This window comes from Gluconacetobacter diazotrophicus PA1 5 (genome assembly GCF_000021325.1).
In the GTDB taxonomy this organism is placed as follows: domain Bacteria; phylum Pseudomonadota; class Alphaproteobacteria; order Acetobacterales; family Acetobacteraceae; genus Gluconacetobacter; species Gluconacetobacter diazotrophicus.
This window is the reverse complement of the sequence record NC_011365.1, coordinates 1,723,108-1,779,384: the sequence shown is the minus strand read 5'-3', so window position 1 is coordinate 1,779,384 and position 56,277 is coordinate 1,723,108. Positions and strand designations below refer to the sequence as shown.

Below are 56,277 nucleotides of genomic sequence, written 5' to 3'. Positions count from 1 at the left end.
GATCACTGGAACACAGCGCATCCCCATCTGCACGTCATCGTGCGGGGCGTGGCGGAGGATGGCTCTGAGCTGGTGATCGCGCGTGATTATATCCGCGAGGGGATGCGCGCCCGTGCCCAGGATCTCGTGACGTTGGAACTCGGGCCGCGCACGGATCACGACATCCATCAGGCGGTCGAGCGGCAGGTGAACGCCGACCGCTGGACCCAGCTTGACCGCCAGCTTCAGAAGGACGCCGGAGCGGACGGCGCCATTGATCTCGGGCGCACACCGGGCGAAACACCGGACGCCTTCGCGACGGTGAAGCAGGGTCGTCTTCGCCGTCTGGAAACCATGGGGCTGGCACATCAGGTCGGGCCGGATCGCTGGCGGATGGACGAGAGCGCGGAGGCGACGCTTCGGGAGATCAGCGAGCGTAACGACATCATCAAACGCATCCACCGAGGGCTGGCGGAGCAGAAGATCGACCGTGCCGCATCATCCTGGGTGCTGGCGGGAGAGGATACTACCGATCCCGTGATCGGTCGGCTGGTCGATCGTGGCCTTGATGATGAGCTGCGCGGCACGGCCTATGCGGTGATCGACGGGATTGATGGGCGCACGCACCATGTCCGCCTGCCGCACCTCGAAGCCGCTGGCGATGGATCGGTCGGTTCGATCGTGGAATTGCGGCGTTTCACCGACAAACAGGGACGTGATCGTGTCGCGCTGGCCGTGCGTTCGGATTTCACGCTGGAGCGGCAGGTGACGGCGGAGGGCTCGACCTGGCTCGACCGGCAGGTGATCGCACGGGAGCCTCTCCCTCTGGCGTCCACCGGGTTCGGCGCCGATGTCAAAGAGGCGATGGAAAAGCGGGCGGATCATCTGATGGAGCAGGAGCTGGCCAGCCGCGACGGCGGGAGCATCCGTTATGCCCGGAACCTGATCGCCACACTGCGCCAGCGGGAGTTGAAGACGCTGGGCCAGAGCCTTGCCGGGAAGTCGGGGATGCCGTTTCGGAGGAGCGGGGAGGGCGATCCCGTTACCGGCACCTACCGTCAGCGTTTCAACCTGGCGTCGGGCCGGTTCGCCATGATCGACGACGGGCTGGGCTTCGAGTTGGTGCCGTGGTCGCCGTCGCTGGAAAAACAGCGCGGCCGGGAGGTGTCGGGCATCATGCGCGGCGATGGCGGGATCGACTGGTCGTTCGCGCGGAAACGGGGGCTTGGGCTGTAAAGTCTGATGCTCTGATTTTTCTTCGCACGCGCTTCCTGTTCTTCATGATACTGTTGACGCAGCGCAATGCAGAGCGCGCAGTAGCCGTGCTACCAGTTCTGGGTCGGCGACAACCGAACGGAGACTGCCATGCAGCCGTTTCCCCTTGATCGGGCTTTTACCTTTCTGGAATCCGGGCCGGTAACGCTCGTGACCACGCATGACGGGGGGCGCGACAACATCATGACCATCACCTGGACCATGGTGCTGGATTTCGATGCGCGTTTCGCGATTACCACTGGTCCATGGAATTACTCATGGAAGGCGATCGGGAAGACGCGTGAATGTGTGATCGCCATCCCGTCCGCAGACATGCTCGATACAGTGGTGGGGATCGGTCTCTGCTCTGGCAAGGACACGGACAAGTTCGAGAAATTCGGTCTTGCCCGTCGCAAGGCTGACAATGTGAAAGCGCCGCTTCTGACTGAGTGTCTGGCGAACATCGAATGTCGCGTCGTCGACATCATCGAGCCGTATGGCATTGTCATTCTTGAAGGGATCGTCGCGCATGCCGATCCGCATCGCGCGGATCGGTCTCCCCTGCATGCCATTGGCGATGGCACCTTTGTGACCGACGGGCCGGTGCTGGATCGGCGCACGATGATGCGCCCGAAACTGCCGCCGAGTGTCCTCACACGTAAATCGTAATCCCCAGATGATCATTCCCGTGGGGTCTGCCGCAGGCTTCGACCCTTCTGGTGGGCGACGATCCCTCGCTTGACCGCCGCGAATATGTCCACCGGAAGGAAGCCCCAGGCGAAACAGTCGGGTTGATTGCGTGAGATGGGCCGCAGATCATAGCCGGGCCACACGAAGCGGTTGAGTTCGGCGGTTATGATCCATGACGGTTCGTCATCCAGCCCAAGGCGTCGTTTGACGTTTGCAGGGAGTGCTACCGCATGTGGGTCGTCCGGTTGGGAATGGGTGATCGGCACGACATAAACCTGGCAGTCGCCATCGGCATCGGCGGCAGCAACCACAATGGCACAGGGCCGGGCTTTCCGGCCTTCCTCGGCGCCAGCGCGGTGCTGGTCATGCCAGAGATAGGAATACGAGATGACCAGGCCAGGCGTCGGCTCGGGAATGGGCACGATGCGCGCTTACTGACCGACAGTGTAGCGGTGTTCCTCGGGGATCTCCGCAGCTTCGATCAGGGCAATCTCATGATCGTTGAGATCAGTCGCGGCGATGGCTTCGCGCTGGGCCTGTTTCAATGCGTGAAAGGTCTGGGCCGAGACGATATAAACCGTCTCCCGACCATACTTCGTGACCTTCACCGGTTCGGTGAGCGCACGGTCATGATAGGCGCCGAAATTCTTCTGCACGTCGGATGAGGTCACGGTCGTGGACATGGAAGCATCCTTCCTTTTTATCTATCTTCCGTAAGATACGGATTCCTGGTCGGGCGTGCAAGACCGGATTCCGCAACGCGCAAGTATTTCTTCGCTCCAGCCCGCTCTGGTACGATGGGTGCCGGATCATGCTTGCATGCGGGAAAATCCCGGTTCTTCGCTGTCTCTCATGACAAGGGGAGGGATCGATGGATCAGCCGGGAACACGCATCCAATGGGGACAGGTGTTGATTTCCAGCGAGAACTGACCCTGTAGGGGCGGAAATTTTCATTGAGAATTGACCCGTGTCTGACACTTCCCCGGAGCAACTGTCCGGGGGTTAAAGGAGTGATCAGCATGGAATTGTTGAGTGTGATCCGGCGGTGGCATTACCGGGATCATGTACCGATCCGCGAGATTGAGCGTCGGACGCGATTGTCGCGCAACACGATCCGCAAGTATCTCCGGGCGGAGACGGTTGAGCCGCAGTTCAAGGTTGCCGGGCGCCCGAGCCGGCTGGACCCGTTTGCGGAGAAACTGGCGACCTGGCTTGCTCTGGAGACGTCAAAGTCGCGCAAGCAGCGCCGCACGGGGCGGCGCCTGCATGCGGACCTTGTAGCGCTGGGTTATGACGGATCGTATGGACGGGTTGCGGCCTTTATCCGGAACTGGAAGGCGGAACAGCAAAGGGCGCGGCAGACGACGGGACGCGGCGTGTTCGTTCCGCTGCGCTTTCAACCCGGAGAGGCCTTCCAGTTCGACTGGGGAGAGGACTGGGCGGTGATCGGAGGGCGGCGCGTCAAGCTGCAGGTCGCCCACACCAAGCTGTCCTACAGCCGGGCCTTCATTCTGCGGGCGTATCCGCTCCAGACTCACGAGATGCTGTTCGACGCGCTGACGGAAGCCTTTCGCGTTTTGGGCGGGGTTGCGCGTCGAGGTATTTTTGACAATATGAAAACCGCCGTGGACCGGGTTGGGCCCGGCAAGGTCCGCCAGGTCAATCTGCGTTTTTCGGCCCTGGTGAGCCATTATCTGTTCGAGGCGGAGTTCTGCAATCCGGCAGCGGGTTGGGAGAAAGGTCAAATCGAGAAGACCGTCCAGGACGCCCGGCGGCAGATCTGGCAGGAGATGCCGCATTTTCCTGATCTGGCCTCCCTGAACGTCTGGCTCGAGGCGCGTTGCCGGGAACGTTGGACTATCTTGAGGCATGTCGAATTGCCCGGCAGCCTCGCCGAGGCCCATGCGGCGGAATGAAGCGTCCCGGGTTTCCCGGAGGCCATTTGGTTTGAGTCACGCAGCCATATCGATGATCTCGAGGGCTGCATAGTAGTTGGCTTCGGCCTCGGCGGGTGGGATATAGCCGATGGGGCCAAAGAGGCGATGGTTATTGAACCAATCGACCCAGCGCAATGTTGCCATTTCCACGGCCGATACGGTCGGCCAGGAAGGCTGCCGCCAGATGACCTCGGCCTTGTAGAGGCCGTTGATGGTCTCGGCCAGGGCATTGTCATAGGAGTCCCCGACGCTGCCGACCGAGGGTACCAGATCGGCCTCGGCCAGGCGCTGGGTGTAATTCATGGCGAGGTATTGGACGCCCCTGTCACTATGGTGGATCAAGCCATCCTCGGGTCCGGGCCTGCGGGCATGGATCGCCTGCTCCAGGGCGTCCAGCACGAAGCCGGCGGTGGCTGACGTGCTGACCTTCCAGCCGACGATGCGCCGGGCATAGGCGTCGATCACGAAGGCGACATAGACGAAGCCGGCCCATGTGTGGACGTAGGTGAAATCGACCACCCACAGGGCATTCGGCCGGCTCACGCGGAATGCGCGGTTCACCTTGTCCAGCGGGCACGGAGCCTTGGGATTGCTGATGGTCGTGACCGTCCTCTTCCCTCGCCGAATGCCGGCTAGGCCCATGGCACGCATCAGGCGTTCCACGGTGCATTTGGCCACCTCAATGCCTTCACGGCGCATCTGATGCCAGACTTTGCGCGTCCCGTAGAGCTTTGAACTGGCGTCATATACCCGCTTGATCTCGTCCTTCAGTTCGTCGTCGCGCCGGGCACGCGCAGGCCGCCTGGCGGGGTCCGCCAGACGGACAGCATGTTCGTGATAGGAGGATGGGGCAATCGCCAGTTCGCGGCAGATCGGCTCGATACCCAAGTCCTCGCGATGGGCGTCGATGAACGCCATCATCATTTCCCGCGGCGGTCGAGCTCCGCCATCGCAAAATACGCCGATGCCTTGCGCAGGATCTCGTTGGCGCGGCGCAACTCCTTGACCTCGCGCTCAAGTTCCTTGAGCCGAACGCGTTCGTCACCAGCTTGCCCCGCCGGTCCCGCTCGCCGCCTGGCCTCATCGCGGCACCAGCGGCGCAAGGTCTCCGCCGTGCAACCGATCTTGGCAGCAATCGATGTCATCGCAGCCCATTCCGACCCGTAATCGGCCCGATGCTCCCCAACCATACGGACCGCACGCTCACGGACCTCAGGCGAAAATCTCTGGCTCATCGTGTTCATCATAGCTCCTTCTCACAGATAGGAGCCTCCGGGAAACCCGGGACGCTTCAGAAGTGCCTCACCTGATGGTTCCAGGGCGCCCGTTCGACGGGTTCGTCGAACATACCAAACGGGTTTCGCCGACTTGCCTCGTGCAGTTCGAAAGCAACCGCTACAGTGTGCCCGCCTCTTTTGCCAATCGGCCGGTCAGCCTGCGCGTCTATCCCGACCGGTTGGTGATCGCGGCCGAGGGACGGATACTATGCGAACATCCCCGGATCGTCGAGCGGTCCCACGGCGTGCCCGGTCGCACGATCTATGACTGGCGGCATTACCTGGCGGTGCTCCAGCGCAAACCCGGGGCCTTGCGCAATGGCGCGCCCTTCTCTGAATTGCCCGAGGCGTTCCGGACGCTGCAGACGCACCTCCTCCGGCGCACGGGCGGCGACCGGGAAATGGTCGAGATCCTCGCCCTGGTGCTGCAGCATGATGAGCAGGCCGTGCTTTGCGCGGTTGAACTCGCGCTCGAGGAGGGAGTAGCCACCAAGACACACGTCCTCAATACGTTGCATCGTCTGACGGACGCCAAGAAAACAGGAGCACCCAGGCTCGACGCGCCGCAGGCATTGGTGCTCGAACGCGAGCCTCAGGCCGATACCGGACGGTATGACGCCCTGCGCGGGGAGGCCCGTCATGCGTCATGATCCCGCGGCCGGTGCCCTCGTCGTCATGCTGCGCGGCCTGCGGATGTATGGCATGGCCCAGGCCACGGCCGAACTGACCGAACAGGGTGCGCCGGCATTCGAGGCCGCCATCCCCGTCCTCTCCCAGCTTTTGAAGGCGGAACTCGCCGAGCGAGAGGTGCGCTCCATCGCCTATCAAACCAAGACTGCCAGGTTCCCGGCCTACAAAGATTTGGCAGGGTTCGATTTCTCGGCCGCCGAGGTCAACGAGGCCATGGTCCGTCAACTCCATGCCGGGGATTTCATCGACCGTGCCGACAACGTCGTCCTCATTGGTGGACCAGGAACCGGCAAGACCCATCTGGCCACCGCACTTGCCGTGCAGGCGATCGAACATCACCGCAAGAAGATACGGTTCTGGTCCACGGTCGACCTCGTCAACGCCCTCGAACAGGAAAAAACCGCCAATCGCGCAGGACAGATCGCGGAACGTCTCCTGCGCCTCGATCTCGTGATCCTGGACGAACTTGGCTATTTGCCGTTCAGCGCATCAGGCGGTGCCCTGCTGTTCCATCTCCTCAGCCGTCTCTACGAGCGCACCAGCGTCATCAATCTGAGCTTCAGCGAATGGGGCGAAGTCTTCGGTGATCCCAAAATGACGACAGCCCTGCTCGATCGCCTTACCCACCACTGTCATATCCTCGAAACCGGAAATGACAGCTACCGGTTCCGCGCAAGCTCCGCCGCCCCCAGGAACCGGAAGGAAAAGGCAACCGCTTGACCAGCCCATAAAACATAGCAGAGATAACCAAAGGCCGGGTCAGTTCTCGATGAAAACCCAGGGTCAAATCTCAGCAGAAATTAACAATAAGACTCCTCGCGCATCTTAGAGCTCGATCCGAAAGTTTTTGAACAATACCAGCCTGTTGTGATTCATCCGTCTTTGCGAAGAGATGGAGTGAATGGTGACATGGACTGGTATTGCCCGACGTGAACATAGCCGGGAAGGGTTGCGATATCCATCGGATATGACGGACGGGGAGTGGGCTTTGATCATGCCATTTGTACCCCCGGCGAAACGGGGCGGTCGCCCCCGCACTACGGATATGCGCGAGGTGGTCAACGCGATGCTCTACATAGCCTCGGCCGGGTGTGCGTGGCGCCTGCTGCCGAAATGCTTTCCGCCGGTCTCGACCGTCAGGCGCTATTTTTACGCCTGGCGTGGTGCCGGAGTGTTCGAAGTCATGAATACGGTGCTGGTCATGAGCCTGCGCGAGATCGAGGGGCGTGAAGCCTCTCCGAGCGCGGGCGTGATTGACAGCCAGTCGGTGAAAACCACGGAAAGTGGCGGGCTTTCGGGCTATGACGCGGGGAAGAAGGTCAAGGGCCGCAAGCGCCATATTGTGACGGATACCTGCGGCTTCCTGATCTTTCTCCTCGTTCATGCCGCCGACATCCAGGACCGTGATGGGGCTGTTGATGTCCTGGCAGCGATACGCAGGCGCTTTCCCTGGCTGCGCCACATCTTCGCTGATGGCGGCTATGCTGGCGACAAATTGCGATCCGCGCTCGCCTCCATGGGAAAATGGACCCTTGAAATCATCAGGCGGTCCGATACGGCGAAGGGCTTTCAGATCCTGCCGCGCCGCTGGGTGGTTGAACGGACATTCGCATGGCTGGGACGGTGCAGGCGGCTCGCCAAAGACTGGGAACAATCCATTGCTTCCTCAACCGCATGGACATTGATCGCCTCGATCCGAATGCTCACACGACGGACAGCAAGGCATTGTCACGGTTGAAGAACTTTCGGATCGGGCTCTTATAGGGCGCGCGAGGAGAGGCAATAAGATTCGCAATGTATCTTAATGGAGTGCCATGAGAGTTCGAGGGCGGACACGTCGACGCGGTGCGGCGCTGGAAGAGGCGATCCTTGAGGCCGCCTGGGCTGAAGTAATGGAGCGCGGTTATGAGGGACTGACGATGGAGAACGTCGCCCGCCGTGCGGAAACCAGCCGTCCGGTACTGCACCGGCGTTGGCCGAGCCGCACGGCGCTCGCGACGGCCGCACTCGCACAGCAATTCGCGCGAGCGAATATCGTCATTCCGGATATGGGCAGTCTGCGCGACGAACTCCGTCTGCTTCTCCGGTGCATGTCGGATCGCGCCGGGTCCCGAGACCTGCAACTGTTCTTCGACATGCAGAAGGATCTTGTCGCCGAGCGGTCGAGCTTCGCCGACATACGGGCGCGCATCGTAGATGGCAGCCAATTTCATGCCGTCATCGGCCGGGCCATCGAACGGGGCGAGATCGATCCCGCCCGTCTTACACCCCGGATCGCGTCGCTTCCGCTCGACCTCGCCCGCCACGAGATGATGATGACCTTTCAGCCCCTGTCGGAGGATGCGATCCGCGAAATCGTCGACGACATCTTCCTGCCGCTGGTGCGTCGGATGTGACGGGGAAGGCACTGCGGGACCGGCATGACGCGCGGCATCCTCGTTATGCTCGCGAGAGAAAGTAATGGCGCAAGTTCGGGGGCGGGGCGGCCGGTTGCGGCCAGATGATGCCGGCGGTGGTCCGCACAGACGGGGCCCGCTCAGTTTACATCACGGGCTATCAGGGGCATTCTATTTGGCGTCCACCATACGCGCCGTCGAATGCAGCATAAGGGAAGTCAGGCTTGTCCTCAGCTTATCCACAACCTGTTGATGCCAAGCTGACATCCGCCGCCATCATATTCGTCGTCACGCTGGACGCGCGCGCCGAACATGACGCGGCGGTGCGGGATTTGTGCGCCGACCTCTCATCCCTGGTCCGCGGGGCTGGTTTCCGGGCCCCCGATGGCCAGTTGTTATGCGTGATGGGGATCGGTTCGGACGCCTGGGATCGTATTTTCGGTGCCCCGAAGCCACGGGACCTGCATTCCTTCCGCGAGATCCATGGGGTCCATCACGCGCCGGCCACCCCGGGCGACCTGCTGTTCCACATCCGTGCCGCGCGCATGGATCTGTGCTTCGAACTCGCGGCGCAGATTACCGCCCGTCTCGAAGGCACGGCCACCGTCGTGGACGAAATACACGGCTTCAAATATTTCGACGAGCGCGATCTGCTCGGCTTCGTCGACGGCACCGAAAACCCGGTCAACCAGGACGCCTTCGACGCCACCATTATCGGGGACGAGGACCCTCTCTTCGCCGGCGGCAGCTATGTGATCGTGCAGAAATATCTTCACGACCTGAAGAAATGGAACATGATCCCGGTCGAGGTGCAGGAGAAGATCATCGGCCGGAAGAAGCTGTCCGACATCGAACTGGATGACGCGGCCAAGCCCAGCTACGCCCATAATGTCCTGACGACGATCGAGGAAGACGGACAGCAATTGCAGATCCTGCGCGCGAACATGCCGTTCGGCGAGGTCGGCAAGGGCGCGTTCGGCACCTATTTCATCGGCTACGCCCGGGCACCCTCGCGGATCGAGCGCATGCTCGAAAACATGTTCGTCGGCAATCCGCCGGGTAATTACGACCGCCTGCTCGATGTCAGCCGTGCGGTGACGGGGACGTTGTTCTTCATCCCGACGGCGACGTTCCTGGACAGTGTCCCGCCGTACGCACCGGCCGCCGGCTGTGCTGCGGACGGGTCCGGGGCAGGGGGAAGCGCCCCCCCGTCGCCTTCGGCATACGGCTCGCTCGGAATCGGCTCATTGAAGGAAAAAGTCTGACATGAACAATCTGCATCGGGAACTCGCGCCGATTTCTGAAGCCGCATGGGCGCAGATCGAGGAAGAGGCCTCCCGCACGCTCAAGCGCTACCTGGCCGCCCGGCGCGTGGTCGATGTGCCGGAGGCGAAGGGATTCGGGTTTTCGGCTGTCGGCACCGGCCATGTCGAGCGCATCGACGCACCCGGAAGCGATATTCGCGCCGTCCGGCGCAACGTGCTGCCGCTGGTGGAACTGCGCGTGCCCTTCACGCTGGCGCGGGACGCGATCGACGATGTGGAGCGTGGCGCGGGTGATTCGGACTGGCAACCCCTGAAGGACGCCGCGAAGAAAATCGCGTTCGCCGAAGACCGGGCGGTATTCGACGGTTACGCCGCTGCCGGAATCCTGGGCCTTCGTGAGGGCACCTCGAACCCGAAACTGGCCCTGCCGTCTTCCGCCAGCGACTATCCGGCGGCCATCGCGGCGGCGCTGAACCAGCTTCGCCTTGCCGGCGTCAACGGACCCTACGCCGTGGTGCTCGGCGCCGGCGTCTATACCGCGCTGAGCGGCGGCGACGATGAGGGATATCCCGTCTTCCGGCATATCGAGAGCCTGATCGACGGCAAGATCGTCTGGGCCCCGGCGATCGAGGGGGGCTTCGTCCTGTCCACCCGTGGCGGCGATTTCGAACTGGATATCGGCCAGGACTTTTCCATCGGGTACAGCAGCCATTCCGCGGATTCCGTGGAGCTTTACCTTCAGGAGAGCTTTACGTTCCAGTTGCTGACGACCGAGGCATCCGTGGCATTGTCAGCTGCGAAGAACGAAGCGCCCTCGGCCCCGTAACGCGAACCCGCCAGGGCCTGTGGCCCTGGCCCCGATGACGGGTCAGTACCCGATGGTTCTGTCCACCAGGCCCTTGAGGGGGTCGCCCTTTCGGTAGCGTTGCAGGTTCTCCACGATGGATTTCCCGCCCGTTTCCGCTTGGGTGATGCTGGCCGTGTGGGGGGTGATCAGGACATCCGCCCGGTTCCACAGGGCGTGGCCGGGCGGCAGCGGCTCGGGATCGGTGACATCGACGATGGCGCCGCCCAGTTCCCCGGCATCCAGCGCGGCCATCAGGTCGTCCAGCACCAGTTGCTTGCCCCGCCCGCAATGGACCAGCCCCGCGCCGCGCGGCAGGCGCGAGAAAAGCGGCCGGGCCAGAAGTCCCGTCGTTTCGGCGGTCAGCGGCAGAAGGCAGACCAGGATGTCCGTCCCGCCCAGGAACGCATCCAGTTCCTCCTGCCCGGCGAAGGTCGGAATGCCGTCGATGTCGCGCCGGCTCCGCGCCCAGCCCCGGCAGCCATAGCCCAGCGCCCGTACGGCCTCGACGACCGGCAGGCCGAGCTGCCCCAGGCCCATCACGCCTACAGTCAGCGCCGACGCCGGCACATAGGGGTGCGCTTTCCATACCTGCTCGCGCTGCTGCGCCACGTAGCGCAGCATGCCCCGATGCAGGGCGAGGACCGAGAACCGCACGTAATCCACCATGCCGTCGGTCAGGCCGGATTCGATCATGCGCACGACCTGCACATGGGCCGGCACGGCGGACAGGTCCAACTGGTCCACCCCCGCGCCGACCGAAAACAGCACCTTCAGGTTGGGAAATGTCTGCTCCAGGTCCCGGGGCGGTACCCAGGCGGCCAGGAATTCGACGGAATGTGGATCGGCGATATCGGGCCAGATCTCGATCTTCTGGTCGGGCATGTGGGCCGCGAACAGGGCGGACCAGATGGCGGCGCGTTCCGGGGTGGATTTGATGACGAAGGACATGAAAGTTTCCTGATTTCTTCTTTTTCTGAAGAAAAAGAAGCAAAAAGACTTTTATCCGTTTTGGGCCGTCGCATGTACCCGGCACAAGGCTCCCGAACAGATCAAAAGTTTTTTGGTTCTTTTTTTCAAAAAAGAACGTTGCTACCCCAGCGCCTGACTGCACAGGGCAAAAACCGTCGTCCCCCGCGCGCCCTCGCGATCGGTCGCGGTGCGCATCGTCGTCACGGTATCGACCCGTGGCAGCCCGACCTCGTCCAGCCACGCGGTCAGGCCGCACGCGGCCGGCACGTCGATGCGCGTGAACTGCCCCGCGCCGCTGCCGATCCAGTGGGCGATCATCGCCGAGGCGAACAGGTCGGTGGTGGCGATCACCGGGCCGATGACGTTGCCCCATCCGAACGGGCGACAGATCGAATAGCCGACGATCGTTCCGCCATCATCCACCACGATGCCCCGCCCGGCCCCCAGCAGGGCGTGCAGCAGGTCTTGCCGCGCCATGCCGGTCGCCGCATGGTCCAGGGCCGAAAGGGCGGCCAGGTCGCTCTGCCCCGCCGGTCGCAGGCGCATGCCTTCGGGCAGGGGGATCAGCGGCTGGGTCGCGGCGATGGCCTGGCGCTGCTCGACCAGCCCGCAGGGGGAAAAGCCCAGCTTTTCATACAGCGGTATGCCGACCGGGGTTGCGTTCAGGTGCAGGGTGCGGCCGGGCAGGGCGCTGCGGGCGCCGCTCATCAGCCGTCGGCCGATCCCGTGGCCCTGCCACGCGCCCGAGACGATCACCATGCCCAGCGAGGCATCGTGCGCGCCGTAGGTCCACCACAGGATCGTCCCGACGAGTTCCCCCGCCGGCGTTTCGGCAACCAGCCCGTGGCCGGCCGCGAACATGAACTGCCAGTCCTCCAGCCGGTGCGGCCAGCCCAGGGCCTTCGACAGCAGGCTGGCGGCCTCGATGTCGGTGTCCCGCATGGCGCGGAGCGAGATCGCGGAAGGACGGTCTTCGTCGATCATGCCGTGCCACTCCCGAGCCCGCCCATGTGGAAGCTCTTGATTTCCAGGAACTCGTCCAGCCCGGGATGGCCGCCTTCGCGGCCCAGGCCCGATTGCTTGACCCCGCCGAACGGCGCCGATTCCATCGAGATCGCGCCGGTATTCAGCCCGACCATGCCGAATTCCAGCGCCTCGCCCACCCGCCAGGCGCGGTCCAGGCTGCCGGTGAAGAAATAGCTCGCCAGCCCGAACGGCGTCGCATTGGCCAGGCGCACGGCTTCCTCTTCCGTGTCGAAGCGGAAGACCGGCAGGACGGGGCCGAACGTTTCCTCGCGCGCGATCAGCATGTCGGCCGTGACCCCGGTCAGGACCACCGGGCTGACAAAGCGGCCATCGACATGCAGCGGGGCGGAGGCATAGCGTGCGCCCCGGGCCAGCGCGTCCTCGACATGCGCGCGCACCTTGGCCACCGCGGCGTCGTTGATCAGCGGACCCAGGGTCGCGGCCGGATCGAGGCCCGACCCGACCCGCAGCGCCGCAACGGCGTCCAGCAGGTGTGCGACGAACCGGTCATGGATGCCGGACTGGACCAGCACGCGGTTGGCGCAGATGCAGGTCTGGCCGGCATTGCGGAACTTGCTGGCCATCGCCCCCTGCACCGCCAGATCGCATGCGGCGTCGTCGAAGACGAGGAACGGCGCGTTGCCGCCCAGTTCGAGGCTCAGCCGCTTGATGGTGTCGGCGGACTGCCGCATCAGGATCGCCCCGACCCGGGTCGAACCGGTGAAGGACAGTTTGCGCACCACCGGGTTGGCGGTCAGTTCCGCGCCGATGGCCTCCGGCATGCCGGTGACGATGCTGATCATCCCGGCGGGCACGCCGGCACGTTCGCCCAGCCGGGCCACCGCCAGCGCGGAAAAGGGCGTCAGTTCGGACGGCTTGATCACCATGCTGCATCCGGCCGCCAGGGCGGGGGCGCATTTGCGGGTGATCATGGCCAGCGGGAAGTTCCACGGCGTGATCGCGGCGCTGACCCCCACCGGTTCCTTCAGCACCAGGATGCGGCGGTCGCGCGCGGGCGGGGCCAGGACCGCGCCGTCGATGCGCCGCGCTTCCTCGGCGAACCATTTGAAGAACGACGCGGCGTAGCGGACTTCACCCAGCGCCTCGGCCAGGATCTTGCCCTGCTCGATGGTCATGATCCGCGCCAGGTCTTCGCTGTGTTCCAGCATCAGGTCGTACCAGGCCATCAGGATGGCGGCGCGTTCGGCAGGGGGACGGTGCTTCCAGTCGGCCTGGGCCCGTGCGGCGGCGTCGATCGCGGCGCGGGCCTGGGGGGCGCCGCAGTCCGGGACATGGCCGATGATCGCGCCCGTGGCGGGGTCGTCCACCGGGATCGTCCGTCCGTCGTCGGCGTCGACCCATGCGCCGGCAATGAAGGCCTGCTGGCGGAACAGGTCCGGGTCGTTCAGGGTCGGTGCGGTCATGCGGTTCGTCTCCGTGAAAATGCCGGCCGCCTGCCGTCACGACGGCCCCCATCCGGGCCAGCGCGGCGCCGTGCAGTAGAGCATGGGTTTCCAGCGACGCCACGCCGGTTTCGTCGCGGTCTCGCGCACAATGTGCTGAATTGCAAACCGCGGGCGGCATTTCCTGCCGCCCGCGCGCGATCAGAGCTTGAAGTTGACCTGGAAGTAGTAGAACCCGCCATTGTAGCCGATCTGTTCGATATTCACGTCATAGGCATAGGCGCCAAGGTAGCGGAACTGTTCCGGAATCTTCTTCTGCCTGGCATTGCCGACATTGTTCGCGCCCAGCGCCACATGCCAGCGCGGGCTGACCTGGTAGCCGATCACGAGGTTGGTCTCGTAGCGCGGCGGGTTGAGGAAGCGCATGAACTGCGTGTTCGAATAGGCCAGCGGGCCGGTATAGTACTCCAGTTGCGATGTCGCATGGCCGTAGCGGATTTCATGGACGGTGAAGTCCAGGTCGCCGTAATGCCAGACGCCGCCGAAAATGACCCGGTTCCTGGGCGTGTAGCTGGTCAGGTAGGCTTCCTGCTGCGCGTTGAGCAGGGAATTGCCGTTTCCGTCCTCGGCCACGTGGCGGATGGTGGTCTGGTTGAAATTGGCGGCCACGTCCCAGTTGATGCGGCCGTACCGGCCCAGGCGCGTCAGGTAGTTCGCCGTGATGTCCAGGCCGCGCGTGCGGGTGCTGGCGGCATTGGCGTAATATTGCGCCGTGACCGCGTTCGCCGTCACCCCGGCGGGAATGGCGAAGCCGTTCAGCGCCAGCGCCTCGATGGCGCTGGCGCCGTTATAGACGCCGGCCGCCATGATCCGGTCCCGCAGGTCGATCTGGTAGGCGTCGACCGTTACATGCAGGTTGTCGATCGGGTTGACGACGAAGCCGGCGCTGAAGCTGGTCGACCGTTCGGGCTTCAGCGGCTTCGCGCCCAGCAGTCGCGCCCCGGCGGAATCGACGGGAATGTAACCGGTGGCCGTCGTCGCGGCGACGGACATGTTCGACCAGTGCTCCTCGGCCAGGGTCGGGGCGCGGAAGCCGCTGGCGACGGTGCCGCGCAGGCCGAAATACCGGTTGACGTCATAGCGCGACGAAACCTTGCCGGTCTCGGTATCGCCCGCGTCGGTGTAATGTTCGAACCGCCCCGCCAGGTCCACCTGCCATTTCGGCAGAAGCTGGGTGGAAACATCGATATATCCGGCCGTCACGTCGCGGTTGCTGTCGCTGGCGTTGTCCGGGCTCAGCCCATGGAAGGCCGACGCGCCGGTGCCGTAATACGATCCCATGTCGCCCGCGCCGATATGGTAGCTGTCATAACGATATTGCGCGCCCAGTGCCAGATTCAGCGGCGCCGCCAACAGGGGGACGTCGAAGGCGCGGCGCACGCCGGCATCGGTCGTCCACTGGGTGTTGCTGAACGACATCAGATGGAATCGCGTGGGCGAAGAGCCGAAATTCTGAAGCATTGCGGTGTTGATGCTGTCGAACAGTCCCATCCGCTCGGAATCTCCGCCGTAGGTCGTGCTCAAATCCCAGTCCCAGTTGAACTTGCGGCCCTTGAAACCGACGGTCACGCTGTAATCGTTCTCGTCCAGGGTTTCCTGCGGGCTGAATCCGTAGGGGTACATGGGCAGGCTGGCGGTGGGGACGCGGTAATCCTGGTAGCTTTCCCCGTTCCGGTGGCCATAGGTCGCGAAGGAATACAGCTTCACATCGTCGGTGATGGCATATTCCATGTTGTAGCCGATCGTCTCGCGCTGCTGGCGCGGGTCGCCGATATCCATGAAGTCGTTGCGGCCGGTGCGGCTGTCCGGCGTGGCGCGGAATGTGTGGTCCTGGTATTTGTATTCCGCGTTCAGGTCGAAAAACCCACGTCCGGACAGGGATGTTCCCCAGTTCAGCGATTCGCCGGAGGTAAAGCCGTCACCCGCATAGCGCCCGCCGTTCAGCGACTGGGCCTCCAGCCCGTGCGTATCGTGCTTGAGGATGATGTTGACCACGCCCGCGATCGCGTCCGAACCATATTGCGCGGCGGCGCCGTCCTGCAGGATTTCGATGTGATCGACGGCCGAAACCGGAATCATGTCGATATCGACGGGCGTCGCGCCCTGCTGGGGCCCCGCGTTGTTCGACAGGACGGCCGTGGTGTGCCGGCGCTTGCCGTTCACCAGGACCAGGGTCTGGTTCGGCGTCAGGCCGCGCAGGCTGATCGCGTCGGTCATGTTGGCGCTGCCGTTCACGCGGATGGACCGCGCGACGGACGGCGCAAGCTGGATCAGCGCGTCGCGGACGTCGGCCTGCCCGGTGGCGGCAAGCTGCGCCGCGGTGACGACCTGGATCGGGCTGACGCTGCTGCGCGCGGTCTGGTGCGGATCGCGCGTGCCGGTGACGATCACCTGCTCGTCCTTGTCGCCATCCGTGGCCGGCGATGCCGACGCGGTCCTGGCGACCTTGCGCATGACGGTCGAAGGCGCGGGGGGCGTGGGCGTGGCGGTCGTATCGCTCACGGACTGCGCGTGGGCGCGGCTCGGCGCCGCAGGGCCCGCCATCGTCACCAGTGCCGTCGTGGCGGAAAGAAGGATGGTCGTTCGTCGCACTTTCCCGCTCCTTGAAGCAATATCGAAAAAAACCCGCCTGCGGCAGCCGATATCCGGTCAGGCACCGCGAGACACATGCATTGCGCCAGTATTCGTGGCGGCTGGCCCGCTTATTGTGGGCACGGAACGACGGGCATGTCGTATCGATTTTGCATCGAGAGACAGAAGAAGCTGCGGTTGCGGGGCAGGATTCGGGAGGAGTCGAATCCTGCCCCGCAGGCGGACGGTCAGGCGATCCGGTCCAGCGCCGCCACGATCGCGTCGCCGCAGGCCGACGTGCTGGCGTGGCCGCCGATATCGGCGGTGCGCACCAGGGCCGACGGGTCGGCCGTCATGTGTTCGATGGCGCGCAGCACCAGCGCCGCGGCCTCGCCCTCGCCCAGATGGTCCAGCATCATCGACGCCGCCCAGACCTGCCCGATCGGGTTTGCGATGGCACGCCCGGCGATATCCGGCGCCGAGCCGTGGACCGGTTCGAACATCGACGGAAAGCGCTTTTCCGGATTGATGTTCGCCGAGGGGGCCACCGCGATCGTCCCGGTCACGCCCGGGCCCAGATCGGACAGGATATCGCCGAACAGGTTGCTGCCGACGACGACGTCGAAGCGGTCGGGATGCATGACGAACCGCGCGGCCAGGATGTCGATATGGTGGCTGTCGGTCCGGATATCGGGATATTCGGCGGCCATCTTCTCGAACCGCTCATCCCAGTAGGGCATGGAATGGAACAGCCCGTTCGACTTGGTGGCGGAGGAGACATGCGGGCGGCCCAGGCGGGTTGCCAGGTCGAAGGCATAGCGCATGATGCGGTCCGTCCCCCGGCGGGTGAAGATCGCGGTCTGCGCCACGCCTTCCGCCTCGCTGCCCTCGGCGAAGCGGCCGCCGATCTGCGAGTATTCGCCTTCGGTGTTTTCGCGCACGATCCAGAAATCGATGTCGCCCGGCGCACGCCCGGCCAGCGGGCACGGGATGCCGGGCAGCAGCCGCACGGGGCGCAGGTTCACGTACTGGTCGAATTCCCGCCGGATCGGGATCAGCATCCCCCACAGCGAGATATGATCGGGCACGGTGGGATAGCCCACGGCGCCCAGCAGGATCGCATCGTGCTGTGACAGGCGGTCCATGCCGTCCGGCGGCATCATGCTACCGGTGGCCAGCCAGGTCTCGCAACTCCAGTCGAGATGCGAGAAACGGAACCCGATATCGAAGATCTGTCCCACCCGGTGCAGAACCTTCAGGGCCTCGGGCATCACCTCCCGGCCGATTCCGTCGCCCGGCAGGACGGCGATGGTATGCTGTGTCATGATCGTGTGTCCTCCGATTGGTCCACGGATGCGCCGTTCAGTGTAGGGGAAGGGGGCGGGGCGCCGGGACCATGATGTTGCGTAGTTGCAACCGAAATGGCAGCTTATGCTTTCCCGGCCGGGTTTTTGGCCGACATATTCCGCGCCGGCCGGATGATGATCGACATCGCATCCATGCCGATCGAACGCCGCGTGGGGCATGGCGTTCGGCCCGGTCGGGGGCGGTTGTGCGGGACGGCGGCGCGTCTGGCGTATAGTTGGAACAAGGTGACGGAATCATGCTGCCATTGCCCAAGCTCGACCGGATCGACCTGCGTATCCTGGCACAGCTCCAAAGCAACGGGCGCCTGACGAATGTCGAACTGGCGCGCCGGGTCGGGCTGTCGGCCAGTCCCTGCCTGATCCGCGTCAAGCGGCTGGAGAAGAGCGGATACATCGTCAGCTACGGGGCGCAGATCAACCTGCAGAAGATCAGCAGCCTGCTGACCGTGTTCACCGAGGTCACGCTGTCCGACCACCGCCGCGACGATTTTTCGCGATTCGAGGGCCATATCCAGAAAATTCCCTCGGTCGTGGAATGCCACCTGGTCAGCGGCGGGTACGACTACCTGCTGAAATTCATGACCCGCAGCGTCGAGCATTACCAGGGCGTGATCGAGGCGCTGCTGGACAGCAATATCGGCATCGAGAAATATTTCAGCTACATCGTGATCAAGTCGCCGATCATCAAGCCGGCCATCTCGATCGAGAGCATCATAGACTCCGGGACCTGAAGGCCGGATCGGCCGATCCGGCTGATCCCGGGGGCGAAACGGCAGGATCTTTTCCCGCCGGGCGGATTTCCCGCCACATCGTCTGTGTCGCCTGGGCACAATCCGGTTCCGGATCGGGTGAATCGCCCTTCCAGACCTACCGACGACGAAACAGCCGGGATCGATCGCGACATGAACGTAGAAGCACTTCTCCGGACCGACCGGGATCATCTCATCCATCCGGTCTCGTCCTGGCGGGATCACGAGGCAGCCGGGGCCCGCATCCTGCGCTCGGGCAAGGGCGCCTGGGTCACCGACATCCATGGCCGCGAACTGCTGGACGGGTTTTCCGGCCTGTGGTGCGTCAATGTCGGCTATGGCTGCCAGAGCGTGGTCGATGCCGCCGCCGAACAGATGGCGCGCCTGCCCTATGCCACCGGCTATTTCGGTTTCGCCAGCGAGGCGGCGATCGAACTCGCCGGCCGCCTCGCGGCCCGGACGCCCGGCGACCTGAACCGCGTCTTCTTTTCCCAGGGCGGATCGGACGCGGTGGACAGCGCCCTGCGCTTCATCCGCTTCTACCAGCATGCGCGCGGCACGCCGCAGAAGCGGCACGTCATCGGCCTGTCGCGCGGCTATCACGGCTCGACCTACACCGGCGCGGGCCTGACCGCGCTGGCCGCCTTCCATCGCGACGCGGATGTGCCGCTGGCGTGGCAGCATCATATTCCCAGCCCCTATCCCTACCGCCACGCGGGGGACGGCCAGGCGGCGACGATCATCGCGGAATCGGTCGCGGCCCTGCGGCGCAAGGTCGACGAACTGGGCGCCGACCAGGTCGCGGCCTTCTTCTGCGAGCCGGTGCAGGGGTCTGGCGGCGTGATCGTGCCGCCGCGCGGCTGGCTGGCCGCGATGCGGCGCACCTGCGCCGAACTCGACATCCTGTTCGTCGCGGACGAGGTCATCACCGGGTTCGGCCGGACCGGCCCGCTCTTCGCCTGCGAGACCGAGCAGGTCGTCCCCGACATGATGACCGTCGCCAAGGGCCTGACCTCCGGCTACGCCCCGATGGGCGCGGTCTTCATGTCCGACGCCATCTACGCGACCATCCGCGACAACACGCCCGCCGGCATTCCCGTCGGGCACGGCATGACCTACAGCGCCCATCCCGTCAGTGCCGCGATCGGCCTCGCGGTCCTGGACCTGTACGAGGGCGGCATGCTGGACAACGGACTTCGGGCCGGCGCCCATCTCGCCACCCGCCTGGCCGCGCTGTCCGACCATCCCCTGGTCGGCGATGTCCGGATCAGCGGCATGCTGGCCGGGATCGAACTGGTGTCCGACAAGGCGACCAAGCGCAAGCCGGAACCGGACCTCCAGGTCGCGGCCCGGCTGTCCAAGGCCGGGTACGAGGCTGGGATTCTCTTCCGCGCCTTCGGTGACGACATCATCGGCCTCGCCCCGCCGCTGTGCTGCACGATCGAGGAAATCGACGTGCTCTGCGACCGCCTTCATCGCGTCATCGACGGCCTGCTTCCGCTCATCGGATAGAATCCGGTTCCCGCCCCGCCTCCGCTCCGGCGCCTATCGCCGGTTGGGGGGCGAGGCGGTCTCGGCGGCGCGCTGAAGCCGCTGGAGGGAATTGGGAAAGCCCATCGCCTCGCGATATTTCGCGACCGTGCGGCGTGCGATGTCGATGCCCTGCCGGCGCAGGGTCAGGGAAATCGCCTCGTCGGACAGGACGGCATCGGGGCGTTCGCCCTGGATCATGCGCCGGATCACGCTCTGGATCGCAACGTTGCTGCGGATTTCGCCGTCATTTCCGGTCATGGCCGCCACGAAGAAGAATTTCAGCGGCAGCACGCCGCGCGGGGTCGCGACGTACTTGTTCGCCGTCACGCGGCTGACCGTGCTTTCGTGAATGTTCAGCGCCTCGGCGACCGTCCGGAGGTTGAGCGGCTGCAGGGCCTGCGGACCGTGCTGCAGGAAATCCTCCTGTCGGCGCAGGATCTCGGTCGAGACGCGCAGGATGGTCATGCTGCGCTGCTGCAGCGCGCGGATCAGCCAGTTCGCGCTGGTCAGAGTGTCATTCAGGTATGTCCGCTCCGCCCCATGGGCGCGCAGCGACATGCGGGTGCTCAGCGCGCTGTTCAGCACGACACGGGGGGTGCTCTCGGGGTTCAGCTCCAGCGTCCATCCGCCCTCGGCCGTCTGCTCCATCAGGATGTCCGGGACGATGACGGTCAGGGTGCTGCCATGTTCCGCCCCGGGCTTGGGGTCGAGTGTGCGTAATTCGGCAATCATGTCCTCCAGGTCCGTGGCGCTGACGTCGCAGGCCTGGCGCAGGCGCTTCAGGTCGTGCCGGGCCAGAAGGTCCAGATTGTCCAGCAGGCGCGCCATGGCCGGGTCGAAACGGTTGCGTTCCTGCAACTGGGCCGCCAGGCATTCCCGAAGCGACGTGGCGAACAGGCCGGGCGGGTCGAAACGCATCATGCGCTGCCGGATGGCCTCGACGTCCCGCAGCGTGACCTGCAACGTGGCGGCGATGTCGTCGGTGGCGCCGCCGGCCAGCCGTCCCGCCGGATCGAGTGCGGCGATCAGGTGCGCGCCGATTTCCCGCTCCGTCGTCGTGCAGCCGGACAGAACCAGTTGTTCGAACATCACGTCGCGCAACGCCGGGGCGGATTCGGCCAGGCGCCCCGTCCCGTCATCATCCAGGCCGCTGTCGGACGTCCAGCGCCCGGCATCCCCCGTCGCGCCGGGCGCGCGCATCATGGGCGGCGGCGCGGCAAGGCCGGGCCTCTCCGCCAGGGGGGCGGAGGTGGTCGGATCGCGCTCCAGAAGCGGATTCTTCTCGACCTCCGCGTCCAGGAATTCATGGAGCTCGGCATTGGACAATTGCAGGATCTGGATGGACTGGCGCATGCGCGCGCTCATGAACAGTCCCTGGTTCTGCTTGAATTCCTGACGGGGCTGGGCCGACATCGGCGTCATCCTTCCGATCTGGCCGCGCGACAATCCGTCGCGGCGGCATCAGGCAGGGTGTGATCCGGGCGATACCCCCGGCGGTTGTCCAGCCGGTCCGCCATGTCGGCCCATGGCCCGGACTCGACCACCCGTCCGGGTGCCAGCAGCACGACGTGGTCGGCGAGAGAGGCGATTTCCCCGATATCGTGCGATACGTACAGGATGGGGACGCGTATCTGCCGGTGCAGCATCTGCAGGAATGGCAGGATTTCGTTCTTCCGCGCGCTGTCCAGTGCCGAAAGCGGTTCGTCCATCAGCAGCAGGGCCGGCCGGCGCAGCAGGGCCCGCCCGATCGCCACGCGCTGCCGCTCGCCGCCCGACAGGTGCGCCACCCCGCGCTCCAGCAAGGTTTCCAGTTCCAGCATGGCGATGATATCCGCCAGGTCCGGCGGCAGGCGGCGCAGGCTGCGCACGCCGGCGCCATACAGCAGGTTGCCGCGCACGGACAGATGCGGAAACAGGGAGGGTTCCTGGAACACATACCCGATCGGCCGCCGCCACGCCGGCACGAACCGTTTCGCATCCTGCCAGACCGTATCGCCCAGCGCGCAATACCCCGCGGCGGGCCGGTCCAGTCCGGCGATGCAGCGCAGGATCGTGCTCTTGCCGCAGCCCGAGGGGCCGAACAGCGCGGTAACGCCCTGTGCCGGTGCGTCCAGCGCGAAATCGTACCCGAACGTTCCGGCCCGTCCCTGAAAGGCGACCCGCAGAAGGGAGGAATCGGTCACGCGTCAGTCCTCCTGATTTCGCCGCGCAGGGCCGACAGAAGCACGATCACGATGAACGAGAACAGCACCATGCCGCAGGCGATCATGTTGGCGTCATGCCAGCGCGCGTTTTCGACATAGTCGTACAGCGCGACCGACAGGACCCGCGTACGCCCCGGAATATCGCCGCCGATCATGAGCACGATGCCGAATTCCCCCACCGAATGGGCGAAGCCGAGGACGGCGGCCGTCACGATACCCGGCCATGCCAGGGGCACGGCGACCGTCCAGAATGTCCGCCAGGGCGAGGCCCCCAGCGTGGCCGCGACCTCGATCGGGCGGCGGCCGATGGCACGGAATGCGTTCTGGATGGGCTGCACCGCGAAGGGCAGGACATAGAGCAGCGAGCCGACGACCAGCCCCGGAAAGCTGAAGGCCAGCGTGCGGCCGCCCCACAGGCGCGCCACCCATCCGCCGGGACCGGACGGGCCGAAGGCGATCAGGAAATAATATCCCAGCACGCTGGGCGGCAGGACCAGCGGCAGCGAGATGATCGCCCCCAGGACCGGTTTCCACCAGGGACCCGGCCGTGCCAGCCACCACGCCAGCGGCAGGCTGACGATCATCAGGAACAGCGTTGTCGTCAGTGCCAGGCGAATGGTCAGCCATGCCGCCTGCTGCACATCGGGCGCCATTGCGCTCATGGTGCGGTACCGGCCGTCGCGGGCACCACGTATCCGGCCGCTTCGATCAGCTTCCTGGCCTGGGGACCCTGCAGGAACGTCATGAAGGCGTGGGCTTCCCCCGGGTGCGGGGCGTGCGACAGCACGACGGCGTCCTGTACGATGGGGGCATAGAGCTTCTGCGGTACCAGCCAGTAGGCTCCTCCATGGCCGTCATGCACCTGGGCCAGTGCGACAAAGGCCAGTTCGGCATTGCCGCTTCGGGCAAACTGCAGGGCCTGCGCGACCGAATTCGCGACGACCAGTTTATTCGACACCGTGTCGTAGACGCCCAGTGCGTGCAGGGCCTGGATCGAGGCTGCGCCGTACGGTGCGGTCTGCGGGTTGCAGATCGCCAGGCGGGTGAAGCCGTTCGCGGCCAGGGTCGCGGCCCCCAGCGGGGCGGCATGCGGGGGCGCGGCCCCGTCCGGCTGCCACAGGACCAGTTGCCCGATCGCATAGGTCGTGCGCGACGCGGGGTCCGCCAGGCCCTGCGCGACCAGGTCCCGCGGGCGCTCCGCATCGGCACTCAGGAAGAGATCGAACGGCGCGCCCTGGGTGATTTGCGTGGCCAGTTGCCCGCTGGAACCCGAACTGACGGTGGGGCGTTCGCCGCCACGGGCCGTATAGGCGTCGGCCAGGATGTGCGCCGTGCCGGCGAAATTCGCCGCGACGGCCAGCCGCAGCGGTTCGGCGCGGGCACCGTGCGGGATGCAGAAAGCGATGGCGACGGCAAGGCATGACAGGATCGGACGGCATGTCGGCATGGTGGGCTCCTTGCACGCGGGCTTCGTCGGACACGGTAATTCCTGGTCTCGGGGCGATGGAAGCAAGAAACGTGCCAGAGCCCGGATTGTGGCCGGGCATAACGCGCGCGGGCCGCTTGGCGACACATCATTCCCGGCGGATGGCATAAATATTGCGTAAAATTCCGTTGATGTGGAGTCAGGTGCAGCATGCGCCGACGTACAAAAGGGGCACAGACGATGACCGGGCGCGAATTTTCCATCGCCACGCTTCTTCATGACAGCCCCCAGGCCACCGAGACCCGACTGTCGGACGCCGTCGCCGTCCTGCGGTCCTGGGGAATGCGGGTGGGGGGCTTCGTGCAGCGGCGCGGACCGTTGCGACCGGACGGCCGCCACGAGATGTATGTCGAGGATCTGCGTGACGGTGGACGGATCCGGCTGGACCGCTATCGGGGGCCGGGGGCGGTGGCCTGTACCCTGGATATGGAGGCCATGGCCGTCCTGTCCATGACATTGCGGGCGCATATCCGCGCCCGGCCCGACATCCTGTTCGTGAACCGCTTTGGAGTGCGCGAGGCCGAGGGTGGCGGCCTGCGCGAGGACATTGCCCAGGCCGTGTGCGAGAACATCCCGATCGTCGTCGTCGTCGGCGCGGCGCATCTGCAGGCGTGGCGCCGTTTCATCGGCCAGGACGCGCATGTCCTGCCGTCCACCACGCGCAGCCTGCTGGATTGGGCACGGCGCCAGGTCCCCATGGGCGGAAGCGGGGGGCGGGAATTCGTGGCGACGGCCCCGTGAGGGAGGCGCGCGGGAAAGAAAAACCGACGTCTATTCCCGGCCGTATATAGTCATGAGGCGTAAAAGTCTGAAAAACCATGGATGACCCCATGTATTGGGGGGTCAGAAAAATCTGGTTTGCGACATCATTTTGTTCCACCATTTGCTTCGGACCTGAAACGTAGGTTGTCACTGTCCATCCGGGATGTCATGATCCTGACATATTCCGGATACGGCTGGTGAGGTGGAGGAGGCAAGTAGATGCCTACGGATACCGTTCCCTTTCGCCCCGTCAGCGGGGAAGGCCATTCGACCTGGGCTGAACGCGCCTTGTTCGGCCTTCACGAGATATCGAAAATCCTGTGCGCGCCGACGGAGACCGTCGGAATCATCAGGAATGTCCTGGCCGTTCTGGAAAGCTTCGTCGACCTGAACAATGCCGTCGTCGCGCTGTTCGACGCGGCGGGCAATGTGGAGACCATCATCGGCACCGAGGCCGATGACGCCGCCGCCCGGCGCTATTTCGATTCGATTCCCGAACAGGCGGTGGGACAGATCGCCGTCAGCCGCCAGCCGCTGCTGGTGCCCGACGTAACGGGTGACACGCGCTATGGCTTCGCGACGTCGCAGGCCTGGACGGTGGGGGCGGGGCGCATCGGCGTGATCGGCGTGCCGATCCTCAGCCGCGACAGGCTGGTGGGTGTCATGCTGCTCGATCGCCCGGCCATTCCGGAGGAATCGGTCGTCGGCAGCATGGATGTCTGCCTCCTGTCGATGGTGGCGGGGCTGATGGGGCAGATGGTGCGCCTGCATCGGCTGGTGCAGCGGGACCGGGAAAACCTGCTGCACGACAGCGGCCTCGCCCAGCCTGCGGCGCCGGTTGCCGATGGCGGCGGATATATGGGGATCGTCGGCGACAGTCCAGCGCTGCGGGCCGTTCTGCAGAAGGTCGAAATCGTCGCCAGAAGCGACGTCACCGTCCTGTTGCGCGGTGAATCGGGCACGGGCAAGGAATTGTTCGCCCAGGCGATCCACCAGGCCTCGCCCCGGCATCGCAAGCCGTTCGTCAAGCTGAACTGCGCTGCCCTGCCGGAAAGCGTTCTGGAATCCGAACTGTTCGGGCATGAAAAGGGCGCCTTTACCGGCGCGATCGGCCAGCGCAAGGGCCGGTTCGAACTGGCCGATGGCGGCACCCTGTTCATGGACGAGATCGGCGAGATCTCGCCCAGTTTCCAGGCCAAGCTGCTGCGGGTGCTGCAGGAGGGCGAGTTCGAACGCGTGGGCGGCACCAGGACGCTGAAGGTCGACGTGCGCGTGGTGACGGCGACAAATCGCAATCTGGAGGAAGCGGTCAGCAAGGGCCGCTTTCGCGCCGACCTCTATTACCGGCTGAGCGTCATTCCGATCTTCCTGCCGCCGCTGCGGGATCGCCCGACGGATATTCCCATGCTGGCCAATGAATTCCTGCGGCGGTTCAACGAAACCAACCGGACGTCGCTGACCATCGCGTCCGACGGCATGGACGTCCTGACAACCTGTTATTTTCCGGGCAACGTACGCGAACTGGAAAACTGCATCCGGCGCACCGCGACGCTGGCGCCGGGGCAGACCATCGGCGCGGCCGACTTTGCCTGTCGCAGCGACGGCTGCCTGTCCTCGATCTTCTGGCGGCCGGCCGCACCCGCCCCGGGTCCGGGCCGCCATCCGGCGGCATCCGATGTGGCCGGGGACACCGGCGCGGCGACGGAACTGCCCGTTCTTCCGGCGCCCCGGTCTTCGTCCCAGTCTTCGCCCCAGTCCTCGGCCGCGCCCGACCCGGCGACGTGCCCGTCCTCGGCCGTGTGTTCGGCCGCGCAGGGGGAATGGAGCCCCCAGCGCGACGAACTGCTCGAAGCCATGGAAACCGCCGGCTGGGTGCAGGCCAAGGCAGCGCGGATTCTGGGCCTGACACCCCGTCAGATCGGCTATGCCCTGCGCAAGAACGGGATTTCCATCAAGAAATTCTGACGTCCAAAGCCTGTCTGGCTCTCGGATGTCGCGATTGTCGGACATGAGACATTCCTGTCACCCGCGTGGCGGCAGGCCATGACAGGACACACGGTTGGCGTTGGCATGGGTCTTGCGTCGGACCTGACGGCAAAAGTCAGTCCGGGGAGTGGCCGATGGCACAGCTTATCAGTCTGGATACGCTTGCGACGGGAGGGGTCGAGCAGATGCGGTCGGCCCTGGAAGAGGGCGGGTGTTCATCATCCAGTTGCGGCAGTTCCGAGGGGCCGGCCGACATGGCCCCGGAAATCTGGGAAAAGGTCAAGGACCATCCCTGTTATTCGGAAGAAGCGCACCATTATTTCGCCCGCATGCATGTGGCGGTGGCGCCGGCGTGCAACATCCAGTGCAATTACTGCAACCGCAAATATGACTGCGCGAACGAAAGCCGCCCGGGGGTGGTGTCGGAAAAGCTGACGCCGGTGCAGGCGCGGCGCAAGGTGATTTCGGTCGCCAACTCGGTGCCGCAGTTTTCGGTCCTGGGCATCGCGGGTCCAGGCGATGCCTGTTACGACTGGAAGAAGACACGCGAAACGTTCGAACTGATCGCGAACGACATTCCCGATGTCAAATTGTGCCTGTCGACCAACGGCCTGTCGCTTCCGGACCGCGTCGATGAGATCGCACGGATGAATATCGACCACGTCACGATCACCATCAACATGGTCGATCCCGAGATCGGTACGAAGATCTATCCGTGGATCTTTTACCAGAACCGCCGCTGGACCGGGCTGGAGGCATCTCGGATCCTGCATGAACGCCAGATGCTGGGGCTGGAAATGCTGGTGGCGCGCAACATTCTGGTGAAGGTCAATTCCGTCATGATCCCCGGGATCAATGACGAACACCTGATCGAGGTGAACCGGGTCGTCAAAGGCAAGGGTGCCTTCCTGCACAATATCATGCCGCTGATTTCCGATCCCGCGCATGGCACGCATTTCGGACTGACGGGCCAGCGTGGACCCAGGGCCGCGGAACTGAAGGCGTTGCAGGACCGCCTGTCGGACGGTACGAAGCTGATGCGCCATTGCCGCCAGTGCCGCGCCGACGCGGTGGGACTGCTGGGCGAGGATCGCGGGCAGGAATTCACCATGGACCAGGTGGCCGAGGAGGTCACCTACGACCCATCGCTGCGCGAAACCTACCGCGAGGTCGTGGCGCAGGAGCGTGGCGAACACATGAACCAGCGCAGGGCCGCCGACGCCGCCCTGGCCGACATGACGTCCGAAGCGCCGGTCCTGGTCGCCGTGGCGACCAAGGGCGGCGGCCGCATCAACCAGCATTTCGGCCATGCCCGGGAATTCCAGGTCTACGAGGTCGGGGCGTCGGGCATTTCCTTCGTCGGGCACCGCAAGAGCGAGACCTATTGCGAAGGCGGCTGGGGCGAGGACGCGACGCTGGACGGTATCATCGCCACGCTGGAAGGCGTGGATGCCGTGCTGTGCGCCAAGGTCGGGGACTGCCCGCGCGATGCGATGCGCGCGGCGGGCATCGTGGTCAGCGACGAATACGCCCATGACTGGATCGAGGCCGGAATCACCGGATGGTACGCCGCGTCCCTCGGTACGGAAATCCGTCAAACTGCGTGAAGACGGCAACATTTTTTCAGAAATCAGGAGTCTGACATGGCCTACAGGATCGTTACCTCCCAGTGCACCGTCTGCGGTGCGTGTGAATTCGAATGCCCGAACGGGGCGATCTCGCTGAAAAACGACCTTTACGTCATCAACGCCAAGAAGTGCACGGAGTGCGAGGGGCAGTTCGACACCCCGCAATGCGTGTCGGTGTGCCCGGTGCCCAACACCTGCGTCCCTGCCTGACGCCGATCGTGGGGTGGTAAGGGAGCCCGCACCCGGCGGCGACATGAACGCGCCGTCCATGGACGAACCCTTCACGGAGTCCGCGGCCGAGGCCGTGGACTGGCAGGGCCAGCCCGTCCGCTGCCGCGACTGCCGGCACGAGCCGATGCATCGCGACGGGCGCTGCCGGCGCGGGCGCAGTTGCGTCCGCGATCGCCGGGCCCGGCGGGTGGATCGTTTTTTCCGGCATAATCCGGGGATGGCCGATGATTACCTCGACCATCCCTATGATGAAGTCCGGGCGATCGCGGCGCGGTACTGCTCCCTCTTCCGCCTGACGCCGCTCCTGGACGATCCCGAGCCCGAGGTCCGGGTCGGCGCTGTCCTGCGGTTGCCGCAGTCCCGCATCGGGCGCATGGCGGACGATCCCGACCGCCGCGTACGCGTCGCACTGGCCAGCCGGCTGGAAGGGCGCGCCCTGATGGCGCTTCTGGCCGATGCGGATGCGTTCGTCCGGGTCATGGTGGTCCGGCGCCTGGCCCCCGACGCCCTGGTTCTGGCGGTGGATGACGACGACGCTGATGTCCGGCGCTGGGTCGCGCGGCGGCTGCCGTCCGAACGGCTGTCGCTGATGCTCGACGATCCGGAGGCAACGGTGCGCCAGATCGTCGCGGGACGCGTCGATGTCAGGCATCTGCCCATCCTGGCGCTGGATGACGATGTCCGCGTGCGATTCACCGCCATCGAACGCCTGCCGCGCGACGCCGTGGCGCAGTACGGCGACGATCCCGAGGCACCCGTTCGCGAACTGGTGCTGCACCGTCTGGCCGAGGATTCAGGAAAGGAGCATCCCGATGGGACTGGGACGTGAGGAAGAGATCGAAACCCGCGGGCAGCCGGTCTTCATGCCGGGCACGAAGGTGCGCGCCACGCGCTACGTCAAGAACGACGGTACCTTCGCCGGCCGGGAAATCGGCGAAATGCTGGTACACAAGGGCGATATCGGCTACGTGCGCGACGTCGGCGTCTTTTTGCAGCGCTACTACATCTATGCCGTGGAATTCGTCGACCGGGGTACGGTCGTCGGCATGCGGGCGCGCGAGTTGAACATGGAAACGGAGGCACCGAAATGAAAGTCATGATACGGCGCGACGCGCGTGGCCTGTCCGTTTACGTCCCCCGCAAGGATCTGGAAGAGCCGGTGGTGGCCCAGCAATCCGAGGCATTGTGGGGCGGATGGGTCAGGCTGAAGAACGGATGGGTGCTGGAACTGCCGGAGATGGACGCCGAAACGCGCCTGCCGATCACGGTGAATGCCCGCAGGCTTGAAGGGGGTGCCGAATGACGCCGGTCATCGACGACATCCTGGCGGGCCTGCGCGCCGGCCGGCTGGCCCCGTATCTGGGCCCGGGCGTCACCGCCATGGCCGACGGCGTGCCCGTTCCCGCCAGCCCGGCCGATCTGGCCGCGTTCCTGGGCAAGCGGGTCGCGCTGCCGAAGCGCGCGCGCGGCAACCCGTGGGCCGCGGCGCAGTATATAGAAAGCAACCGCCATCGTTCGACCCTGACGGCGCTGATGGACCAGGCCTACGCCGATCCCGTGCCGCCGGGGGACCTGCACCGGATGCTGGCCGGCTTCCGCCCGCCGCTGATCGTCGATACATGGTACGACGGCGCGATGCGGGCGGCGCTGACGGAGTGCGGCGCGGGCGAATGGGGCGAAATCCAGGGCATCACGCGTGCGGGGATCGGCGAGGCACGATGGTATCGCGCCTACGACGCCGACGGGACCGAAGTGCCGATGGACCAGGCCGAAGGCTGGCGCACGATCCTCTATAAGCCGCACGGCGCCGTCACGCCCGCGCGGAACTACATCATCGCGGATTCCGACTATGTCGAGGTTCTGACGGAAATCGACATCCAGACGCCGATACCCGACATTGTCCGAAAGCGCCGGACGGATTGCGGCTTCCTGTTCCTGGGGTGCCGGTTCGACGACCAGATGCTGCGGACCTACGCACGCCAGATCATGAAGCGCTCGGCCGGTCCGTATTATGCCGTCCTCGACACGACCCTGCTGTCGCGGAACGAACGGCGTTTTCTCGACGACATGCACATCCAGCCGGTCGGCGTTCCGCTTCCGGCGGTATCGGCGCTGCTGGCGGCCTGACCTCGCCGTCTGGACCCGGCCTCACGGACCGCCCCGCATGCCGCATGCGGGGCGGTCTGCGTTTGGCGCGAGTGCCGCACGTTTGGCGGTTTTGTCAGGCTTCGCACAAAGCCGCCGGAATCATGTCCGATATGGCGGAAAAAGGAAAAAGATCCCCGATCCGGCGTGTGGCATGGCGTTTGCGGATGTCCTGTGTGTCGGGCCTGGCGGCCCGCGCGATGCGATCTATCGGAAAACAGGACGCCATCATGAGCAAGCTTCGCCAAATCGCCTTTTATGGAAAGGGAGGAATCGGCAAGTCGACGACCTCCCAGAATACCCTCGCCGCACTGGTCGAGATGGGCCAGAAGATCCTGATCGTCGGCTGCGATCCGAAGGCGGATTCCACCCGCCTGATCCTGAACGCCAAGGCGCAGGATACGGTCCTGAGCCTGGCAGCGGAAGCCGGATCGGTCGAGGACCTGGAACTCGAGGACGTGCTGAAGATCGGCTACAAGGGCATCAAGTGCGTCGAATCCGGCGGGCCGGAGCCCGGGGTCGGCTGCGCGGGACGCGGCGTGATCACCTCGATCAACTTCCTCGAGGAAAACGGCGCCTATGACGATGTCGACTACGTCTCCTACGACGTGCTGGGCGACGTGGTCTGCGGCGGCTTCGCCATGCCGATCCGCGAAAACAAGGCCCAGGAAATCTACATCGTCATGTCGGGCGAGATGATGGCCCTGTACGCGGCCAACAACATCGCCAAGGGCATTCTGAAATACGCCCATTCCGGCGGCGTGCGCCTGGGTGGACTGATCTGCAACGAACGTCAGACCGACCGCGAATACGATCTGGCGGACGCGCTGGCCAAGCGGCTGAATTCCAAGCTGGTGCATTTCGTGCCGCGCGCCAACATCGTCCAGCATGCGGAACTGCGCAAGCAGACGGTGATCGAGTACGCGCCGGATTCCGCGCAGGCCGGGGAATACCGGACGCTGGCGCAGAAGATCCATGCGAATTCCGGGCAGGGCACGGTGCCCACGCCGATCACGATGGAAGAGCTGGAAGACATGCTGCTCGAGTTCGGCATCATGAAGACCGATGAACAAGCCCTGGCCGAACTGGCCGCCAAGGAGGCCAAGGCCGCGGCAGCGCTGGCCTGATGCCTGAATGTCCGGCGGGCAAGCCGCCGGGCATTGTTTCCCACTTCCACGAAGGGGACCAGAAAATGAGTCTGGATGAAGACAAGACCAACGATAGCGCGTTTCACGCTCGCCTGATCGCGGAAGTGCTGGAAGCATACCCGGACAAGGCCCGCAAGCGCCGGCAGAAGCATCTGAACGTCGCCGGCCAAGCCGAAGCCGAGGCGCAGGACGCCGGCGAAGAAGGCGTGATGCTGAGCGAATGCGACGTCAAGTCGAACGTGAAGTCCGTGCCGGGCGTCATGACGATCCGCGGCTGCGCCTATGCCGGATCGAAGGGCGTGGTCTGGGGGCCGGTCAAGGACATGGTCCATATCAGCCATGGCCCGGTCGGCTGCGGACAGTATTCGTGGTCGCAGCGCCGCAACTACTATATAGGCAATACCGGCGTCGACTCGTTCGTCACCATGCAGTTCACGTCCGATTTCCAGGAAAAGGACATCGTGTTCGGCGGTGACAAGAAGCTGGAAAAGATCATCGACGAAATCGATGAGCTCTTTCCGCTGGCCAAGGGAATTTCGGTGCAGTCCGAATGCCCGATCGGCCTGATCGGCGACGACATCGAGGCGGTGTCGCGCAAGAAGAAGAAGGAAATCGGCAAGACCATCGTGCCGGTCCGGTGCGAGGGCTTCCGCGGCGTTTCGCAGTCGCTGGGCCATCATATCGCCAATGATGCCATCCGGGACTGGGTGTTCGACGGCGAGGACAAGCACGCGGCGTTCGAGACGACGCCTTATGACGTCAACGTCATCGGTGACTACAACATCGGCGGCGATGCCTGGTCGTCACGCATCCTGCTGGAAGAAATGGGCCTGCGCGTCGTGGGCAACTGGTCCGGCGATGCGACGCTGGCCGAAATCGAGCGCGCGCCCAAGGCGAAGCTGAACCTGATTCACTGCTATCGCTCGATGAACTATATCTGCCGGCATATGGAAGAAAAGTACAATATTCCCTGGACGGAATATAACTTCTTCGGCCCGTCGCAGATCGCGGCATCGCTGCGCAAGATCGCGGCCCTGTTCGACGAGAAGATCCAGGAAGGCGCCGAGCGCGTCATCGCGAAATACCAGCCCCTGGTCGATGCGGTGATCGAGAAGTTCCGTCCGCGCCTGGCGGGCAAGAAGGTCATGCTGTATGTCGGCGGCCTGCGTCCGCGCCACGTCGTCAATGCCTATAACGACCTGGGCATGGAAATCGTCGGCACTGGCTACGAATTCGGCCACAACGACGACTATCAGCGCACTGGACACTACGTCAGGGAAGGCACGCTGATCTACGACGACGTCACCGGGTATGAACTGGAGAAGTTCATCGAAGGCATCCGTCCGGACCTGGTCGGATCGGGCATCAAGGAAAAATATCCCGTGCAGAAGATGGGCATCCCGTTCCGTCAGATGCATTCATGGGATTATTCGGGCCCGTATCATGGCTATGATGGTTTCGCCATCTTCGCCCGTGACATGGATCTTGCCATCAATAATCCGGTCTGGAGCATGTTCAAGGCTCCGTGGAAAAACGCCGCCTGAGGCCATAACGCAGCCGGCGTGCCGTATGGCGCACGCGGGTGGGTAAAGGACAGAGGGTAAGATCATGCCTCAAAATGTCGATAAGATTCTCGATCACGCACCGTTGTTCCGCGAACCGGAATATCAGGAGATGCTGGCCGGGAAAGCGAAGCTGGAGAACATGCCTCCGGCGGACAAGGTCGTCGAGATCGCCGACTGGACCAAGAGCTGGGAGTACCGCGAGAAAAATTTCGCGCGCGAATCCCTGTCGGTCAATCCGGCCAAGGCCTGCCAGCCGCTGGGCGCCGTCTTCGTGGCCTCGGGTTTCGAGCGCACCATGAGCTTCGTGCACGGCTCGCAGGGATGCGTCGCGTACTATCGTTCGCATCTCTCCCGCCATTTCAAGGAGCCGTCATCGGCCGTGTCGTCGTCCATGACGGAAGACGCGGCGGTGTTCGGCGGCCTGAACAACATGGTGGACGGGCTGGCGAATACCTACAAGCTGTATGACCCGAAGATGATCGCGGTGTCGACGACCTGCATGGCGGAGGTCATCGGCGACGATCTGCACGCCTTCATCCAGACGGCCAAGGGCAAGGGGTCCGTCCCCGAGGAATTTGACGTTCCGTTCGCCCATACCCCGGCCTTCGTCGGCAGCCACGTGACGGGCTACGACAACATGCTCAAGGGTATCCTGGAGCATTTCTGGAAGGGCAGGACGCCGGTCCCCAACCGTTCGGTCAACATCATCCCCGGGTTCGACGGTTTCGCGGTCGGCAACAATCGCGAGCTGAAGCGCATCCTGGGCATGATGGGCGTGCAGTACACGATCCTGTCCGACGTGTCGGATCAGTTCGATACGCCGTCGGATGGCGAGTACCGCATGTATGACGGCGGCACGAAGATCGAGGCCGCGCGTGATGCGGTGAACGCCGATTACACGATTTCGCTTCAGGAATACTGCACGCCGAAGACGCTGGAATATTGCCAGAGCTTCGGGCAGAAGACCGCGTCCTTCCATTACCCGCTGGGCATCGGGGCGACGGACGACCTGCTGCAGAAACTGTCGGAGATTTCGGGCAAGCCGGTTCCGCAGGAACTGGAAATGGAGCGTGGCCGCCTGGTCGACGCGCTGGCCGACAGCCAGGCCTACCTGCATGGCAAGACGTACGCGATCTACGGCGATCCCGATTTCGTCTATGGCATGGCGCGCTTCATCCTGGAAACCGGGGGCGAGCCGAAGCACTGCCTGGCGACCAACGGCAGCAAGGCGTGGGAAGCGCAGATGCAGGAACTGTTCGACAGTTCCCCGTTCGGCGTCGGGTGCAAGGCGTGGGGCGGCAAGGATCTGTGGCATATGCGGTCCCTGCTGGCGACGGAAAAGGTCGACCTGTTGATCGGCAATTCGTATGGCAAGTATCTGGAACGCGATACGGACACGCCGCTGATCCGTCTGATGTTCCCGATCTTCGACCGGCATCATCACCATCGTTTCCCGGTCTGGGGATATCAGGGCGCCCTGCGCGTTCTGGTGACGTTGCTGGACAAGATCTTCGACAAGCTTGACGACGATACGATCCAGGCGGGCGTCACCGATTATTCCTTTGACCTGACGCGCTGAACACTACGCCGGGCGGTCCCGTGCCGCCCGGCGTCCTACATGATGCCGGATCCGAGGGTTGGAGAGGACGATGAGCGACGCTTTGAAGGCGAAGGTTACCGAACTGTTCAACGAGCCAGGGTGTGAAAAGAACCTGGCGAAGGGCGAAAAGGAGCGCAGGAAGGGGTGTTCCAAGCCGCTGACGCCCGGTGCGGCGGCGGGGGGGTGCGCGTTTGACGGCGCGAAGATCGCGCTGCAGCCCATTACGGATGCGGTCCATCTGGTCCATGGTCCGCTGGCCTGCGAAGGCAATGGCTGGGACAACCGGCATGCCGCCAGTTCCGGACCGAAACTGTATCGCCTGGGCGCCACGACGGATCTGTCGCAGATGGATATCGTCATGGGGCTGGGCGAAAAGCGGCTGTACAAGGCCATCAAGGACGTCATCGCCCGCTATGCGCCACCCGCGGTCTTCGTCTATTCCACATGCGTTCCGGCGCTGACCGGCGATGATGTCGTCGCGGTCTGCGCCCATGCCAGCCAGAAGCTGGCGACGCCGTGCATCCCGGTCAACGCCCCGGGCTTTGTCGGCGGGAAGAACCTGGGCAACAAGCTGGCGGGCGAGGCGCTGCTGGATTATGTGATCGGGACGATGGAGCCCGAAATCAGCACGCCCACGGATATCAATATTCTTGGCGAATATAATCTTTCGGGCGAATTGTGGCAGATCCTGCCGCTGTTTCGGGCCCTGGGGATTCGGGTCCATGCCTGCGTGACGGGCGATGCCCGCTATCGCGAGGTTGCGTCGGCGCACCGGTCGCGCGTCAACATGATGGTGTGCTCGACCGCGCTGATCAACGTCGCGCGCAAGATGGAAGAACGGTGGGGCATTCCGTACTTTGAAGGATCTTTCTACGGAATCGAGGACACCTCCGCCGCCCTGCGGGCCATCGCCGGGATGCTGGTGGCCCGTGGCGCGCCGGCCGACCTGCCGGCCCGGGCCGAGGCCCTGATCGCGGAGGAGGAAGCCCGCGCCTGGGAGGCCATCGCCCCCTATCGCGCGCGGCTGGAGGGCAAGCGGGTGCTGCTCTATACCGGCGGTGTCAAATCCTGGTCGATCGTTTCCGCCCTGCAGGAGATCGGGATGGTCGTCGTGGGCACGTCGGTCCGGAAATCCACCGATAACGACAAGCAGAAGATCAAGGACCTGATGGGCGGCGACGCCCACATGGTGGACGCCATCCCGCCGCGGGAGATGTACGCCCAGTTGCGGCGCGGCGACGCGGACATCCTGCTGTCCGGCGGACGGACGCAGTTCGTGGCGCTGAAGGCCCGGGTGCCCTGGCTGGATATCAACCAGGAACGGCACCAGGCCTATGCCGGATATGACGGCATGGTGGCGCTGGTGCGTGAACTGGATCGGTCCCTGTCCAACCCGGTCTGGGCGGATGTCCGCCGCCCGGCCCCGTGGGAGGAGGACGATGCCGATGCGTTCCTGGATGACGCGCCGTTCCTGACCCCCTTGTCCTGAGGAGTTCGTCCGTGGCCACCATCGTGAAGCCGCGCAAGGCGGCGTCCGTCAATCCGCTGAAATCCTCGACGCCGCTGGGCGCGGCGCTGGCCTATCTGGGTATCGACGGCGCGGTGCCGCTGTTCCATGGCTCGCAGGGCTGCACGTCCTTCGCGCTGGTCCTGACCGTGCGCCATTACAAGGAAGCGATCCCGCTGCAGACCACGGCGATGGACGAGGTCGCGACCATCCTGGGGGCCGCGGGCAATTTGGAAGAGGCACTGCTGAATTTGCAGCGGCGGATGAAGCCGCGCTTCATCGGCATCGCCTCGACCGCACTGGTCGAGACCAGGGGAGAGGATTATGCCGGCGACCTGAAGCTGATCCTCCAGCGGCAGCCCGAACTGGCGGATACACGGATCGTCTTCGCCTCGACCCCGGATTATGCCGGCGCGCTGGAGGACGGCTGGGCGGCCGCCGTCAGCGCGATCATCGAATCGGTCGTGGCCCCGTGGTCGCCGACGGTGACGTCGTTCCAGCAGGTCAACGTCCTGCCGGGCGTGCACCAGACCCCGGCCGACATCGAGGCGCTGCGGGACCTGATCGAAAGCTTCGGCCTGTATCCCGTGATCCTGCCGGACCTGTCCGGATCGCTGGACGGTCATGTGGCCGAGAACTGGTGCCCGACCACGCAGGGCGGCGCGCGGATGGAAGAAGTGGCGCAGATGGCGCGCGCGGTGCACACCATCGCCATCGGCGAGCATATGCGCGCGCCGGCCGACCTGCTGGGCAGCGTAACCGGCGTGCCGGTCACGCTGTTTCCCACCCTGACGGGACTTGCGGCCAACGACCGGCTGATGGCGCTGCTGTCGCGCCTGTCGGGCCGGGCGGTGCCGGGGCGCTATCGCCGCCAGCGCAGCCAGTTGCTGGACGCGATGCTGGACGGTCATTTCCATTTCGGCGGCAAGCGCATCGCGATCGCCGCCGATCCCGATCTTCTGTATGGCCTGTCGGCCTTCTTTGCCGGAATGGGCGCACGGATCGTCGCCGCGGTCGCCTCGACGTCCAATGCGCCGAACCTGGACTCCATTCCCGCGGACAGCGTCATCGTGGGCGACCTGACGGATCTTGAAGACGCGGTCCACGCGGCGGGGGGCGCCGATCTGCTGGTCACCCACAGTCACGGCCGTCAGTCCGCCGACCGCCTGGGCATTCCGCTGATGCGCGTGGGCTTTCCCATTTTCGATCGTCTGGGCACCGCGCACGCGCAGACCATCGGATATCGCGGCACGCGCGACCTGATCTTCCGCGTCGCCAACCTGTTCCTGGGCCAGATGCATGAGCACACGCCGGACGATTTCGGCCACGTGCCGTCCGCCCATACGATCGAGGAGATAGTGCATGACAGCGCGTCGCTTGCAGCTCATTGAACCGGAAGCCGGCGGGGACGGTGCCGCCGCCGGTGTCGTGCCGCGCCTGCGGATCGCGATCGCGACCCAGGACATGAAGGCGCTGAACGCGCATTTCGGGTCCGCCCGACGCTTCGCGGTCTGGGACGTGACGCCGGACGATGCCCATTTTGTCGAGGCGGTGGGGTTCGACGACGTCTCGGACGAATCCGGCGCGCACAAGGTGGACGTCGACGACAGGATCGGCCCCAAGGTCGATGCCCTGGCGGGATGCAACCTGCTGTTCGTCCTGGCCATTGGCGGTCCGGCGGCGGCGAAGGTGGTCGGCGCGCATATCCACCCGGTCAAGCTGCCCGCGCCGCAGAGCATCGCGTCGGTGATCGAACGCGTCCAGACGATGATGAAGGGCAACCCGCCGCCCTGGCTGCGCAAGGTGATGGGGGCGGCCGTACCCCGTTCGATGGATTTTCTGGATGAGGAGGACTGACGATGTCGCAAGCCGGTGTGATTGACGATCCGATGGCGACCTCGTTCATGAAGGCGCTGGTCGGGCGGATCCGTGCCGAGGACATGTACGGGGCCTGGGAACGCAAGACGAATGAAATGCTCCTTGACGATTATATCGTCAGCAAGGAGGAGCGGCGGACCATGCCGATGATCAGCGACCCCGATCCCGACACGCTGGCGCGGGTCGAGACGTTCTTCCAGGCCGTCGGCCTCGCCATCGAGCAGGAGACGGGGCTGATCGCCTCGCCGATGATGAAGATGAGCCATGAGGGATTCGGTCGCGTCATCCTGACGACCGGGCGGCTGGTCGTCTTCATGAAGACCCTGCGCGACGTGCATCGCTTCGGTTTCGACAGCCTGTCCGCCCTGGCGGCGGAAGGGGCGAAGGCCGTGAATGCGGCGGTGGCCGAAATCAACCGGTTTCCCGAAGTGGCCCGGGCGTGACGGAGGGCACCATGACGGATATCGCGGAACTGAAGGCGGAACTGAAGAAGCTGTCCGCCCGGGCCACCAAGGCGAAGATGGATCTGCACGATCTGTCCGAGGACCTGCCCGTCAACTGGCAGGCGATTCCCGACATCGCCGCGCAGGCGCATCGGGCCTTTGCCGAACTGACCGAAAAACGCGCGGCGCTGGCCGCGATCGAAGACGCGACGAAGGAATAGAGAGATGGGAAGTGTCACACGCGACGGCCGGCCGTGGCAGCCGGAATACCTGCTCGCGATCGATCCGGCGCTGTGCATCGGCTGCGGCCGGTGCTTCAAGGTCTGCGGCCGGGGCGTCATGACCCTGCGCGGCCTGACCGACGAAGGGGAACTGGTCGACGACGATGACGACGGCGATGACGACGTGGAACGTCGGGTGATGGCCCTGGTCGACGCGGGGGCGTGTATCGGCTGCGGTGCCTGCGCGCGGGTCTGCCCCACCAACTGCCAGGCGCACGGCGCGGGCTGAACAGACAGGGAGGCGACGATGCGGGCCGAGGACCTTCACGCCTGGCTGGTGGCCCAGGGCACGGGTACGGAATGCGATCGTTTCGATGTCCACGTCCTGGCCTCCATCCTTGCGATCGCGCTGATTCAGTCGCGTGAACGCGGCCTGCCCCTGCCGGGCCTGGTGGGCCTGGGGGGGCAGGACCTCGTCGCGCTGGTGGGGGCGATGCTTCCGGGCGCGCTGTCGCGTTTTCAGACGATGGCGGACCTGCCGGCGCCGGTCCCCGATGAAAACGAATCCATCCTGCGCGACCTGCTGCGCCGGGGAACGTCGGAAGGCTCGGAGTGGGAATACGGGCTTGCCGCCATGGTCGCGCGCCGGGCCATGGAACCGCATCACCTGTGGCAGGATCTGGGGCTTCGTCACCGGCGCGAACTGTCATGGATGCTGGAACGGCATTTCGAACCCCTGGCCCGCCGCAACACCGGCGACATGAAGTGGAAGAAGTTCTTTTTCCGCCTGATCTGCCGGGACGAGGGCTATCGCCTGTGCTCGACCCCGGTCTGCGACGAATGTGACGATTTCGACGCCTGTTTCGGGGCCGAGGACGGTGAAAGCCTTCTGGCGCGCACGGCCGCCGGGCGTCCCGCCGCCTGACCGGTCTCTTCCTGCCGCTGGCCGATAAGGATCCCGGCGCCTGCGCGCCGGGATTTTTCGTGCCCGCGATTTCATGTCCGCCCCATGCCGACACGTCGGGAATCCGACAACGTTGCAAATCGGACAGGACAGCCCCCGGAAAATAACCTCGGCCTTCTCTTTTGTCGTGGCACGCGGATTGCGTGGTTTCCGTGCGGAAGACATTCGCGGGAAAAGGAGTTCACGATGATTGAGATGACCCCCAGCGCGTGTGAGGCGGTACGCGCGGCCATCGCCGGTGCAGCGACCCCGGTCGAGGGAATCCGGATCATGGTCGAATCCGGTGGATGCTCGGGTTTCAAATACATGATGGGCCTGGTCGCGGCGCCCGAACCCTCGGACGTCGTGGTTGACATCGACGGCGTCAAGGTCTTCGTCGATGCCGAAAGCGGGCCACATCTGCAGGGCACCAAGGTCGATTTCGTGGTGACGCTGGAACAGTCGGGCTTCTCGTTCGACAATCCGAATGCGGCATCGAAATGTTCCTGCGGAAAGTCCTTTAACTGAACTGTCGCGGCAGGGCCGGGCGTTGACGGAGGGAAATACAGATGTGGGAATATTCCGATAAGGTAAAGGACTACTTCTTCAATCCCAAGAACGCCGGCGTGATGGAAGACGCCTCCGGCGTGGGCGAGGTCGGCGCGATCGCCTGCGGGGATGCGCTGAAGCTGATGATCAAGGTCGATCCGCAGGATGAACGGATTACCGAGGCCCGGTTCCAGACCTTCGGCTGCGGGTCGGCCATTGCTTCGTCCTCCGCCCTGACCGAGATCATCATCGGCAAGACGCTGGACCAGGCGCTGGAAATCAGCAACCAGGACATCGCCGATTTCCTGGGCGGCCTGCCCCCGGAAAAGATGCACTGTTCCGTCATGGGGTACGAGGCCCTGCGCGCGGCGGTCGCGAACTATCGCGGCGAAGTCTGGGAAGACGATCACGAGGACGGCGCGCTGCTGTGCAGGTGCTTCGGCGTCGACGAGGGCATGGTCGAACGCGCGATCCGCAATAACGGCCTGACCAGCATGGAGCAGGTCGCCCAGTTCACCAAGGCGACCGGCAGTTGCGGCACCTGCGTCGAAGGCGTGGAGGGCGTGCTGGAACGCACCAATGCGGCGATGGTGGCCGAGGGCCTGCTGGACCCGGTGCAGGCTTTCGTGCCCGGCGGTGCCGCGCCCGTCCGGGGTCGCGCGCAGAAGACGTCACCGGTCGCACCCCCGGCGCGTACGGGCGGCAAGATGACCACCGTGCAGAAGATCCGCGCCATCGAAGAGGTGCTGGAGGAGCTTCGCCCGGCGCTGCGCAACGACGGCGGCGACTGCGAACTGGTCGATGTCGAGGACAACCGCGTGATGGTCCGGCTGACCGGGGCCTGCGTGAATTGCCAGCTGGCCGCCGTGACGGTGCAGGGCATCCAGGGACGTATCGCCGAACGGCTGGGCACGCCGGTGCGTGTCATTCCGGTGCAGGCCGGGCAGTGAAGGAGAGCGCGACATGAACGCGGTTTATCTGGACAACAACGCGACGACCCGCGTCGACCCGGCGGCCGTGTCCGCCATGCTGCCGTTCTTTACCGAGCAGTTCGGCAACGCATCGTCCATGCATGCGTTCGGCGCCGAGGTCGGGGGTGCCCTGCACACGGCGCGGCGGCAACTGCAGGCCCTGCTGGGCGCGGAATTCGATCATGAGATCGTCTATACGGCCGGCGGCACGGAATCCGACAACACCGCCATCCTCTCGGCGCTGGAGACCCAGGCCGGGCGCAACGAAATCGTGACCAGCGCGGTCGAGCATCCCGCCGTGCTGGCGCTGTGCGCCTGGCTGGAGAAGACGCGCGGGACCAGGGTGCATTATATCGGCGTCGATGCGCGCGGCCGGCTGGACATCGATGCCTATCGCCGTGCCCTGTCGCCGCGCACCGCGATCGCCTCGATCATGTGGGCCAATAACGAGACCGGGACGATCTTCCCGGTCGAAACGCTGGCGGCCGTGGCGCATGAGGCCGGGGCGCTGTTTCATACCGACGCAGTGCAGGCGGTGGGCAAGATCCCCATGAACCTGCGGCATTCGGAAATCGACATGCTGTCGCTCTCGGGGCACAAGCTGCATGCGCCCAAGGGGATTGGCGCGCTGTATGTGCGTCGGGGCGTACGCCTGCGTCCGCTGATTCGGGGCGGCCATCAGGAACGCGGCCGGCGCGCGGGCACCGAAAACGTACCGGGCATCATCGGCCTGGGCGTGGCGGCCGAACTGGCCCGCCATCACATCGACGAGGAAAATACCCGCGTGCGCGCCCTGCGGGACCGTCTGGAACAGGGGCTGCTGGAGCGGATCGGCAACGCCTGGGTCACGGGGGATACGGAAAACCGCCTGCCGAATACGGCGAATGTCGCGTTCGAGTTCATCGAGGGCGAAGCCATCCTGCTGCTGATGAACAAGGCCGGGATCGCGGCGTCCTCGGGATCGGCCTGCACGTCGGGCTCGCTGGAGCCGTCGCATGTCCTTCGCGCGATGCACGTGCCCTATACCGCGGCACACGGTGCGATCCGCTTTTCGTTTTCGCGCGAAAATACGGACGCGGATGTCGATCGCGTTCTGGACGTCATGCCGGGCATCATCGCCAAACTGCGTGAAATGTCCCCCTTCTGGGATGGCGCGGCCGCCGCGAAATCCGGCTTTGCACCGACTTATGCCTAGGGCGATGCGCCGGGCCTGATGAAGCCCGGCGGTATGGAGGCTGTGCGATGTCGGAAAACGCGCGTCTGCTGATCAGCGACACCACCCTGCGCGATGGAGAGCAGGCGCCGGGGGTGGCCTTTACCGCGTGGGAAAAGCTGGCCATCGCCGGCGCCCTCGACGCGGCCGGCGTGGATGAGATCGAGGCCGGCGTTCCGGCCATGGGGGATGCCGAGATCGCCATGATCGCGGCGATCGGCGACGAGGTGGAACGCGCCCGCGTCATCCCCTGGTGTCGCATGCGCGACGAAGACGTGCACGCGGCGCGGCGGACGGGGCTGGGCAGCGTGCACCTGTCCGTTTCGACCTCGGTCCGGCAGATCCAGGCGAAATACCGCATGTCGCCGCGTCGCACGCTGGACATGGCGCGCGACGTCGTCTCCCGCGCCAGGGATTACGGCCTGGCGGTGTCGGTGGGGGGCGAGGACGCCAGCCGGGCCGATCCGGCCTATCTGGTCGATCTGCTGGGCGTGATCGCCGAGGCAGGGGCGTTCCGCTTCCGCTTCGCCGATACGCTGGGCGTGATGGACCCGTTCGGCGTGCACGAGGTCATGCGGTATCTCTGCCAGTCCAGCCCGCTTCAGCTTGAATTTCACGGCCATGACGATCTGGGCCTGGCAACGGCCAATACGCTGGCCGCCGTGCGGGCCGGCGCGGCGTGCGCCAGTGTCACCGTCCTGGGACTGGGCGAACGCGCGGGCAACGCCCCGCTGGAGGAAGTGGTGGCGGGGGTATATCGCCTGCTGGGCCGTCCGGCGGGCGTGAAGCTGGACAGCCTGCCCGGGCTTGCCACCCTGGTCTCGCGCGCCGCCGTGCGTGATATCCCGCCCGACAAGGCGATCGTCGGCGACGCGGTCTTTCGTCATGAATCGGGCATCCATGTCTCGGGCCTGCTGCGTGACGCCGCGACGTATGAGGCACTGGACCCCGTGCAGTTCGGCCGCCAGCGCGAAATCGTGCTGGGCAAGCATTCCGGCCGGGCCGCGGTACGGCACGCGCTGGCGGCGCTGGGCCTGGATGCCGACGAAACCGTCATCGCGGCCACGCTTGCCGCCGTGCGCGCGCGTGCCTCCGCCGCCAAGCGCACGGTGGCGCTGGCCGAACTGGCCGAAATGCATGCGGGCCTGATGGCAGGCGTGTCGAAATAAGACATCGGGGAACCACGAAATGATGGGCATTCTGGACGAACTGCGCGGCCTGTCGGCCGCCGAGGACTTTTTCCGCACGCTGGGCGTCAAGTACGACGCCGAGGTGCTCAATGTCGCCCGCCTGCATATCCTGCGCCGCATGGGCACCTACCTGTCCCAGGCGGAACTGGAACCGGACGAGGACGCGGCGCGTGCCCAGTGCCGCGCGCAATTGCAGCGCGCGTACGACGATTTCACGCGTTCGACCCCGATTGCCGAGCGTGTCTTCAAGGTCCACCGGGACGCGGTGCGGCCATCGGGTGGGTTCGTCAGCCTGTCGGAGTTGACACAGGACGGGACGTGAACCCGACGCGGAGATGTCGGACCAGGGGCCAGAGCGGGTGCCGGACGGGGAATTTTTCACGGTTGAGGGAATTTTCGCCCCGTTTGGCCTCGCTGGTACGCCTCTTGCGACCCGTGGAAACATGACATCCTGCATGTCGATGGAGGCGCGGAATGCAAATCTTTGTCTGTATCAAACAGGTTCCGGACAGCGGACAGATCCGCGTCCATCCGGTCACCAACACGATCATGCGCCAGGGGGTGCCGACGATCATCAACCCCTACGACCTGTTCGGGCTGGAAGAGGCGCTGCGCCTGCGCGACCGGTTCGGCGGCCAGGTCACGGTCATGACCATGGGGCCGCCGATGGCCGTCGAAAGCCTGCGCAAGGCGATGACCTTCGGCGCGGACCGTGCCGTGCTGCTGACCGACCGGATTTTCGCCGGCTCGGACACGCTGGCCACCAGCTACGCGCTGGCGCAGCTGATCCGCAAGGCCGGTGAAACCTGGGGCGAGCCGGATATCGTCTTCTGCGGCAAGCAGACGATCGACGGCGATACCGCGCAGGTGGGTCCCGGCATCGCCCGTCGCCTGGGCCTGTCGCAGTTGACCTATGTGTCCGGTATCGATGACCTGGACATGGTGGACCGCAAGATCCTGGTCCGCCGCCGCGGGGACCATGGGGTGCAGGTCCTGCGCTCGGTGATGCCGGTCATGATCACGATGATGGAAGGCAGCAACGAAATCCGGCGTGGAACCCAGGCTGACGCCCTGCGCGCCGCCCAGGCGGAAATCGTCCAGTGGAACGGCGCCGCCGCCGGCATCGAGGATACGGCGATGTGCGGGCTCCGCGGGTCGCCGACCGTGGTGAAGAAGGTCTTCGCCCCCACGGCCCGGGCCGAAAAGGCCGAGAAGATCGCGACCGGAACCGAAACGCCGGCCGCGCTGGCCGAAACGCTGATCGACGCCATCTTCACCCGCCAGCCCGTGCTGCAGGCCGATCTGCTGCAGCAGGCCGCCACGCACTGAAGGAGACAGGGCCATGAACGCCAAACCGACGGGCGGGGCACCGGGCGGCCGCGCCAATATGAAGAAGGAATTGTCGGAGCGCTTCCAGCGCTACCGCCATGTCTGGGTCTTCGTCGAATTCGAGCACGGAAAGATCCATCCCGTCTCGCTGGAACTGCTGGGCGAGGGACGCAAGCTGGCCGACCAGTTGCAGGTCGAACTGGCCGGAATCGTGCTGGGCAGCGGCCGGGCCGAACTGGACGAGGCGGCAAGGGCGGCGTTTTCGTATGGCGCCGACGTCGTCTACCTGGCCGACGATCCGGTCCTGGCCAACTACCGCAACGAACCCTACACCCAGGTCATGACCGCGCTGGTCAATGCCTATGAACCGGAAATCGTCCTTCTGGGCGCCACGGTCCTGGGCCGCGACCTGGCCGGCGCCGTCGCGACGACGCTGAAGACCGGCCTGACGGCGGACTGCACCGAACTCGCGATCGACGGCGAACGGTCGCTGGCGGCCACGCGCCCGACATTCGGCGGGTCGCTGCTGTGCACGATCCACACGCTGAACTATCGCCCGCAGATGGCCACCGTCCGTCCGCGCGTCATGGCGATGCCCGAGGCCCAGCCGGGCCGCACGGGCCGCATCGTGGAATTCAAGGTCGACGTGGCCGAGGACAGCATCATCACCAAGGTGCTGGATTTCCTGCCCGATACGGCCAACGAGGCCGAGCAGATGGCCTTCGCCGACATCGTCGTCGCGGGCGGCATGGGCCTGCGCAGTGCCGAGAACCTGGGGCTGGTGCGCGATCTCGCGGCCGTGCTGGGCGGGGACTGGGGCGGGTCGCGCCCGCTGGTGCAGAAGGGGTGGATTCCCTCGGACCGGCAGATCGGGCAGACCGGCAAGACGATCCGCCCGCGCCTGTATATCGCGGCGGGCATTTCCGGCGCGATCCAGCATCGCGTGGGGGTCGAGGGCGCGGACCTGATCGTCGCGATCAATACCGATCCCAACGCACCGATCTTCGATTTTGCCCATGTCGGGATCGTGGCCGATGCGATCACCCTTCTGCCGGCGCTGACCGAGGCTTTCGGACGGCGCCTGTCGGTCAACCGGATGGCGAGCTGAGGACAGCATAATGACACAGCACCAATTCGACGCCATCGTCGTGGGGGCCGGCCCGTCGGGGAACGCGGCGGCCTATACGATGGCGCAGCGCGGCCTGCGCGTCCTGCAGATCGAGCGCGGGGAATATGCGGGATCGAAGAACGTCCAGGGGGCGATCCTGTATTCCGACGCGCTGGAACGCATCATTCCCGATTTCCGGGAAGACGCGCCGCTGGAACGTCACGTGATCGAACAGCGGATCTGGATGATGGACGATGCCGGGCATACCGGCATGCATCATCGCAGCGACGATTATAACGAGGAAAGCCCCAACCGTTATACGATCATCCGCGCCCAGTTCGACAAATGGTTCAACCGCCGCGTGCGGGATGCCGGGGTGACGGTGCTGTATGAAACCACCGTGACCCGGCTGATCACCGATGCGCGCAAGCGCGTCGTCGGCGTGCAGACCGATCGCGACGGCAACGGCATCTTCGCCGATGTGGTCGTCCTGGCCGAAGGCGTGAACGGCCTGGTCGGCCTGCGGTCCGGGCTGCGTGACGAATTGCGGCCCGAGAACGTGGCCCTGGCGGTCAAGGAAATGCATTTCCTGCCGCAGGAGGTGATCGACGCGCGTTTCAACCTCAAGGGCGAGGAAGGCGTGGTGATCGAGGCCATGGGCACCGTGACCGACGGCATGGTGGGCACGGCGTTCCTGTATACCAACCGCGAATCCATCTCGGTCGGGATCGGCTGCCTGGTCAGCGAATTCGCCAGGAGCGGCGCCGCGACGCCGCATGGCCTGCTGGACCGCTTCAAGGCGCACCCCAGCATCCGTCCCCTGCTGGAAGGATCGGAAATCAAGGAATACGCCGCCCACCTGATCCCCGAGGGCGGATATCGCGCCGTCCCCGAACTGGTGGGTGACGGGTGGATCGTCGCGGGCGATGCCGGGCATTTCGTGAATGCCGTGCACCGGGAAGGATCGAATCTCGCGATGACGACCGGTCGCATGGCCGGCGAGGTCGTTGCCAATATCCTGACGAGCGGCCTTTCGTGCTCCGCGACGAACCTGGGGGCCTACAAGACGCTCCTGAAGGAATCCTTCGTGATGAAGGACCTGAAGAAATACCGGAACGTGCCGAAAATGCTGGAAGAAGGCGGGTACAACATCATGAATCTGTATCCGCGCCTGGTGAACCGCGCGGCACAGACGTGGTTCCGCGTGGACGGCGTGGACAAGAAGGCCAAGGAATCTGAAATTCTGAAGAATGCATGGCGCGCGCGCGGTGTCGCGGGCCTGCTGGGTGACGCATTCAAACTGGCGAGGGCATGGCGATGAGCGATCGGGTCGAAGACCGTCTGTTCCAGAACAGGTATGTCGTGGATGTCGGGCGGCCGCATATTACCGTCCGTCCGCATGAAACCCCGTCGCAGGCGCTCCTGGTCATGACGCGCATCTGTCCCGCCGGCTGTTACAGCCAGAATGAACAGGGACAGGTGGAAGTCGCCGCCGACGGGTGCATGGAATGCGGGACGTGTCGCGTCGTGTGCTCCAAGACGGGCGATATCGAATGGCAGTATCCGCGTGGTGGATACGGTGTCCTTTTCAAGTTCGGTTAACGGGCTGCCGCCTCTGCCGGCGACGCTGATCGATGCGTTGCTGGCCGAGGACGTGCCCTTTGGCGACCTGACGACACGGGCGCTGGGCATCGGCGGGCAGCCCGGCCTCATGAATTTCTCCGCCCGGGACGAACAGGTCGTCTGCGGAAGCGAGGAAGCCGCCGCCATACTGACCCGGCTGGGTGCGACGGTGGACGTGCTGCGCTCCAGCGGCGGCCGGGTCACGCCGGGCACGCCCCTGCTGCGGGCCACGGGCCCGGCGTGGGCGCTCCATATGGGGTGGAAGACCGCCCAGACGCTGATGGAATGGGCGGCCGGCATCGCCACCGCCACGAACGCCATCGTCCTGGCCGCCGCATCCGGCGGGGCGGCGGCTGGAACGGTCGCGGTCGCCTGTACGCGAAAGGCGCCGCCGTTGACGCGGGCGCTGGCGATGCGGGCGGTGGTGGCCGGCGGCGGGGTGATGCATCGCGTCGGCCTGTCCGACACCATCCTGGTATTTCCCGAACACCTGGCCTTCATGGACCCGCATGACGGCCTGGCTCAGGCGGTCCAGACGCTGCGCCGCACCGCGCCGGAACGGCGGATCGTCATCGAGGTCACCAGCCCGGACCAGGCCATCGCGGCCGCACGGGCCGGGGCGGACATCCTGCAGATGGAGAAATTTCCCGTCCGGGACGTCGCGCGACTGGCCGAACGGCTGAAGGCACTTTCCCTCTGCCCACGTCTGGCCGCGGCCGGGGGCATCAATGCCCGCAACGTCGCGGACTACGTCGCGGCGGGCGCGGACCTTGTCGTGACCTCGGCACCGTATACCGCGCCGCCCTGTGACGTGCAGGTCGAACTGAAGGCGCGATAGCAGGCCCGGCGCACGGTCCCCGAGCGACCGGAAGCGCCGGGCGATTCCCATGCGCATCCAGCTCCCTATCTTGCGTATCGAGAAGCCTCCGATCCGGGGCCGCCGACGGCTTGTACCGCCGCCGGGACAGGGCCAGCCGTTCAGGCGGGGCCGGACAGCGCGCATAAAATAACCTTTACATGAAACGTCTCAGGTATTGCCCTGTTATCCATCTGGCAATGTATCGGACCTAAGACACTCTTCATGCTGCGATCCAGGACAGATTGATCTACATCATGCATGCGGCCCAGGTGGTTTGTGTATGAATAATGAATACGGAACTGATACGGAATAATGTAACTATAACAAATACAAGCCGGTGGGAGTTGATGAAGTGACGAAAGAATCACAGATTGTCGAACGCCTTAGCTTCATGAATCTGGACTCCACCGCGCAACAGAATATCAAAAATGCCAAGCCAATTCTGATGAAGGCCCTTCCAGGGGCGCTGGATACATTTTACGATCAGGCGCGCACGTTCCCCCATACCGCCCAATTCTTCCATAACGCGAATCTGATCGCCTCGGCGAAGAATCGTCAACTTGGCCATTGGGATTACATATCCAGCGGTGAATTCAATCAGGATTACGTCAAGGCCGTCACCACGATCGGGCAGACGCATGCGCGGATCGGGCTGGAGCCGCGCTGGTATATCGGGGGCTATGCCCTGGTTCTCGAATCCCTGATCGCGGCGATCGTCGAGGCGCGCTGGCCGAGGGGAATCCTGGGGGCCGGGCGGTCATCGGCCAGACAGGTGACGGCGGAACTGAGCGCCGTCGTCAAGGCCACCATGCTCGATATGGATTTCGCGATTTCCGTCTATCTCGATGCGCTGGAGACGGCGCGCCAGGCGTCGGAGGCGCGTGCCAGGGCGACCAACGACGCCGTCATGAAAGCGGTCGGCGAGGCCCTGGGCAGGATCGCGCAAGGCGACCTGACCCATCGCATCGGCGACGACATGCCCGAGGAATACAGGCAGTTGCGCGACGACTTCAACCTCGCCATCGCGCAATTGTCCGAAACGCTGTCCCAGGTCCAGGGCACGGCCGAGACGATCAGCCGGGGCGCGGATGAAATCGCGAATGCCGCCGACGACCTGTCGCAGCGGACCGAAAGACAGGCGGCCAGCATCCAGCAGACGGCGGCGGCCCTCGACCAGATCACCGCGTCGGTGACCCGGACGGCCGGCGGCACAAAGCGGGCCAGCGGGGCGGTCAACGCGGCCAAGGCGGACACCCGGCATTCGGGCACGGTGGTGGACCAGGCCATCCTCGCGATGAGCGAAATCGAGAAATCGTCGAACCAGATCGCCCGGATCAACGGAATCATCTACGACATCGCATTCCAGACCAATCTGCTGGCCCTGAACGCGGGGGTCGAGGCCGCCCGTGCCGGCGACCAGGGCCGTGGCTTCGCGGTCGTCGCGCAGGAGGTACGCGCCCTGGCGCAACGGTCGTCCGAGGCCGCCAGGGAAATCAAGGCCCTGATCCTGGCCTCGGCACAGCATGTGAATCACGGCGTCGGCCTGGTGGACGAGACCGGCAAGGCGCTGAAGGCCATCATGGCCAAGGTCACCGAAATCGACGACCTGGTGGGCGAAATCGCCTCCTCGACCCAGGAGCAGGCGGCCGGACTCAGCCAGGTGAACATCGCCGTGAACCAGGTGGACCAGGTCGTGCAGCAGAATGCGGCGATGGTCGAGGAAACCACCGCCGCCACGCGGTCCCTCAAGGGTGAAACCGAGGAACTGGCTGCCCTGGTCGGACGCTTCGCGGTCGATGACGGGCAGGATCAAAGCCGGACCATGGCCCGACCCGATGCGCCTGCAAGCCGACAGGCGGTGTCCCAGCTTCAGGCCCTGGCCGACAGGATTTCCGCCAGCTTTGCCCACAGGCCGCGATACAGCGACGGCCCCCGGGAAGAAGTCTGAGGGTATCCGGGACAGGCCGGGCGGCGTTTCCAGGACCGGGTCGCAGTGCGATGCTTGATGAGGCGCGCGTCCGTGACTACGTGATTTCCCATGCCGGTTCTGTGCCGGTCCTGGAAACAGTCGGGGAAGACGCATCATGGAGTACACGCGCTTGGGCCGGACCGGCCTGCAGGTATCGCGTATCTGCCTGGGCTGCATGACCTATGGCGTGCCGGAACGCGGCAACCATCCCTGGACGCTGGACGAGGAAACCAGCCGCCCGCTGATCCGTCAGGCGCTGGACGCCGGGATCAATTTTCTCGATACCGCCAATACCTATTCCGACGGCACGTCGGAGGAGATCGTCGGCCGCGCGATCCGCGATTTCGCCCGGCGCGAGGAGATCGTGCTGGCCACCAAGGTGTTCTTTCCGCAGCGCAAGGGCCCCAACGGGGGCGGTCTGTCGCGCAAGGCGATCCTGGGCGAGATCGACAACAGCCTGCGCCGCCTCGGTACCGATTACGTGGACCTCTACCAGATCCATCGCTGGGACCCTGAAACGCCGATCGAGGAAACGATGGAGGCGTTGCATGACGTCGTGAAGGCGGGCAAGGCGCGCTATATCGGCGCGTCGTCCATGTATGCGTGGCAGTTCGCCAAGGCGGTCTACACGTCGCGGCTCAACGGCTGGACGGAGTTCGTCAGCATGCAGGACCATCTGAACCTGCTGAACCGCGAGGAAGAGCGCGAAATGCTGCCCTTCTGCCGGGACCAGGGGATCGGCGTCCTGCCCTGGAGCCCGCTGGCGCGCGGGCGCCTGGCGCGGGACGGGAACGAAAGCACCAGCCGGCAGGAAACGGACAACTACGCCAAAATCCTGTATGAAAAAACGGAAGAATCGGATCGCGCCGTCATTGATGCCGTCGGCCGGATCGCGGCGCAACGCGGCGTGCCGCGCGCCCAGGTCGCGCTGGCGTGGGTGCTCCAGACGCCGGGCGTGACGGCGCCGATCGTGGGGGCGTCGAAGCCCGGGCAACTGGCCGACGCGGTCGGTGCGCTGTCCCTGACCCTGACGGCGGAGGAGATCGCCGCCCTGGCAGCACCCTATGTTCCGCACCCGGTCGTGGGATTCGGCTAAGTCCTCCTTCAAAAAGATCCTCTAGAATTCAGCAACCTTCCCCCAGGACGAAACCCTGAAGCGCTCGGGGCTGTACGGCACGGGATCGACGATCGGGGCCGCGCCGGTGACAAGGTCGGCGACCAGATGACCGGCGCCCGGACCGATGCCGAACCCATGGCCCGAGAAGCCGGCGGCCAGGATCAGGCCCGGCACGGTGCTGATCTCGCCGATGGCGGGAACGCCGTCCGGCGTCGCGTCGATATAGCCCGCCCAGGCGGCCGAGATCTGTGTCTTGCGCAGTTCGGGCAGCAGTTCCACGGCGCGGCGGTAGGTCAGCCGCAATTTCGCGCGGTCCGGCCTGGGGTCGAGGATGCGCATGCGCTCCATGGGGGTGGGGGCATCGAGGCGCCAGCGGGCCAGGGTTTCGTGGCCGGAGCGTATGCCCTCCAGCCCGCCGGGGGCCAGGCTGCGCCAGCGTTTGAGGAACATCGGCAGGAACTGCGGCGCGAAGCGCAGTTGCTGGGGCGTGACATCGACGCGCCCGAAGCCGCTGATGGCCAGCGTATAGCCGCCGTCACTGCGCCGCGTGAACGAGATCTCGCTGGTATGAAGCGCGTCCGGCAATCCGGTGGCGCCGGGTGAAAGCGCCATGCTGGACGACCGGATGGAGGCCTGCGGGAAACGGATGCCAAGCTGGTGGCAGAAGGAGGACGCCCAGGCGCCGCCGGCATGGATGGCGATGGGCGTCCTGATCGTTCCGCGTTCGGTGACGACGCCGCTGACGCGGCCGCCTTCCTGTTCGATGCCGCGCGCGGCGCAGTGTTCCAGCACGGTGCCGCCCAGCTTCATGATGGCCCGGGCGACGGCGGGGGCGGCCATGCTGGGGTCCGCGACCCCGTCGGAGGGCGAGAACACGCCACCCTTCCACGCCCGCCCGCTGGCGGTGCCGCGCTCCGTCGCCTGGGCGCTGTCCAGGATCGTGGTCGTGACGCCCACTGTCCGGGCGAAGTCCCGCCACCGCGTCCAGCGTTCGATTTCGGCGTCGTCATTGCTCAGGTACAGCAGGCCGCACCGGCGAAAGCCGGTATCCTCGCCGCTTTCGCCCGCGAAGCTCTGCCACAGGTCCAGGCTGCGCGTCGCCATCGGCAGTTCGCGCGCGTCGCGGTTCTGCTGGCGGCACCAGCCCCAGTTGCGGCTGGACTGCTCGGCGCCCACGCGCCCCTTTTCGACCAGGGCGACGCTCAGGCCCCGCCGGGCCAGGTAATACGCGGCGAAGACCCCCACGATACCGCCGCCGATGACAACGGCATCCGCCGACGCGGGCAGCGTTGTCGACCCTTCGATATAGTGCAGCGGTGCGGACATGATGCTTCTCCAATCGCCGGTCCCGGCGGAAGATTCGGGCCGAAACCCGCCAGGGGGGCGGTGCGCCACTCTCTGTCCGGATTATCCGCCATATGGCCGGGAAAACCATCCGAAGGCTGGCGGGGGCATGGAATATTGTGCCGAACCGCGCCATGAATACAAAACATTCCGCCTCCGAGATCATTGATTCGGATGCGGCGGCCCGGCGGGGGGCTTCTATGATCGGATATCGCAGAACGCATCCATCAGCGGCAGAGGATCGTCAGACATGGCTCAGTTCCGTCCCAAATACATCACGTTCGACTGCTACGGCACGCTCATCTACTTCGAAATGGCCAATGCCGCGCGCGATCTGTACGGTGACCGGCTGGACGAGGCGGAGATGCAGGAGTTCATCAGGAACTTCTCGGGTTATCGCTTCGACGAGGTCATGGGCGACTGGAAGCCGTATCACGAGGTCGTCCACAACGCGCTGGAGCGGACCTGCAAACGCCGCGGCGTGACGTTCCACGACGACGATGCCAGGCTGGTCTACGAGCGCGTGCCGACCTGGGGCCCGCACCCGGATGTGCCGGCGGGGCTGGCGAAGGTGGCCAGGGAAATCCCGCTGGTCATCCTGTCGAACGCGATGGATGCGCAGATTCCCGACAACGTCGCCAGGCTGGGCGCGCCGTTCCACGCGGTGTTCACCGCGCAGCAGGCGCAGGCCTACAAGCCGCGCTTCAGGCCGTTCGAATACATGTTCGACGAACTCGGCTGCGGCCCCGAGGACATCCTGCACTGCTCGTCCTCGTTCCGCTATGACCTGATGTCCGCGCACGATCTGGGCATCAGGAACAAGGTCTGGGTCAATCGCGGCCACGAACCCGCGAATCCCTATTACGAGTATGTCGAAATCCCGGACATTTCCGGCCTGGCCGGTGTCGTGGGACTGTAAAGGTCAAGACCATGAAATTCGCCTCCTACTGGCATGACACGGCCCCCGTCTTCGACAAGGGCGCGGGCGGGCCGGTCGATGGCCACTATGACGTCGCGGTGATCGGCGGCGGTTTCACGGGGCTGTCGGCAGCCCGGCAGCTTGCCAGGGCAGGGGCCCGCGTCGTCGTGCTGGAGGCGGAGCGTGTGGGCTGGGGCGCGTCCGGCCGCAATGGCGGGCACCTGAACAACGGGCTGGCCCACAGCTACCCCGATGCGAAGGCGAAGCTGGGCAAGGAGCGCGCGATCGCGCTCTACAAGGCGTTCGACGATTCGATCGACACCATCGCCTCGATCATCGACGACGAGGGGATCGACTGCGATTTCCGGCGCGCGGGCAAGCTCAAGCTGGCCTCCAAGCCCCAGCACGTCGCGGGACTGGCGAAAAATTTCGAGGCGATCCACGCCGAGGTCGATCCCGACACCGCCCTGCTGTCCGCAGGCGACCTGAAGGCCGAGATCGGCGCGCCGTTCTACGGCGCGATGCTCTTCCGCAAGAGCGCGGTGATGCATATGGGCCGTTATGTGACGGGCCTGGCCCAGGCGGTCGTGCGGCATGGCGGCACCATTTTCGAAAACGCGCCGGTGACGGACACCGTCAGGACCGGGAACCGGCACGTCCTGACGACGCCGCGCGGGCAGGTGACGGCGGACACCGTGCTTGTCGCGACGGGCGCCTATACGACGCCGAATTTCGGGTTCTTCCGCAAGCGGATCATCGTCGTCGGCAGTTTCATCATCGCCACCCGCCCGCTGAACGCCGCCGAAATCGCGGCGGCCATGCCGGGCAACCGTACCTGCGTGACGTCGATGCATGTCGGGAACTATTTCCGCCTGTCGCCCGACAACCGCCTGATCTTCGGCGGTCGCGCCCGGTTCTCGGCAACGTCCGACCACACGTCGGATGCCAGGAGCGGCAAGATCCTGCGCGCGCAGATGGCCTCCATCTTTCCTGCCCTGGCCGATGTCGAAATCGATTACTGCTGGGGCGGCCTGCTGGACATGACGCAGGATCGCCTGCCGCGCGCCGGGTATCAGGATGGCGTGTGGTATGCCATGGGGTTTTCGGGACACGGCGCCCAGCTTTCGACCCAGCTTGGCGTGGTCATGGCCGACAATATCCTTGGCCGCGAGGACCGCAACCCGATGAAGGGCGTCGCGTGGAACGCCATTCCGGGGCATTTCGGCAAGCCGTGGTTTCTGCCGATGGTCGGACTCTACTACAAGATGCTGGATCGCATCCGCTGAAAGGACAGCCCTTCTTTCCTCAGGAAAAGAAGGGCTGTCCTCAAAGACCGATCAGGACGCTCTTGCTCTTGCGGTTGGCCAGATACGCCTCCCGCCCCAGATCCTTCCCCAGCCCGGACTGCTTGTATCCCCCGGTCGGCAGGATATGGTCGCGCGACCGGCTATAGCGGTTGACCCAGATCGTCCCCGCCTGGATCAGGCGGCTCATGCGGACGGCGCGTGACAGGTCGGACGTGAAAACCCCGGCGGCCAGGCCGTATGTCGGGTGGTCGGCCAGGGCCAGCGCCTCCTCCTCCTCGGTAAAGGTCTGGACGGTCAGGACGGGGCCGAAGATTTCCTCCAGCAGCGCCGGGGACCGGGGGGACACGTTGGCCAGGATCGTGGGCTTGTAGAAATATCCCGCGCAGTCCATCCGGCCGCCGCCGATGACGCATTCCGCGCCGTGGGCGATCGCGGCCTGCACGATGCCGTCGATACGGCTGATCTGCACTTCGGAAATGATGGGGGGATAGCACGATGTCTCGTCCCAGGTCGGGCCGGGACGCACGCGCTCCATGCGCGCGGCGACGGCTTCGACCAACGGGCCGGCGATGCCGTCCTGCAGGATCAGGCGCGTTCCGGCCACGCAGCCCTGTCCGGCATTGGCCAGGATGCTGGCGGCGATGGCATCGGCCGCCCGGGGCAGGTCGGCGTCGGCAAAGACGATCTGCGGGCTTTTCCCCCCCAACTCCAGCGTCATGGGCTTGATGCCGGTGGCGGCGATGTGACCGGCAATGGCGGCGCCGGCACGGCTGGACCCCGTGAAGCTGACCTTGGCAATGCCGGGGTGCCCGGTGATCGCGCTGCCGGTCGTCTGCCCGTCACCCAGGACGATATTGATCAGCCCGGCGGGAACACCGGCCTTCACCGCCAGTCGCGCCATATGGACGACCGAGAACGGGGTCTGTTCGGACGGTTTCAGGACAACGGCGTTTCCGGCGGCCAGGGCGGGCCCCAGTTTCCATCCGGCGGTGCTGATCGGCACGTTCCACGGCACGAT

The 56,277-nt window shown here is 65.1% G+C and carries 55 protein-coding genes, 2 pseudogenes and 1 other annotated feature (2 of these 58 cut by a window edge); of the genes and pseudogenes, 43 read left to right on the top strand and 14 right to left on the bottom strand.

Features of this window, described 5'->3' with window-relative positions:
* Positions 1–1,215, top strand: partial view of a relaxase/mobilization nuclease domain-containing protein gene (locus GDIA_RS07995; protein WP_012222742.1) — the 3' portion only. The gene continues 525 nt to the left of window position 1, outside the view; only the last 1,215 of its 1,740 coding nucleotides appear in the window; its start codon lies beyond the left edge, outside the window; it ends in the stop codon at positions 1,213–1,215.
* A 129-nt stretch (positions 1,216–1,344) separates the two neighbouring features.
* Positions 1,345–1,902: a flavin reductase family protein gene (locus tag GDIA_RS07990; RefSeq protein ID WP_012553864.1), complete on the top strand. Its 558-nt coding sequence runs from the start codon at positions 1,345–1,347 to the stop codon at positions 1,900–1,902.
* Between the two features lie 11 nt (positions 1,903–1,913).
* Here GDIA_RS07990 and GDIA_RS07985 read toward each other — a convergent pair whose 3' ends face one another.
* Both GDIA_RS07985 and GDIA_RS07980 read right to left on the bottom strand, forming a co-directional pair.
* Positions 1,914–2,345: a hypothetical protein gene (locus tag GDIA_RS07985; RefSeq protein WP_012222746.1), complete on the bottom strand. Its 432-nt coding sequence runs from the start codon at positions 2,343–2,345 to the stop codon at positions 1,914–1,916.
* Positions 2,346–2,354: 9 nt separating this feature from the next.
* Positions 2,355–2,606, bottom strand: coding sequence for a type II toxin-antitoxin system Phd/YefM family antitoxin (locus GDIA_RS07980; RefSeq protein WP_012222748.1), 252 nt, complete (start codon positions 2,604–2,606; stop codon positions 2,355–2,357).
* A gap of 337 nt (positions 2,607–2,943) precedes the next feature.
* Between GDIA_RS07980 and istA (GDIA_RS07975) the strand changes: the two are divergent.
* A pseudogene (istA, locus tag GDIA_RS07975) lies at positions 2,944–3,837 on the top strand (IS21-like element ISGdi17 family transposase); the annotation flags it as partial.
* A gap of 39 nt (positions 3,838–3,876) precedes the next feature.
* On the opposite strand, the gene GDIA_RS07970 reads toward istA (GDIA_RS07975), so the two are convergent.
* Positions 3,877–5,105, bottom strand: a protein-coding gene (locus tag GDIA_RS07970; protein WP_076611705.1) for an IS3-like element ISGdi14 family transposase whose coding sequence is annotated in 2 segments (ribosomal slippage) — positions 3,877–4,817 and positions 4,817–5,105 — 1,230 coding nt in all. Because the reading frame shifts where the segments join, the coding sequence is not laid out codon by codon here.
* Positions 4,710–4,824 (bottom strand) — a sequence feature (AL1L pseudoknot). It overlaps the preceding gene by 115 nt.
* Before the next feature lie 44 nt (positions 5,106–5,149).
* On the opposite strand from GDIA_RS07970, the pseudogene istA (GDIA_RS07960) reads away from it, so the two are divergent.
* The 6 genes and pseudogenes from istA (GDIA_RS07960) to GDIA_RS07935 all read left to right on the top strand — a co-directional run.
* Positions 5,150–5,788, top strand: a pseudogene (gene istA, locus GDIA_RS07960) (IS21-like element ISGdi17 family transposase); the annotation flags it as partial.
* Positions 5,778–6,548, top strand: a complete 771-nt coding sequence (gene istB / locus GDIA_RS07955) for an IS21-like element ISGdi17 family helper ATPase IstB (protein ID WP_012553061.1) — start codon at positions 5,778–5,780, stop codon at positions 6,546–6,548. The pseudogene istA (GDIA_RS07960) and the gene istB, both read left to right, overlap by 11 nt.
* A 181-nt stretch (positions 6,549–6,729) precedes the next feature.
* On the top strand, positions 6,730–7,566 hold the full coding sequence (locus tag GDIA_RS07950; RefSeq protein ID WP_012222260.1) for an IS5-like element ISGdi1 family transposase: 837 nt from the start codon (positions 6,730–6,732) through the stop codon (positions 7,564–7,566).
* Positions 7,567–7,747: 181 nt separating this feature from the next.
* Entirely contained in the window at positions 7,748–8,224 is a 477-nt protein-coding gene (locus tag GDIA_RS07945) for a TetR-like C-terminal domain-containing protein (RefSeq protein ID WP_231854188.1), read from the top strand.
* Positions 8,225–8,448: 224 nt separating this feature from the next.
* Positions 8,449–9,489: a Dyp-type peroxidase gene (locus GDIA_RS07940; RefSeq protein WP_012222762.1), complete on the top strand. Its 1,041-nt coding sequence runs from the start codon at positions 8,449–8,451 to the stop codon at positions 9,487–9,489.
* A 1-nt stretch (position 9,490) separates the two neighbouring features.
* Entirely contained in the window at positions 9,491–10,315 is an 825-nt protein-coding gene (locus GDIA_RS07935) for a family 1 encapsulin nanocompartment shell protein (RefSeq protein ID WP_012222764.1), read from the top strand.
* 42 nt (positions 10,316–10,357) lie between these two features.
* Here the strand turns inward: GDIA_RS07935 and GDIA_RS07930 are convergent, their stop codons facing one another.
* The 5 genes from GDIA_RS07930 to GDIA_RS07910 form a co-directional block, all read right to left on the bottom strand.
* Entirely contained in the window at positions 10,358–11,284 is a 927-nt protein-coding gene (locus tag GDIA_RS07930; RefSeq protein WP_012553861.1) for a 2-hydroxyacid dehydrogenase, read from the bottom strand.
* 141 nt (positions 11,285–11,425) lie between these two features.
* Positions 11,426–12,289, bottom strand: a complete 864-nt coding sequence (locus tag GDIA_RS07925; RefSeq protein ID WP_012553860.1) for a GNAT family N-acetyltransferase — start codon at positions 12,287–12,289, stop codon at positions 11,426–11,428.
* Positions 12,286–13,755, bottom strand: a complete 1,470-nt coding sequence (locus GDIA_RS07920; RefSeq protein ID WP_012553859.1) for an NAD-dependent succinate-semialdehyde dehydrogenase — start codon at positions 13,753–13,755, stop codon at positions 12,286–12,288. Before GDIA_RS07920 ends, GDIA_RS07925 begins: the two co-directional genes overlap by 4 nt.
* Positions 13,756–13,935: 180 nt before the next feature.
* The gene (locus GDIA_RS07915) at positions 13,936–16,386 is read right to left on the bottom strand and encodes a TonB-dependent receptor plug domain-containing protein (RefSeq protein ID WP_012553858.1); all 2,451 of its coding nucleotides are present in this window, start codon (positions 16,384–16,386) and stop codon (positions 13,936–13,938) included.
* 227 nt (positions 16,387–16,613) lie between these two features.
* Positions 16,614–17,690, bottom strand: a complete 1,077-nt coding sequence (locus GDIA_RS07910; RefSeq protein ID WP_012553857.1) for a tartrate dehydrogenase — start codon at positions 17,688–17,690, stop codon at positions 16,614–16,616.
* Between the two features lie 278 nt (positions 17,691–17,968).
* Between GDIA_RS07910 and GDIA_RS07905 the strand changes: the two genes are divergently transcribed.
* The gene (locus GDIA_RS07905; RefSeq protein WP_012222781.1) at positions 17,969–18,463 is read left to right on the top strand and encodes an Lrp/AsnC family transcriptional regulator; all 495 of its coding nucleotides are present in this window, start codon (positions 17,969–17,971) and stop codon (positions 18,461–18,463) included.
* Positions 18,464–18,634: 171 nt separating this feature from the next.
* Positions 18,635–19,993, top strand: coding sequence for an aminotransferase class III-fold pyridoxal phosphate-dependent enzyme (locus GDIA_RS07900; protein ID WP_012553856.1), 1,359 nt, complete (start codon positions 18,635–18,637; stop codon positions 19,991–19,993).
* A 33-nt stretch (positions 19,994–20,026) separates the two neighbouring features.
* On the opposite strand, the gene rpoN is transcribed toward GDIA_RS07900, so the two are convergent.
* The 4 genes from rpoN to modA are packed head-to-tail and all read right to left on the bottom strand — an operon-like array spanning position 20,027 to position 23,665.
* Positions 20,027–21,427, bottom strand: a complete 1,401-nt coding sequence (gene rpoN / locus GDIA_RS07895) for an RNA polymerase factor sigma-54 (protein WP_012553855.1) — start codon at positions 21,425–21,427, stop codon at positions 20,027–20,029.
* A gap of 5 nt (positions 21,428–21,432) precedes the next feature.
* Positions 21,433–22,197: a molybdenum ABC transporter ATP-binding protein gene (gene modC / locus GDIA_RS07890; RefSeq protein ID WP_012553854.1), complete on the bottom strand. Its 765-nt coding sequence runs from the start codon at positions 22,195–22,197 to the stop codon at positions 21,433–21,435.
* Complete coding sequence (gene modB, locus GDIA_RS07885; RefSeq protein ID WP_012222786.1) at positions 22,194–22,880, bottom strand: molybdate ABC transporter permease subunit; 687 nt, start codon at positions 22,878–22,880, stop codon at positions 22,194–22,196. Before modB ends, modC begins: the two co-directional genes overlap by 4 nt.
* On the bottom strand, positions 22,877–23,665 hold the full coding sequence (gene modA, locus GDIA_RS07880) for a molybdate ABC transporter substrate-binding protein (protein ID WP_012553853.1): 789 nt from the start codon (positions 23,663–23,665) through the stop codon (positions 22,877–22,879). Before modA ends, modB begins: the two co-directional genes overlap by 4 nt.
* Before the next feature lie 219 nt (positions 23,666–23,884).
* On the opposite strand from modA, the gene GDIA_RS07875 reads away from it, so the two are divergent.
* The 30 genes from GDIA_RS07875 (at position 23,885) to GDIA_RS07730 (ending at position 51,668) form a co-directional block, all read left to right on the top strand.
* Positions 23,885–24,445, top strand: a complete 561-nt coding sequence (locus GDIA_RS07875; protein ID WP_012553852.1) for a DUF2478 domain-containing protein — start codon at positions 23,885–23,887, stop codon at positions 24,443–24,445.
* A gap of 240 nt (positions 24,446–24,685) precedes the next feature.
* Entirely contained in the window at positions 24,686–26,431 is a 1,746-nt protein-coding gene (gene nifA / locus GDIA_RS07870) for a nif-specific transcriptional activator NifA (RefSeq protein ID WP_012553851.1), read from the top strand.
* Positions 26,432–26,586: 155 nt separating this feature from the next.
* Positions 26,587–28,059: a nitrogenase cofactor biosynthesis protein NifB gene (nifB, locus tag GDIA_RS07865; RefSeq protein ID WP_012222795.1), complete on the top strand. Its 1,473-nt coding sequence runs from the start codon at positions 26,587–26,589 to the stop codon at positions 28,057–28,059.
* 36 nt (positions 28,060–28,095) lie between these two features.
* A complete protein-coding gene (locus GDIA_RS07860) occupies positions 28,096–28,290 on the top strand; it encodes a 4Fe-4S binding protein (protein ID WP_012222797.1) in 195 nt (64 codons plus the stop codon).
* Positions 28,291–28,348: 58 nt separating this feature from the next.
* Positions 28,349–29,140 (top strand): 4Fe4S-binding leucine-rich repeat protein, encoded by a 792-nt coding sequence (locus tag GDIA_RS07855; RefSeq protein WP_244455124.1) that lies wholly within the window; start codon positions 28,349–28,351, stop codon positions 29,138–29,140.
* The gene (locus tag GDIA_RS07850) at positions 29,124–29,402 is read left to right on the top strand and encodes a nitrogen fixation protein NifZ (protein ID WP_012222801.1); all 279 of its coding nucleotides are present in this window, start codon (positions 29,124–29,126) and stop codon (positions 29,400–29,402) included. The genes GDIA_RS07855 and GDIA_RS07850 overlap by 17 nt, the downstream gene beginning before the upstream one ends.
* Positions 29,399–29,614 carry a putative nitrogen fixation protein NifT gene (gene nifT / locus GDIA_RS07845; protein ID WP_012553850.1) on the top strand — a complete coding sequence of 72 codons (216 nt, stop codon included), beginning with the start codon at positions 29,399–29,401 and terminating at the stop codon, positions 29,612–29,614. The genes GDIA_RS07850 and nifT overlap by 4 nt, the downstream gene beginning before the upstream one ends.
* The gene (locus GDIA_RS07840) at positions 29,611–30,438 is read left to right on the top strand and encodes an SIR2 family NAD-dependent protein deacylase (protein ID WP_012553849.1); all 828 of its coding nucleotides are present in this window, start codon (positions 29,611–29,613) and stop codon (positions 30,436–30,438) included. The genes nifT and GDIA_RS07840 overlap by 4 nt, the downstream gene beginning before the upstream one ends.
* 248 nt (positions 30,439–30,686) lie before the next feature.
* Entirely contained in the window at positions 30,687–31,583 is an 897-nt protein-coding gene (gene nifH, locus GDIA_RS07835; protein WP_012222808.1) for a nitrogenase iron protein, read from the top strand.
* Between the two features lie 65 nt (positions 31,584–31,648).
* Positions 31,649–33,148, top strand: a complete 1,500-nt coding sequence (gene nifD, locus GDIA_RS07830) for a nitrogenase molybdenum-iron protein alpha chain (RefSeq protein WP_012222814.1) — start codon at positions 31,649–31,651, stop codon at positions 33,146–33,148.
* A gap of 64 nt (positions 33,149–33,212) precedes the next feature.
* Entirely contained in the window at positions 33,213–34,748 is a 1,536-nt protein-coding gene (nifK, locus tag GDIA_RS07825; RefSeq protein WP_012222816.1) for a nitrogenase molybdenum-iron protein subunit beta, read from the top strand.
* Between the two features lie 70 nt (positions 34,749–34,818).
* Positions 34,819–36,258, top strand: coding sequence for a nitrogenase iron-molybdenum cofactor biosynthesis protein NifE (gene nifE, locus GDIA_RS07820; protein WP_012553848.1), 1,440 nt, complete (start codon positions 34,819–34,821; stop codon positions 36,256–36,258).
* An 11-nt stretch (positions 36,259–36,269) separates the two neighbouring features.
* On the top strand, positions 36,270–37,667 hold the full coding sequence (nifN, locus tag GDIA_RS07815; RefSeq protein ID WP_012222820.1) for a nitrogenase iron-molybdenum cofactor biosynthesis protein NifN: 1,398 nt from the start codon (positions 36,270–36,272) through the stop codon (positions 37,665–37,667).
* Entirely contained in the window at positions 37,639–38,133 is a 495-nt protein-coding gene (gene nifX, locus GDIA_RS07810; protein ID WP_012222821.1) for a nitrogen fixation protein NifX, read from the top strand. The genes nifN and nifX overlap by 29 nt, the downstream gene beginning before the upstream one ends.
* Before the next feature lie 2 nt (positions 38,134–38,135).
* Positions 38,136–38,597: a NifX-associated nitrogen fixation protein gene (locus GDIA_RS07805; RefSeq protein WP_012553847.1), complete on the top strand. Its 462-nt coding sequence runs from the start codon at positions 38,136–38,138 to the stop codon at positions 38,595–38,597.
* Positions 38,598–38,608: 11 nt separating this feature from the next.
* Positions 38,609–38,818, top strand: a complete 210-nt coding sequence (locus GDIA_RS07800) for a CCE_0567 family metalloprotein (protein WP_012222825.1) — start codon at positions 38,609–38,611, stop codon at positions 38,816–38,818.
* A 4-nt stretch (positions 38,819–38,822) separates the two neighbouring features.
* The gene (fdxB, locus tag GDIA_RS07795) at positions 38,823–39,107 is read left to right on the top strand and encodes a ferredoxin III, nif-specific (protein ID WP_012222836.1); all 285 of its coding nucleotides are present in this window, start codon (positions 38,823–38,825) and stop codon (positions 39,105–39,107) included.
* Between the two features lie 18 nt (positions 39,108–39,125).
* A complete protein-coding gene (locus GDIA_RS07790; RefSeq protein WP_012222838.1) occupies positions 39,126–39,743 on the top strand; it encodes a nitrogen fixation protein NifQ in 618 nt (205 codons plus the stop codon).
* Between the two features lie 225 nt (positions 39,744–39,968).
* On the top strand, positions 39,969–40,289 hold the full coding sequence (locus GDIA_RS07785) for a HesB/IscA family protein (protein WP_012222840.1): 321 nt from the start codon (positions 39,969–39,971) through the stop codon (positions 40,287–40,289).
* Positions 40,290–40,330: 41 nt separating this feature from the next.
* Positions 40,331–41,260: a Fe-S cluster assembly protein NifU gene (gene nifU / locus GDIA_RS07780; protein ID WP_012222842.1), complete on the top strand. Its 930-nt coding sequence runs from the start codon at positions 40,331–40,333 to the stop codon at positions 41,258–41,260.
* Between the two features lie 13 nt (positions 41,261–41,273).
* Positions 41,274–42,476, top strand: a complete 1,203-nt coding sequence (gene nifS / locus GDIA_RS07775; RefSeq protein ID WP_012222844.1) for a cysteine desulfurase NifS — start codon at positions 41,274–41,276, stop codon at positions 42,474–42,476.
* Positions 42,477–42,523: 47 nt separating this feature from the next.
* On the top strand, positions 42,524–43,663 hold the full coding sequence (gene nifV / locus GDIA_RS07770; RefSeq protein ID WP_012222846.1) for a homocitrate synthase: 1,140 nt from the start codon (positions 42,524–42,526) through the stop codon (positions 43,661–43,663).
* 19 nt (positions 43,664–43,682) lie between these two features.
* A complete protein-coding gene (gene nifW, locus GDIA_RS07765; RefSeq protein WP_012222847.1) occupies positions 43,683–44,006 on the top strand; it encodes a nitrogenase stabilizing/protective protein NifW in 324 nt (107 codons plus the stop codon).
* Positions 44,007–44,158: 152 nt separating this feature from the next.
* Positions 44,159–45,013, top strand: a complete 855-nt coding sequence (locus GDIA_RS07760) for an electron transfer flavoprotein subunit beta/FixA family protein (RefSeq protein ID WP_012222850.1) — start codon at positions 44,159–44,161, stop codon at positions 45,011–45,013.
* A gap of 13 nt (positions 45,014–45,026) precedes the next feature.
* Positions 45,027–46,121: an electron transfer flavoprotein subunit alpha/FixB family protein gene (locus tag GDIA_RS07755; protein ID WP_012553846.1), complete on the top strand. Its 1,095-nt coding sequence runs from the start codon at positions 45,027–45,029 to the stop codon at positions 46,119–46,121.
* Between the two features lie 10 nt (positions 46,122–46,131).
* Complete coding sequence (locus GDIA_RS07750; protein ID WP_012553845.1) at positions 46,132–47,442, top strand: FAD-dependent oxidoreductase; 1,311 nt, start codon at positions 46,132–46,134, stop codon at positions 47,440–47,442.
* Positions 47,439–47,723 (top strand): ferredoxin family protein, encoded by a 285-nt coding sequence (locus GDIA_RS07745; RefSeq protein WP_012222856.1) that lies wholly within the window; start codon positions 47,439–47,441, stop codon positions 47,721–47,723. Before GDIA_RS07750 ends, GDIA_RS07745 begins: the two co-directional genes overlap by 4 nt.
* On the top strand, positions 47,689–48,582 hold the full coding sequence (gene modD / locus GDIA_RS07740) for a ModD protein (RefSeq protein WP_244455123.1): 894 nt from the start codon (positions 47,689–47,691) through the stop codon (positions 48,580–48,582). Before GDIA_RS07745 ends, modD begins: the two co-directional genes overlap by 35 nt.
* Positions 48,583–48,994: 412 nt before the next feature.
* Positions 48,995–50,551: a methyl-accepting chemotaxis protein gene (locus GDIA_RS07735; RefSeq protein ID WP_244455122.1), complete on the top strand. Its 1,557-nt coding sequence runs from the start codon at positions 48,995–48,997 to the stop codon at positions 50,549–50,551.
* 136 nt (positions 50,552–50,687) lie between these two features.
* Complete coding sequence (locus tag GDIA_RS07730) at positions 50,688–51,668, top strand: aldo/keto reductase (RefSeq protein ID WP_012222862.1); 981 nt, start codon at positions 50,688–50,690, stop codon at positions 51,666–51,668.
* A gap of 21 nt (positions 51,669–51,689) precedes the next feature.
* Here GDIA_RS07730 and GDIA_RS07725 read toward each other — a convergent pair whose 3' ends face one another.
* Positions 51,690–53,015: an NAD(P)/FAD-dependent oxidoreductase gene (locus GDIA_RS07725; protein ID WP_012222864.1), complete on the bottom strand. Its 1,326-nt coding sequence runs from the start codon at positions 53,013–53,015 to the stop codon at positions 51,690–51,692.
* A gap of 268 nt (positions 53,016–53,283) precedes the next feature.
* Here GDIA_RS07725 and GDIA_RS07720 point away from each other — a divergent pair, with 268 nt between their 5' ends.
* Positions 53,284–53,952 carry a haloacid dehalogenase type II gene (locus tag GDIA_RS07720; protein ID WP_012222866.1) on the top strand — a complete coding sequence of 223 codons (669 nt, stop codon included), beginning with the start codon at positions 53,284–53,286 and terminating at the stop codon, positions 53,950–53,952.
* Between the two features lie 11 nt (positions 53,953–53,963).
* Positions 53,964–55,238 (top strand): NAD(P)/FAD-dependent oxidoreductase, encoded by a 1,275-nt coding sequence (locus tag GDIA_RS07715; protein ID WP_012553842.1) that lies wholly within the window; start codon positions 53,964–53,966, stop codon positions 55,236–55,238.
* 40 nt (positions 55,239–55,278) lie between these two features.
* Here GDIA_RS07715 and GDIA_RS07710 read toward each other — a convergent pair whose 3' ends face one another.
* On the bottom strand, positions 55,279–56,277 hold the 3' portion of the coding sequence (locus GDIA_RS07710) for an aldehyde dehydrogenase family protein (RefSeq protein WP_012222870.1). It continues 465 nt past the right edge of the window; the window shows 999 of its 1,464 coding nt (coding positions 466–1,464); the start codon falls outside the window, past its right edge; the stop codon is at positions 55,279–55,281.

What these genes read in the sequence shown, in the direction of transcription:
- GDIA_RS07990 (WP_012553864.1), top strand. Translation starts at nt 1,345, where the DNA reads ATGCAGCCGTTTCCCCTTGATCGGGCTTTTACCTTTCTGGAATCCGGG.
- GDIA_RS07980 (WP_012222748.1), bottom strand. Translation starts at nt 2,606, where the DNA reads ATGTCCACGACCGTGACCTCATCCGACGTGCAGAAGAATTTCGGCGCC.
- istB (WP_012553061.1), top strand. Translation starts at nt 5,778, where the DNA reads ATGCGTCATGATCCCGCGGCCGGTGCCCTCGTCGTCATGCTGCGCGGC.
- GDIA_RS07950 (WP_012222260.1), top strand. Translation starts at nt 6,730, where the DNA reads ATGGTGACATGGACTGGTATTGCCCGACGTGAACATAGCCGGGAAGGG.
- GDIA_RS07945 (WP_231854188.1), top strand. Translation starts at nt 7,748, where the DNA reads ATGGAGAACGTCGCCCGCCGTGCGGAAACCAGCCGTCCGGTACTGCAC.
- GDIA_RS07935 (WP_012222764.1), top strand. Translation starts at nt 9,491, where the DNA reads ATGAACAATCTGCATCGGGAACTCGCGCCGATTTCTGAAGCCGCATGG.
- GDIA_RS07930 (WP_012553861.1), bottom strand. Translation starts at nt 11,284, where the DNA reads ATGTCCTTCGTCATCAAATCCACCCCGGAACGCGCCGCCATCTGGTCC.
- GDIA_RS07925 (WP_012553860.1), bottom strand. Translation starts at nt 12,289, where the DNA reads ATGATCGACGAAGACCGTCCTTCCGCGATCTCGCTCCGCGCCATGCGG.
- GDIA_RS07920 (WP_012553859.1), bottom strand. Translation starts at nt 13,755, where the DNA reads ATGACCGCACCGACCCTGAACGACCCGGACCTGTTCCGCCAGCAGGCC.
- GDIA_RS07910 (WP_012553857.1), bottom strand. Translation starts at nt 17,690, where the DNA reads ATGACACAGCATACCATCGCCGTCCTGCCGGGCGACGGAATCGGCCGG.
- GDIA_RS07905 (WP_012222781.1), top strand. Translation starts at nt 17,969, where the DNA reads ATGCTGCCATTGCCCAAGCTCGACCGGATCGACCTGCGTATCCTGGCA.
- GDIA_RS07900 (WP_012553856.1), top strand. Translation starts at nt 18,635, where the DNA reads ATGAACGTAGAAGCACTTCTCCGGACCGACCGGGATCATCTCATCCAT.
- rpoN (WP_012553855.1), bottom strand. Translation starts at nt 21,427, where the DNA reads ATGTCGGCCCAGCCCCGTCAGGAATTCAAGCAGAACCAGGGACTGTTC.
- modB (WP_012222786.1), bottom strand. Translation starts at nt 22,880, where the DNA reads ATGAGCGCAATGGCGCCCGATGTGCAGCAGGCGGCATGGCTGACCATT.
- modA (WP_012553853.1), bottom strand. Translation starts at nt 23,665, where the DNA reads ATGCCGACATGCCGTCCGATCCTGTCATGCCTTGCCGTCGCCATCGCT.
- GDIA_RS07875 (WP_012553852.1), top strand. Translation starts at nt 23,885, where the DNA reads ATGACCGGGCGCGAATTTTCCATCGCCACGCTTCTTCATGACAGCCCC.
- nifA (WP_012553851.1), top strand. Translation starts at nt 24,686, where the DNA reads ATGCCTACGGATACCGTTCCCTTTCGCCCCGTCAGCGGGGAAGGCCAT.
- nifB (WP_012222795.1), top strand. Translation starts at nt 26,587, where the DNA reads ATGGCACAGCTTATCAGTCTGGATACGCTTGCGACGGGAGGGGTCGAG.
- GDIA_RS07860 (WP_012222797.1), top strand. Translation starts at nt 28,096, where the DNA reads ATGGCCTACAGGATCGTTACCTCCCAGTGCACCGTCTGCGGTGCGTGT.
- GDIA_RS07855 (WP_244455124.1), top strand. Translation starts at nt 28,349, where the DNA reads ATGGACGAACCCTTCACGGAGTCCGCGGCCGAGGCCGTGGACTGGCAG.
- GDIA_RS07850 (WP_012222801.1), top strand. Translation starts at nt 29,124, where the DNA reads ATGGGACTGGGACGTGAGGAAGAGATCGAAACCCGCGGGCAGCCGGTC.
- nifT (WP_012553850.1), top strand. Translation starts at nt 29,399, where the DNA reads ATGAAAGTCATGATACGGCGCGACGCGCGTGGCCTGTCCGTTTACGTC.
- GDIA_RS07840 (WP_012553849.1), top strand. Translation starts at nt 29,611, where the DNA reads ATGACGCCGGTCATCGACGACATCCTGGCGGGCCTGCGCGCCGGCCGG.
- nifH (WP_012222808.1), top strand. Translation starts at nt 30,687, where the DNA reads ATGAGCAAGCTTCGCCAAATCGCCTTTTATGGAAAGGGAGGAATCGGC.
- nifD (WP_012222814.1), top strand. Translation starts at nt 31,649, where the DNA reads ATGAGTCTGGATGAAGACAAGACCAACGATAGCGCGTTTCACGCTCGC.
- nifK (WP_012222816.1), top strand. Translation starts at nt 33,213, where the DNA reads ATGCCTCAAAATGTCGATAAGATTCTCGATCACGCACCGTTGTTCCGC.
- nifE (WP_012553848.1), top strand. Translation starts at nt 34,819, where the DNA reads ATGAGCGACGCTTTGAAGGCGAAGGTTACCGAACTGTTCAACGAGCCA.
- nifX (WP_012222821.1), top strand. Translation starts at nt 37,639, where the DNA reads ATGACAGCGCGTCGCTTGCAGCTCATTGAACCGGAAGCCGGCGGGGAC.
- GDIA_RS07805 (WP_012553847.1), top strand. Translation starts at nt 38,136, where the DNA reads ATGTCGCAAGCCGGTGTGATTGACGATCCGATGGCGACCTCGTTCATG.
- GDIA_RS07800 (WP_012222825.1), top strand. Translation starts at nt 38,609, where the DNA reads ATGACGGATATCGCGGAACTGAAGGCGGAACTGAAGAAGCTGTCCGCC.
- fdxB (WP_012222836.1), top strand. Translation starts at nt 38,823, where the DNA reads ATGGGAAGTGTCACACGCGACGGCCGGCCGTGGCAGCCGGAATACCTG.
- GDIA_RS07790 (WP_012222838.1), top strand. Translation starts at nt 39,126, where the DNA reads ATGCGGGCCGAGGACCTTCACGCCTGGCTGGTGGCCCAGGGCACGGGT.
- GDIA_RS07785 (WP_012222840.1), top strand. Translation starts at nt 39,969, where the DNA reads ATGATTGAGATGACCCCCAGCGCGTGTGAGGCGGTACGCGCGGCCATC.
- nifU (WP_012222842.1), top strand. Translation starts at nt 40,331, where the DNA reads ATGTGGGAATATTCCGATAAGGTAAAGGACTACTTCTTCAATCCCAAG.
- nifS (WP_012222844.1), top strand. Translation starts at nt 41,274, where the DNA reads ATGAACGCGGTTTATCTGGACAACAACGCGACGACCCGCGTCGACCCG.
- nifV (WP_012222846.1), top strand. Translation starts at nt 42,524, where the DNA reads ATGTCGGAAAACGCGCGTCTGCTGATCAGCGACACCACCCTGCGCGAT.
- nifW (WP_012222847.1), top strand. Translation starts at nt 43,683, where the DNA reads ATGATGGGCATTCTGGACGAACTGCGCGGCCTGTCGGCCGCCGAGGAC.
- GDIA_RS07760 (WP_012222850.1), top strand. Translation starts at nt 44,159, where the DNA reads ATGCAAATCTTTGTCTGTATCAAACAGGTTCCGGACAGCGGACAGATC.
- GDIA_RS07755 (WP_012553846.1), top strand. Translation starts at nt 45,027, where the DNA reads ATGAACGCCAAACCGACGGGCGGGGCACCGGGCGGCCGCGCCAATATG.
- GDIA_RS07750 (WP_012553845.1), top strand. Translation starts at nt 46,132, where the DNA reads ATGACACAGCACCAATTCGACGCCATCGTCGTGGGGGCCGGCCCGTCG.
- GDIA_RS07745 (WP_012222856.1), top strand. Translation starts at nt 47,439, where the DNA reads ATGAGCGATCGGGTCGAAGACCGTCTGTTCCAGAACAGGTATGTCGTG.
- GDIA_RS07735 (WP_244455122.1), top strand. Translation starts at nt 48,995, where the DNA reads ATGAATCTGGACTCCACCGCGCAACAGAATATCAAAAATGCCAAGCCA.
- GDIA_RS07730 (WP_012222862.1), top strand. Translation starts at nt 50,688, where the DNA reads ATGGAGTACACGCGCTTGGGCCGGACCGGCCTGCAGGTATCGCGTATC.
- GDIA_RS07725 (WP_012222864.1), bottom strand. Translation starts at nt 53,015, where the DNA reads ATGTCCGCACCGCTGCACTATATCGAAGGGTCGACAACGCTGCCCGCG.
- GDIA_RS07720 (WP_012222866.1), top strand. Translation starts at nt 53,284, where the DNA reads ATGGCTCAGTTCCGTCCCAAATACATCACGTTCGACTGCTACGGCACG.
- GDIA_RS07715 (WP_012553842.1), top strand. Translation starts at nt 53,964, where the DNA reads ATGAAATTCGCCTCCTACTGGCATGACACGGCCCCCGTCTTCGACAAG.